Source organism: Enterococcus saccharolyticus subsp. saccharolyticus, assembly GCF_029023825.1.
Lineage (GTDB): Bacteria > Bacillota > Bacilli > Lactobacillales > Enterococcaceae > Enterococcus_F > Enterococcus_F saccharolyticus.
Genome location: NZ_CP118957.1, coordinates 837501 through 895171 on the forward strand (window position 1 = coordinate 837501; position 57671 = coordinate 895171).

Sequence of the window (57671 nt, forward strand, 5' to 3'; positions counted from 1 at the left end):
GTGGGTTCGATTCCCATCGTTCGCCTTTGTAAAATTAATATTGGGGTATAGCCAAGCGGTAAGGCAAGGGACTTTGACTCCCTCATGCGTTGGTTCGAATCCAGCTACCCCAGTTTTACTTCTTACAAAGTAAATACATTAACATAATGGCGGTATAGCCAAGTGGTAAGGCAGAGGTCTGCAAAACCTTCATCACCGGTTCAAATCCGGTTACCGCCTTAGTACATTATAATTTGCCGGCGTGGCGGAATTGGCAGACGCGCTGGACTCAAAATCCAGTGCCCGTTAAGGGCGTGCCGGTTCGACCCCGGCCGCCGGTATAAGTTGGTATAGCAACGTTTCTAGACGATTCGTTCAGCTATACCATTTTTGTTTTTTAGGGGTATTTTTGGGCTCTTTGTCAATAAGGACTGATGAAGAGGAATTTTATAAATCAGAGTAAGTAGAGAAATCGTCTTACTCTGATTTTTTTGTTATTTTACAATAATCAACTGATTCATCATAAAAATTCTCGTTCTCATATTGTCAAAGGATTTAAATCCATAACTCACTCGCTTCAGTGTTTTGATGTGTGTATTTTTAGCTTCTATTTTTCCGTTAGAATAAGGATATACCATGGCATTTCGTATGCCTTCTTCATACTTAGTTAGTCCTTGGAGTTTCTTACGAAACGATTCATCTAAGTGCTCTGGTAATTCGTTGATTAAGGTGAAAAACAGGTCTGGTTCTTTTTCTCTTAACGCATCTGATATATTATGGAAGCATTCATAAGTTTCTTTTAAAGCTGGTGAGTAATTCAATAAACGATCGATCATCATAGCTTCTGTTAAATATTGATATTTAGGTGCACGAAAACTTCGCCATGTTTTATATTCTGTATGTTGGATTAAGCTTCTATTTTTTGTGAGATAACGCCAATTTGCTTTTAATTTAAAGTAGGCTTCTTTATTTTTCGTCACAGCGATTCGCTTCATTTCTTTAACTCTAAAATCCTGAAAGGATTTATTTAAATGTTTTATGATGTGAAATCGATCGATGACTACTTTCGCATTTGGAAAGACACGTTTCGTTAATTGGTCGTAAGCTGCATTCATATCCGTTACGAGATAACGGACATTCATTCGAGAAGGATTTTCCATAAAATAGTGTGTTAATTTGTTTAATTTCCTCTTTGGTAAAATATCCACGAGTTTTCCCGTTTCCCCATCTGCACAAATAAAACTCATTTTATCTTCTAAAGAAGCGTGAGAACGAAATTCATCCACCATTAATACACTAGGCAAACTAGATGTGTTAGGATTTGGAATATAAGTGCGTAATCCTTTCAGGATTCGAATCACTGTGGTGATAGAAACATGACAAAGTTTAGCAATCAACGTAAGTGAGCATTTTTCTTTTAATAAATCGATAACTTTGAATTTTACATGATAGCCAATCGAACAACGTTTTTCAACTAAAGAACTTTGGGCAGTCCAGTTACTTGAACATTCTTTACACTTGTATCGCTGTTTAAATATCTTGATAATTGTTGGAAGATGATTGTATTGATCTAATCGTACACGTACACATTTTTTTCCATTCTTCACAATTGAAAGCTTTCCGAACTGATTTTGAGCTGTACATCCACAATTTGGACAGCTCTTTTGATAAGGAGAACAAGTAGCCTCAATGACGATTGTTTGTCTATTTTTGATAGTTTCGTAAGAAACATGGATAATTTTTAAAGAAGGGTCTGTAATTCTTAGCATTTTTTTGATATGATTATTCATAAGACATACTCCTTTCTCTTGTTTATTTTGTAGTGATTTAATCATACAGGAAGTGGGTATGTTTTTTAATACCTAAAATTACAAATGGACTGATGAATTGAATTCAATTCATCAGTCCATTAAATTATAGAGCCTAAATAGATAAGTAGGAACTTTTTTATTAACCGCGTAAATCATCTAAAAATTCAGTTTTTGATAATGTTTTATCGTCTTTCATTTTAATGATTTTGGCTGGAGAACCAGCGACAACTGCGTTTGCTGGAACATCTTGGGTAACGACAGCACCAGCTGCTACAACAGCACCTTCACCAATGCGTACACCTTCTAAAACAACAGCATTGGCACCGATTAAGACGTTATCTTCTACAACAACAGGACTTGCTGAAGGTGGTTCTAAAACGCCTGCCAAGACAGCACCGGCTCCAATGTGTGCGCGTTTGCCAACTGTTGCACGAGCGCCTAAAATAGCACCCATATCAATCATTGTTTCTTCGCCAACGACAGCGCCGATATTGATCACGGCACCCATCATCACGACTGCATTTTTATTAATGATTGCTTGGTCACGGATAAATGCACCTGGTTCAATACGTGCATCTACTTTCGTTACATCTAACATTGGGACGGCAGAATTGCGACGATCATTTTCTAAATAATAGTCGTTAATAACGGCTTTATTTGCTTCTAAAAATGCGTCGATGTCTACTGCATCACCGATTGCAACATTTCCAAAAATTTTAACACGATCGCTCGTTACATTTGTTAAATCACCATTGATGTAAGCTTTAACAGGTGTTTGTTTGGTCGCATCTTTGATATATTTTGCTAATTGATACGGATCTGAAAATTGTAATTCTGACATAAGTTCTCCTTTTCTGACCTTTTTTAGTCAATTAGGCATAGTTATAAAAAGAATCAAGAGTTACTCGTTTTATAAATATGTCTAATTATTTTTCTACACAATAAATAAAAATTGAAGATTTGAAAATTTATCAGTAGAATATTGGAATTATATACTATATGATAAACACATATCAATTGTTATGATTTTTTTACTGAAAAATAATGAAAAAAACTATTTATTTTAATGAAAGAAGCGATGTTTTATGAAAATTACACAAGAAATATATGATTTATTGCCAGATGTGACTAAATTTCGACGTGAATTGCATCAAATTCCTGAATTGGGATTAGAAGAAGTGCAAACTGCTGACTATTTACGCAAAAAACTAGCTTCTTTTGGCATTACAGAAGTTTACCCGATGATTGAGACAGGAACTGTTGCGGTGTTGCGGAGTGTCGTTCCTGGCAAAACGATTGCCTTTCGGACAGATATTGATGCCTTACCGGTGACGGAAGAGACAGGTGTCGACTTTGCTTCTCAAACACTTGGAAAAATGCATGCATGCGGTCATGATGGCCACATGGCGACGATGTTAGGCTTTGCCAAATATTTAAGTCAGCATCCTGAAGCCTATCGTGGGACAATCGTTTTAATCTTCCAACCAGCCGAAGAAGGGCCAGGCGGTGCTCAGTTGATGATTGATGCAGGATTGATTACAACTTATAATATTGAGCAAATTGTTGGCTTACATGTTTTTCCTGACTTTGCAGAAGGAGTCATTGCTTGTCGCCCTGGGGCAATGATGGCGCGTAATGGTGAAGTATCTATTCAAATTAAAGGGCGAAGTGCTCACGGCGCACAGCCTCAACAAGGCGCCGATGCGATTTTAGCTGCTTCAGCAGTCATTCAAGGACTGCATAGTATTATTTCTCGCAATATTAGCCCGATGGAAAGCGCAGTGTTAACTTTTGGCAAGATTAGCGGTGGTGAAGCAATGAATATTATTGCAGGCCAAGTCAATATAGAAGGTACGATGCGAGCGTTTGATGATGCAGTGTATGATCGCATGACTGAGCGTATCGCCATACTCGCAAAAGAAATTGCGAAAGGATACGATTGTGAAGCAGAAGTGATTTTTAACCATATGTACCGTGTTGTTGAAAATGACGCAGCGATGGTAACTGCTCTTGAAAAAGTAGCTGGGGATGCCTACCAAGAAACCCCACCTTATATGTTGGCTGAAGATTTCTCGATGTATCAACAAGTTGTACCAGGGATGTTTTTCTTTGTAGGTACAAGAAATGAAGCAAAAGGCTACATTCATCCTTTGCACAACGGCAAAATGCAGTTCGACGAAAAAAATCTTTTAAATGGTATTGCTTGTTACGTCGGATTGATTCAAGAATTAACTAATTAATTGATAGAAAAGAGGAACAATCATGAATATCCCATTTTTTAAAATGCAAGGGACTGGAAATGATTTTATTGTGATTAACAATATGGAATTGAAACTTTTTGGAGAACAACTCGCCCAATTAGCTAAACGTGTTTGCCAACATCGAATTTCTGTTGGTTCGGATGCAGTGATGGCCGTTGATTTTCCTGAACATACAGGTGATTTCCGCATGCGTTTTTATAATGCAGATGGGACTGAAGCAGAAATGTGTGGCAATGGTGCACGCTGTATTGCGCGTTATGCTTATGAAAAAGGTCTTGCGAAAGAAGAAATGACAATAGAAACGGTTGCCGGAGATGTCCAAGCGTGGCGTTTGGATGAACGATTGTATAAAGTTCAGCTAAATGAACCGACAACCGTGGCATTTGATTGTGAATTTTCGGAAAATCCCGAACTAGTTATTGATTACGTGGAACTTGGAAATCCAGGGATTCCTCATTTGGTGGTACACTATCCTAATTTAGCAACCACTGAATTGGCGGATCTTCGTGATTTAGCCAAAAAATTGCGCTTTTGGGAAAAGTTATCTAAAGGAGCAAATGTTAATTTTTATGAATTAACGAATCAAGAGGTTATTGTGCGGACGTTTGAACGTGGTGTGGAAGATTTTACTTTAGCTTGTGGCACAGGTTCGGGTTCCACTGCCTACGCTTTAAGAAAAAGACAGCTGATTGAGCAAGATCCCATTGTTCTGAATGTTTTAGGTGGAGTCTTAAAAGTAGAAGTTTCAGATCAGGCATTAAATCTGATTGGTGATACCAATATTGTTATTGAAGGGATCATTCGAGACGAAGATTTAGTATTATAGCGAGGATAAATCAATTCTGTTTTAAAGAATTGATTTATCTTTTTGTATGAATGTTCAGAATTTTGTAAAAATAGGGGGGCATCTATTGGCAGTTAAAGTGAAAGACATCTATAAAAGGATTCAAGAAAATAACAATAACATTGAGTTATTAGCGGGTGAAGGGGGAATGAGTAATTTAATTGATTGGTTTCACTTTGTAGAAGGTGTGGAAACCACGGGATTTTTAGAAGGACGCGAAATCATTATCGTTACTGGAATTGCCTTGAAAGAAAAAGGAAATACGCTGATTGAAATAATGCAAAAGGCGCTAGAAAAAGGTGCTTCCGCAATTATTGTCAATGTGGGGCGCCACATTTTAAGCATTGATTCAGATATGATTGATTTTTGTAATGAGCATAGTTTCCCCTTATTTACGCTCCCTTGGGAAGTCTACATGTCGAATGTTGCGAAAATCATCGCTCAAGAAGTACAAAACAATTACAAACGAAAAAATGAGTTAGTTTCTTCATTTAAAAATGCCATTTTCTTTCCAGAAAAACAAGAATTTTATTCTGCTGATTTAGCACGCTATGACTATCAAGTAGACTGGAAATATTGTATCAGTATTATTCAAGTGCATGACCGGCATTCTTCAGAAGTCGTACCAGCCGAAGAATTACGGCGTATAAAAAAATATCTGGAAAATACACTCGCTTATCTTGCTCCCCAGACCGTCGTTTTTCGTTTGAATGATGCGTTAGTTGTCTGTTTTGCGAATTATTTGGAGGAAAATATTTCTCATATGATGACACAATTAATTGATAACTTACCGCGTTATTGTCACAAAGAATATTTATTGTATGTCGGTATTGGCCGCAATACATTGAGTGTTCGTTGCATTAATAAAACCTATAATATTGCGAAAAAAGTGGTGCGCTTGCAAACAAAATTGGATAAACCTTACCAAGTCTTATCATACAAAGACTTAGGGATTTCACAGCTCTTATTAGCGATGGAAGATACAGAGATTATGAGTGAGTTTTATGCCAATAAGTTAAAATATCTTGTGGATTACGACGAAATGAATCAAACGGATTATTGTCAATTCTTAGAAATTTATTTTGAAGAAGGGTGCCGTGTGCAAGAAGTTGCGAATAAAATGTATCTACATCGCAATTCAATCAACTATAAATTGAAAAAAATTGAAGAAATTTTAGCATGTGACTTAAGTGATTTTACCATAAGAGTGGAATTAATGGTTGCGTTAAAAGTTCGCCTTATTTTATAGAAGGAATTTTTTGAAGAACGGCACAAAGGTGTCGTTCTTTTTTTGTGGTTGTGCAGATGCACAAAAACATTTGGTTTAGGGAATATTGTTTGCTACCCGCCTTTTTGATTAAATGAATCCATAAGAAAGAGGTGGTTCAAATGAAAATGATTCAAGCAATCATTCGAGTGGAAAAAACGGAAGAAGTTTCAGAAGCATTATTAATTGCTGGCTTTCCAGCGATGACCAAAGTCGATGTTTATGGACGAGGCAAACAACGTGGATTACAAGTAGGAACGGTTTTTTACGACGAACTACCCAAGACATTACTGATTATTGTAGCAGAAGAGGAAAATGTTGAAGCCGTATTAGATATTATCTTAACCGTAGCGAAAACGAGTGATTCCGGAAATTACGGGGATGGACGTGTCTTCGTTAGTGAAGTCGGTGAGGCATACACAATCAGTACCAAAAAAGCGGAACTGTAATGGAGGGATCGTATGATTGAAATTATGGCTATTGTAAGACCCAATAAAACTTCGGCAACCAAACAGGCACTCATTAATATCAATCGCCCAGGTTATACTTGCGTTCGAGCAGTCGGTCGCGGAAAAAAAACAGTTGAAGTCATTTTATCGGATGGAAAAAAATTGAAAACCAAATTGGTTAGTAAACGAATGTTTTTAATTGTTGTTGAAGATAAAGCCAAAGAAGAAGTCGTCCAAGCAATTATTGATGCCAATTGGTCAGGAAATGAAGGCGATGGCAAGATTTTTGTGACAAAAATAGTTGATAGCTACAATGTACATTTAGAGTAGAAAGAAGTGAACTTATGAAAAATAAACAAAATATCAATACGTTGATTTCCCTAACCACTATCGTCGTTATTTTTGGCATTTGGTATATTGCTACAAATTTTAATTGGGTAGATGGGCGTTTAATTCCCACACCACAAGCAACTTGGACAGCTTTTATTCAAGTATTATCTGATTATAAAGGACATTCTTTATTAGAACATTTCGGTGCGAGTATGTATCGATTATTGTCGGCTTTCTTTTTAGCTATTATTACAGCCGTACCAATTGGTTTGTTGAGTGGTTATTCAGATAAAGCACGAGCAGTACTGACACCAATTATTGAATTTTATCGTCCGCTACCACCATTGGCTTATTATACGTTATTGGTTTTGGCCTTAGGAATTGATGATGAATCAAAAATTGCTTTACTTTACTTAGCCTGTTTTGCACCAATTTACATCGCTTGTGTCTCTGGAGTTACAAAAGTGAAAGCTGATTTTATCCATAGTGCTGAAACACTAGGTGCGAGTCAATTACAAATTTTTGGCTTTGTGATTTTTCCCGCCTGTTTGCCAGAGATGTTCATCGGTATCAGAACAGCAGTCGGTGTGGCTTATACCACCTTGGTTGCCTCCGAAATGGTTGCTGCACAAAGTGGAATTGGTTGGATGGTGTTAGACGCAAAAAATTGGTTTAGAAATGATGTTATCTTTGTTGGAATTATCGTCATGGGACTAACAGGAATCCTAATCGATTTTCTACTAAGAGTATTGGAGAAAAAACTCGTGCCTTGGGGCGGTAAAGTCTAAAAATGGAGGAAAAAAGATGAAATTAACTAAAAAATGGGTCGTTGTTGCGATGGTTAGTGTTGGTTTACTAACGGCATGTGGCAAATCAGAAGAAAAAACAAAAGAAAGTGGCAAGGCGGAGAAAGTGATTATTGGTACGTTAGTTATGCCCAATGATGAAGGAATCGCCAAAGCCGAAAACTATTTTGAAGAAGAAATGGGCGTACCTGTTGAAGTAAAAGTATTTGATGCTGGTCGTGATACGGCAACGGCAATGATGACAGAAGATATTGATTTTGGCTTAATGGGATCAAGTTCAGCAGCTCTTTCAATTGCTCAAGGTGTAAAATTGGAATACATTTGGACGCATGAAATTTTAGGCAGTGTGGAATCATTAGTTGCCAAACCAGGCATTGAATCTGCGAAAGATTTAGTTGGTAAAAAAATTGCGACCCCTTTTTCGTCAACTGCTCACTTTTCATTGTTGAAGTATTTGGAAATGAACAATATTGAAGAAAGCAGTGTTTCTTTAGTTGATATGCAGACAGCTGAAATTTATACTGCATGGGAAAGCAATCAAATCGATGCAGCGTACATTTGGGAACCAACGCTTTCTCAATTAACAGATAAAACCGTCCTAGCAACCAGTGAAGATTTAGCTAACGAAGGGTTTATGACTGCTAACGTGGAAGTGGTGACCGAAACATTTGCGAAAAAACATCCAGAGTTAGTCGAAGCTTATATCCGAGCTGTTGATAAAGCTGTTCGATTATACCAAGAAAATGAAGACGAAGCAGTCAAAATTATTGCTGAAGCGCTAGGCTTAACGCCAGAAGATGCGAAATTCCAAATGAATGGCTCAAAATGGTTGAATTCAGAGGAACAGTTGGCACCAGAGTATATGGGAACAACGGGCAACATTGGCGAATTATCACAAAATTTATATGACTTGGCGACATTCCTAAAAGCACAAGGAAGTATCAGTGAAGTGCCTGAAATTTCTGTCTTTGAAGAAGCAATTAACCCATCGTATATCGAAAAATTGAAATAGAAAGTAAGGTGTTGAGATGAGCAACTATTTAAGAGAAGAAGAAGTGGTGGTTTCCATTAAAGATGCCAGTCTTGTCTATCAAGGCGACAAAGCTGAAGTTGTCGCCTTGCAAAATGTTAATCTAGACATTCAAAAAGGCGAATTCATTTGTGTCTTGGGTCCTAGTGGTTGTGGGAAAAGTACTTTATTAAATATCATTGCTGGTTTTCATAAACCGACCAGTGGTGTAGCAATGATAGACGATCAACCAATCACTAAACCTGACTGGGATCGTGGCGTGGTCTTTCAAACACCGACGCTTTATCCTTGGTTGAATATCTATGATAATGTTGCATTTGGTCCGAAAATGCGGAAACAACAAAAAGAGCAAGTCAAAGAAGATGTCGAAAAATATTTGGAATTAGTTCAGTTAGAAAAGTTTCACAAAAGCAAACCATACGAATTATCGGGCGGGATGCGTCAACGCGCTTCTCTTGCTAGAGTATTAATTAATGAACCTAAGATGATTTTGATGGACGAACCATTTGGCGCTTTAGATGCGTTGACGAGAATCAATATGCAAAAGTTAATTCGTGACATTTGGAATATGACGCAAAATACGATTTTCTTAATTACGCATGATGTGGATGAAGCGTTAGCATTGGCAACCCGTGTGATTGTCATGACCAGTCGTCCTGGGAAAATTGCGAAAGAATTTCATACAGAATTTACGTATGACATTAATGGAACCAATCAAGAGAGTGTGACGTATTCACCAGAGTATACCGAATTACGAGAAGAAATCTTAAATATTATCAATGCACAACATTGAGACAGGAGACAATAATATGGGAAAATTAACTGGAACACAAGTACAAGAATTGCATCGCGATCACGTGTTACAATCATGGGGGAAAGCAGGTCAAATGGCTATCCCCGTAGCCAAAGCGGAAGGCATTTATTTATACGATTATGAAGGCAATAAATATGCGGATATGTCGAGTCTATTGGTTTGTACGAATTTAGGCCATGATAACAAAGAAATTGTCGCAGCTTTAAAAGAACAAGCGGATTGGATGTCCTTTATGGCACCTTCTTACGCCACAGAAGCGAAGAGTGTTTTGGCAAAAAAATTGGTGGATTTGGCAGGTCCTTCTTTCCGTCGAGTCTTTTTCACAAATAGTGGTGCAGAATCAAATGAAAACGCGATTAAAATGGCACGCATGGTGACTGGTCGTACCAAAATCTTTTCATGTTATCGCTCGTATCATGGGGCGACTTTAGGTGCAAGTAATGCCAGTGGGGATGCCCGACGTTTTGCGGCTGAATTAGGTGGCGCAAATGGCTTTGTCAAATTTATGAATCCGCACATGTATCAAGATGGTTATACACGTGGTGTGGATGATGAAGTATGTACGAACAACTATTTAAAGGCGTTGGAGCAACAAATTCGCTATGAAGGCCCTAACCAAATTGCAGCGATTCTAATGGAAAGTATTGTCGGTGCGAATGGTGTTATTTTACCTCCAGAAGGTTACATGGAAGGCGTGCGTGCACTCTGTGATAAATATGGCATTTTACTCATCATGGATGAAGTGATGGCTGGTTTTTACCGCACAGGTACCGCGTTTGGTTGGCAACATTTTGATTTAGTTCCGGATATGATTACCTTTGCGAAAGGTGTGACGAATGCGTACGTTCCTTTAGGTGGGGTTATCGTTAATGAACAAATCTCCTCTTATTTTGAAGAAAATGTCTTGCAATGTGGGTTAACATATAGTGGACATACACTAGCATGTGCAGTCGGAAATGCGTGTGTCGATTATTATGAAGCGCACAACATCGGGGCACATGTTGTGGAAATGGAAGCTATTTTAAAAGACTTTATGGAAACAATGGTAGAAAAACATGCGTGCGTGGGAGAAGCTCGTTGTATTGGTTTGTTTTCCGCCTTTGAGATGGTGAAAGATAAAGAAAATCGGGTATCCTTAGTCGATTACAATGAACCAAATACAGCCATGCCAGCAATTATGAATCAATTAAAAGAAAAAGGTTTTATCGCCTTTAATCGTGACAATTATGTGAGTATTTGTCCTCCACTAACGATTACAAAAGAAGAATTAGCAGAATACTTACCGATTGTGGATGAAGTATTCACATGGGTAGATGAAACATTGATTTAGGAGGTGTCAAATGAATTTTGACTACGTACAACCTGTAAAAATTCATTTTGGTAAGGGTCGTTTACAAGAATTACCGAAAGTATTAACTGATTTTCAAGGACAAGGACTATTAATTTGTAGCAAGCGTTCCATAAAAAATGGTTTAGCCGCTCGTTTATTTCAAGAAAATCCGCAATTAATCGCCACATTTACAGATATTTCAGAGAATCCTGATGTGACTGAAGCACAAGAATGTATTCGTTTGATTCAAGAAAAAGAGATTTCATTTATTGTGGCATTAGGAGGAGGCAGTGTCATTGATTTGGCTAAAGTTTGTGGTACGCTTTGTTTTTCAGAAGAAGAAGTTGCTGCTTATTTGGGATCAGGTATTGCGTTGCCGACGCAACGCTTGCCACTAATTGCGATTCCTACCACTTCTGGAACCGGTACAGAAGTCACAGCAGCGGCAGTATTAACCAATCGGGAGTTAGGTAAGAAATCGCCGATTGTTTCAGATAATTTTTATCCTGATATTGCACTTGTTGATCCAGAATTAACCCTATCTGTTCCGAAACAAGTTACTGCGAATACTGGAATGGATGCATTATGCCAAGCGATTGAAGGATACTGGTCAAAAGGTAACCAACCAATCTGTGATGCGTTAGCAATTCATGCTGCACGTTTGATTTTTGAACATTTAGTGACGACGTATCATGAACCGCATAATTTAGAAGCAAGAGAAAAAATGAGTGAAGCGTCATTGATTGCTGGACTAGCTTTCGCTTTGCCTAAAACCACTTCTTCGCATGCGTGTAGTTACCCATTAACGAATATTTATGGTATTCCACATGGAGAAGCGTGTACTTTGACGATTGATTATTTTGCTAAAGTCAATGCAAGTGAGCGTTTATTAGATTTTGCCCAAAAAGTTGGTTTTGAATCGATTGATGCGATGTGTGAAAAAATTTATGACATGAAAGTAGCGATGAACATGCGGATCGATTTAAAAGATTTTGCTATTTCAGAGAGCCAATTAGCTGATTTAGTTTGTTTGTCGCATCACCCCAATTTATTAAATAATCCAGTTGAAATTACAGATGAAATTTTAGAAACGATGTATCGAAGTTTCATTTAACAAAACGAAAAGACTACTGTCATGAGTAAAAAACATGGCAGTAGTCTTTTTCACAGACATTAACAAGTCATCAATGCTGGTTATATGGAGAAGAAATTAAATTAACACCCATTGAGTTTAAAATTTTAGTCTATCTTTTTGAACAACAAGGAAAAGTTGTGACTTCAGAAGAATTATTTGAAGTAGTTTTGCAAGAAAAATACTTAGAAAATAACAATACTGTCATGGCACATATCGCCCGACTTCGAGAAAAGCTCCATGAATTACCACGAAAACCAAAATTTATTAAAACGGTTTGGGAAGTAGGATATACGATTGAAAATTCAAAGTAAACTAGCCAAAAACTTGCTTACACGTTACTTTGTCAGTCTAACAGTGATGGTATTACCGATGATTGTGGTGCCGTTAATCATGAAATATTTTGCGCGTTTTCGTATTTGGTATGACGGTGATCCGACGTATGAATTACTAAAAGTGATTGAAACAATCTTATATCCGAGTATTATTATTTACGGATTAGGCGCATGGATTATTTTAACCATCTATTTCATCAAAAAGGCGTTGGGATATTTAGATGAAACCATTCAAACGACGAATCAATTAGTCACCGAACCAGAACGGCCCATTCATTTATCTGCTAATTTGATGGATGTGGAGCATGAAATGAATGAAATTCGTGAACGAAACTTACTGAATCAACGAGCAGCCAAAGAAGCTGAACAGCGCAAAAATGATTTAATTGTTTATTTGGCCCATGATTTACGGACACCGTTAACTAGCGTCATCTGCTATTTGACCTTGTTAAGAGAAGAACCTGATTTATCAACCGAATTACGCGCGCGTTATACGTCGATTGCTTTGGAAAAAGCCGAGCGTTTAGAGCAGTTAATCGGTGAGTTTTTTGAAATTACCCGGTTTAATCTGACCACAATGACGTTAGATAAAGAAAAAGTGGATATCAGTGTCATGTTAGAGCAATTAAGTTATGAGTTTCTACCCGTGATGCAAGAAAAACAACTGACTTGGGAATTAGCCTTACAAAAAGAGCTGTATTGTGCGCTTGACCCAGAGAAAATGGAGCGTGCATTTGATAATTTGATTCGAAATGCCATTAATTATAGTGAGGAAAAATCAGTCTTGCATCTCTCTTTAACACAGATTGATGCTCACATCCGTATTCAATTGACAAATACCGGAAAGACAATTCCTAAAGAAAAATTGACCCGCATTTTTGAACCTTTTTATTGCGTGGATACTGCCAGACAAAGTGCAACAGGTGGAACTGGTTTAGGGTTACCAATTACCAAAGAAATGATTGACTTACACGGTGTCAACATCTATGCAGAAAGTGAAAATAATAAAATTTTTTTCACAATATTGTTGGATGTTATCCAAAAAACAAGGAATGAGGTAAAAATCATTCCTTGTTTTTTTATATAATAAATTATATTAATGAATGCATAAAGCGTATTTTAAAGCATTTTTAGCAATTTTTTAGATAAGGATGAATGTTCTTTATATAAAAAATTATATAATAGTGTTGACAAATTTATTTGTGAATAGTAGAATTTGCTTTATAAAGAAATGTGAAAATGTTATCAATCTATTGCTAGTGAAAGAGGTGTCTCGATGAATATTGAACGTTTTATTGAGGCTAGAAAAGCGTTAAACCTGTCGCAAAGTGAATTAGCAGAAGGCATTTGTACGCAAGCTACGTTAAGCCGTTTTGAAAACAATGGACAAATTCCAACGTTGAAAATTTTACTCGAATTATGCAAGCGTTTGAATTTATCATTAGGCGACTTATTTCCTAAAGTAGAGATTCCCAATTCTGCGATTACTGAAAAAATGAATCAAGCAGAATTTTTCTTGATTACAAGTGAATATCAACAAGCTGCCGATTTATTAACGAGTATTACGTTACCCGAAGCAGAAGAAGCACAAGCCGTATTGCGTTATTATTACTTAAAAGGGTTTTTGATGTTTTTCCAAGAGGAATCTGTGATGGATGTAATGTTTGTTTTTGATCAAATTTTATTGGCTGAAGAACCCAATCCTATTTTTCGTTTGTTGGCTTACACAGGCATTGGCATGATTTATTTAAGAGAGCAACAAGAAGAAAAAGCCGAATTTTACTTTAACAAAGTCTTAGAACAAATTTATCAATACCCGATTAAAGATATGGAAGATACATGGCGTGTGTTACATATTGTTTTTCAAAGCGGAGTTTTTTATGCGCATATCCAAGAATTGGAGTTGAGTAATGCGTTATTGCATTATGCTGTCACAATTTGTTCAGATAATCACGTAACTTATTACTTAGCACGCGCAGCCGTTCAACTAGCAAAAAATGCTATAACCACAAATGAAGAAAAAGCTGTGATTCTGGAATTAATTTATGATGCACGAGCATATTCCAAGATCAATCGTAATCAGATTGCATTAAATGAATTAGCGTTGCTTGAAGCACAAGTACAAAAGCATTAGTTCAAAGGAGCAAGCAAGATGCAAGAGACTAAAACCATTCGTCTAATGGGAACTATTATTCAATTAACGATTACCCATCCACGACCAAGACCATTATTAGCAGAGGCGGAGCGACGGCTAAAAAGTTATGAAGCACGTTTTAGTGCCAATGATGCCACTTCTGAATTATCTTTTGTGAATAAATGTGCAGGTGTCAAACCAGTGTCCGTTCATTCGCAATTATTTGACTTAATCCAGATTGGCACCAAACACAGCTGTGCAGCAAATAGTCGGTTAAATATTGCCATAGGTCCCTTAGTACAAAATTGGCGCATCGGTTTCGCAGATGCCCGTGTACCTACTGATAGTGACATTCAGAGATTGTTACAACAAACAAATCCACAAAAAATTCAATTAGATACTCAAAAACAAACAGTCTATTTAGCAGAAAAAGGAATGTCTATTGACTTGGGGGCATTGGCAAAAGGCTATTTTACTGATTTATTAGTCACCTATTTTAAAGAGAATGGCGTGCAATCAGGGATGGTGAACCTTGGCGGCAATCTCATGGTGTTTGGCCCGTGTCCAAGCAGAGAGTTAGGGTATTGGAAAATTGGAATCCAACAGCCAGGTGCCTCTCGTAATCAATATGCGCTGACAATAAAAGTCAATGACTGTTCTGTCGTTACATCGGGTATTTATGAACGCCATTTAGAACACAATGGAAAAAGTTATCATCATATTTTAGATCCGCAAACTGGTTATCCAGCAGAAACTGATGTCACCAGCATTACGATTGTCGCCAAAGATTCGTTAGATGGTGAGATTTGGACGACACGTTTATTTGGAAAAACTTCGTCAGAGATAGTAGCGGAATTAAATCAATTACCAGCGATTGACGGCATTGTTATGACACAAAAGCAACACATCTTGTATTCAAACGGGATGAAAAAATATTTATAAAAATGGAAGGAAGTTATCACATGGTTAAACTTATTGGCCTCGTTGGCACCAATTCAGAACATTCAACAAATCGTCAGTTATTACAGTTTATGAGCAAACATTTTGCCGACCAAGCAGAAATTGACGTCGTAGAGATTAAGGAGATTCCTATTTTTAACAAACCGACAGAAATTCGCGTGCCAGAAATTGTTCAACAACTTGCAGACAAAATTGAGGCAGCAGATGGCGTAATCATCAGTACCCCAGAATACGATCATGCGGTACCTGCATCATTGATGAACGTATTAAGTTGGTTGTCTTATGGAATTTATCCGTTTGTCGATAAGCCAGTTATGATTACTGGTGCATCGTACGGTACATTAGGTTCTTCTCGGGCACAAATGCATTTGCGACAAATTTTGGATGCTCCTGAATTAAAAGCGCGAATTATGCCGAGTTCAGAATTTTTACTCAGCCATTCACTACAAGCGTTTGACAATGACAACTGTTTAAAAGATTCCGAACAAGTGGCTCAACTGGAAGGATTGTTTACTGATTTCTTAGTATTTGTTGAACTAATGAAACAACTGAATCATGCACATGAAATGAACAAAAAAGCAGCAGAAAACTTTTCTTGGGAAGAAGTATAAAGGAGCGAATATAGATGAAATTAGTAGGTATTGTCGGATCAAATGCAGAAGTATCATATAATCGAATGTTGCTGGCATATATCAAAAAACATTTTGGCAATTTATTTGATTTAGAAGTGTTAGAAATTAAAGACATTCCCTTGTTTAATCAAAGTGATGACCAAACGATGAGTGCTCCAATTCAACAACTAAGCAATAAAATTTTACAAGCGGATGGTGTGATTATTGCCACGCCTGAACACAATCATACAATTCCGGCTGCGTTGAAAAGTGTGTTGGAATGGTTGTCGTTTAAAATTCATCCTTTAGAAAATAAGCCAGTCATGATTGTTGGCGCGTCTTATTACGATCAAGGATCCTCACGTGCACAGCTACATTTGCGTCAAATTTTAGATGCACCTGGTGTCAATGCAATTGTCATGCCGGGAAATGAGTTTTTATTAGGAAAAGTGAAGGAAGCGTTCGATGATCAAGGGGATTTAAAAGAAAAGCGTACCGTTGATTTTCTACAAACCACTTTAGAAAAATTTGTGCAATTTATTGACGTAGTGACAGTCATGCAAGGTCCTAAAGCAGCTGCTGAACCAGAAGATTTATTCGCTACAGGGACAATCGAGACAACTGTTGAAGGGGCAGATATGTATGCAGACGATTGGTTGGAACAAGCGTCTGAGATTGTCAAACCAGCAGCAGGAAATGATTATGTGCAATTAAATCGTGGGTTGTTAACAGTCGATCAGTTGAACTACTTCCTTGCGTCAATGCCAATGGAATTGACGTATGCGGATAATAACAACCAATTCTTATATTACAATTACACAAAAGAAGCAGACGCGATGTTGGCCTCTCGTACCCCTGGACAAGTCGGAAACCCTCTAGCCAAATGTCATCCAGAACGAGTTTACAAAGGTGTCGAATGGGTGATTCAACAATTACGTTCAGGTGCTCAAGATTGCGTCAAAGTACATGTGCCAACACACGGACCAGATAAATATGTCGTTCATAATTATCAAGCGATGCACGACGAAGCAGGAAACTATGTGGGCATTAACGAATACATTTGGGATTTGAAACCAACGATTGATTGGTATTTACAACAAACAGGTCAAAAACTAGTTGGTGACGTGGATGCCACAACAAGCGCATCTGTGAATAATCATCAAGACGGCGATGTCGATGCCGTGTCAGGTGCTTCGGAGCATGCTTAAAAAAGAGACGTAGATTTTTCATGAAATCTACGCCTCTTTTTTGTAGGTTAAAACTAACATTTAGTGATAAAATGCTCGGTTTAAAAAAAATTGTGCAATAATTATCTATTTTCTTTAGAATATTCGATACTTGATGTGGCGATGATTCCTTTTCGAGAAGGTTTAGAAGCGATGTTAATTATCAGTTTGTTACTTTCTGTTGTAAAGCAAGGGGATAGTAAAGCAGCAAAACGTTGGATTATTGGTGGGAGTGCCTTGGGTGGTATCACGAGTTTAGCGATTGGTGTCTTGGTTTATTATGTGTTATCTGTCGTCGCTTTTGGGACCAATAGCCAATTGATTAATGGTTATTCCGGTGTTTTTTTTCAAGTGTCATGTTAGTTTTCGTCGGCATTTGGATGTATAAATCCTCGGATGTTCAAAAGATGACTGCATTCTACAAAGAAAAAAGTCAGAGCACATCTTCAAGTGGTGTATTCGGACTGGCCGCGTTAGCCTTTTTAGCTGTGATTCGTGAAGGCTTAGAAATCGTTATTTTTATTATTGGTTTAGTCGGAAAAGTATCGATACAACAATTAATTGGTGGTTTTTTACAAGGAGGAAAAGATGAAACGCCACGTAATTTATTTGGATTTAAAGATGGAACAGCGAATGTGGAACATGAAACAACATCAGGGTATGACGAGGTTGTTTGGGCAGGTCCAGATGAGCCGACATGGTTTCAAGAGGGGACTTATCTAGGTTATCGAAAAATCAAAATGTTGTTGGAAATTTGGGATCGCTCCAGTTTATTAGATCAAGAAGATACCTTTGGACGCAAGAAAGAATCGGGTGCAGCATATGGGCGCCAAGAGGAATTTGAACCAGTTATTTTATCAAAGCAACCAATCGATTCCCATGTAAAATTAGCCAAAGACGTTAAAAAGAAAATGCATCGTCGTGCGTATTCGTATCAGAATGGTATTGATGAAATAACCGGTACGATTGAAGCAGGTTTATTGTTTATTGCTTTCACCCAAAATCCAGAAGAACAATATATTCCTATGTTGCAACTAATGGGTAGAAAAGATAAATTGAATGAATATACGATTCCCATTGGTAATGGTTTGTATGCTTGCCAAAAAGGCTTGAAGAACGGTGAATATTTTGGGCAACGGTTGTTCGCTTAGTAAAAAAACTCTCGAAAAGAAATTTTTGAGAGTTTTTCTTTTGCCTGCGTTATACTGGAAAGAAAAGGAGAGGATAAAATGATGCAAACAGCACAAACCATTCAAGATATTATTGAAAAAGTCGCGACATTCACCAATGATGATGCACCCAAAATTACACGATTGGTGTATCAAGAGAGTTGGGTACAAGCACAAGATTATTTATTAACTTTGGGACAATCTTTGGGAATGAATGTGGCGATTGATGAAATGGGCAATGGTATTTTAACCGTTAAAGGAACTGAAGAAGGTGTAGTGACTTTAGGAAGTCACCTTGACTCTGTCGTTGATGCAGGAAAATACGATGGTGTTTATGGGATCGCTGCTGCAATTATTGCTGTGAAAGAATTGGTTGACAGTTATGGTACCCCAAAACAGGATATGCAGATTTTCCTTTTTTCAGAAGAGGAAGGAAGTCGTTTTCCAATGAATTTTTCCGGTTCTCGCTTTATTATTGATGATTTACCAGAGATGGAACAATTGAAAGATGGGGACGGTGCCTTTTTTATGGCAGAACGAAAAAAAGCGCTCGATGTTTTAAAAGCAAAATTTCCAGTAGGACAAGCACAACAACCGATTAGTTTTGCAGAAATTCATATTGAGCAGGGACCTGTATTAGAGCGGAAAAACAAGCAAATCGGACTTGTGACCGGCATTGTTGCCCAAAAGAAATTTACGGTCACTGTTAACGGTGAAGCAAATCATGCAGGGACAACACCAATGTCCATGCGTAAAGATGCCCTTAAACAAGCGCTTCAACTCATCGGTTATTTAGAAGAGGTTACCCAAACTATTGGCGAACCATTTGTTTACACAGTGGGAGAAATGAAGGTTAGTCCAAATGTCACGAATGTTGTGCCAAGACAAGCGGTCTTTTCTATTGATATTCGACATCTTGATGCGCATCAACTCGATGTTTTTGAAGAAAAAATGCATGCGTATATTCAAAAAAAAGAAGCTCAAACCGGCATGACAATGAGTGTTGAATGTTGGTTAAATGAACCTTCTGAAAGAATGGATACAGAGTTTTTAACGTTATTGGAAACAATTTGCAAAGAAAAAAAGCTGACTTATGAAAAAATGCCGAGTGGTGCTGGTCATGATACACAAATTATGAATCTTGTTACTAGAACTGCTCTACTATTTGTCCCAAGTCATAACGGTATCTCACATTCACCTTATGAATACACTGCTAGTGAGGATTTAGAAAATGGCAAAGAGGTACTGAAAGAATTGATCCATCGATTAGCGTATTAGTCAAAAGAGCTTATCTATCGTAATTACTTCACCATTTTCAGTTTTATTTATTCACTCTCCAAAAGAATGATAGGGTGTCCTTGTTTTTGTAACGTATCGACATGCAATTTTCCCCATTCGCACAGACTATCTAAAACCGTGCTTAGCGTTTGTCCATAGTCACTTAATGAATATTCTACTTTAGGTGGTACTTGGTGATAGGATTTTCGATGCACAATATTGGCTTGTTCTAATTCACGTAATTGTTGGGTCAGCATTTTTTGACTGATCCCCGGAATCTTACGTTGAAGATCACTTGGTCGCAACGGGGCATCTCGTAAATTACACAAAATAATCGGCTTCCATTTTCCACCAATAACATCCATAGTTGCTTCAACGCCAATGTTATAAATTTTTTCTGTCATTTTTTTATTTACAACTCCTTTATTTATCCATTGCATACTTTTAAGTATGTATCATACAAAAAAGTAGGTACTATGCAACTGTATAGTCACATTATATGATACAGATAGAAATTTTCAAGGAGATGAATAAAATGATTCAATCATTCACTGATAGCGTAAAATTAAACAATGGGGTAGAAATACCAGGAGTAGGTCTAGGTGTTTTTCAAATACCCGAAGAAGAGACTGCAGAAGTTGTCAAAGCAGGCATTATTAATGGCTATCGTTTAATTGACACAGCACAAATTTACGGAAATGAAACGGCAACTGGCTTAGGGATTCAGGAAGGATTAAAAGCCACAGGATTACAGCGTGAAGAGTTAGTTATTACGACCAAAGTCTGGAACAATCATTTGTCTTATGAAGAGACTAAACAAGCATTTGAAGAGAGCTTAGCACGCTTACAACTGGATTATTTAGATTTGTATTTAATTCATTGGCCCGGCATCGATGCGTTTGAAGAAGCGTGGCGTGCTTTAGAAGCGTTGTATGCTGAGGGGAAAATTAAAGCAATCGGTGTGAGTAATTTCCAAATTCATCATTTAGAAAAATTAGCATCTTTTGCTAAAGTGATGCCAGTGTTGAATCAAATTGAATTACATCCTAAACTATCACAACGAGAACTTCGTGCGTTTTGCCAAAAGCAAGGAATCCATGTACAAGCTTGGTCGCCTTTGATGCAAGGCGCGTTATTAACGCATCCAATTGTTTTGGAGATAGCTGAAAAACATCAAAAATCAGCAGCACAAGTCATTTTACGTTGGGATGTGCAACAAGATATTTTATTGGTTGTGAAATCTATCCATGCAAAACGGATGCAAAGTAATGCAGCAATTTTTGATTTTGAATTAGATCAAGCAGATATGGCTAAGTTGCATGCATTAAATGAAAATCTACGTGTGGGACCAGATCCGGATGTATTTGATTTTTAAGGAGGAGAAAGATGGAATTGTATTTAGCAAATAAGACAGTGTTGGTCACTGGTTCAACGAAAGGAATAGGGAGGGCAATTGCTGTAGAATTTGCACGTGAAGGGGCCAATGTCATTATCAATGGTCGTAACGAACAAATGGTTCAAGCAATTGTGGATGAATTACAACAACAATTTCCCCAAACCACACCGCAAGCTGCGCCGTATGATATAACCGATCAAGCTGCGCGTGCAATGCTGTTTGCACAATTTCCAGATGTCGATGTGTTAATCAATAATATGGGGATTTTTCAGCCGATGGATTATTTTGATATTACAGATGACATATGGGAAACGTATTTCCAGACCAATGTTTTAGCAGGCAATGCCCTTGCGACATTTTATTTGCCGAAGATGTTAGCGAAAGACTTTGGTCGGATGTTATTTATTGCCAGTGAAGAAGCAATTATGCCTTCTGGTGAGATGGCGCAATATAGCATGACGAAAACCATGAATTTGTCTTTAGCTAAAAGCTTGTCCACTTTAACTAAAGGCAGTAATGTGACAGTCAATACAATTTTACCAGGTTCCACGTTAACAGAAGGTGTGCAAGACATGTTGGTTGCCATGTATCAAGATAGCGCGTTGTCTGAAACGGAATGGGAAGCAGATTTTATGAAAAATCATCGACCGTTATCACAAATTCAACGTTTTATTCGTCCTGAAGAAATTGGTCGTTTCGTTACTTTTGTATCAAGTCCAGCTGCTCGCTCTTTTTCTGGAGCAGCATTGCGTTTAGATGGTGGTTTAGTTCCAACTATTTTTTAAACAAGCTTCTAAAAGCATAAACTATCTGGACGATACAGAGACTGCGCCTGCAATCCAATTGTATCGTTCAGATAGTTTTGTCTTGTTTTAATTTTTACAATAGTTCTTTTCTTAATTCTTCATCAGAGGCAGCAGAAAGGTATTTTGGTGCAATATCTAACACTGTATAGGCACCAAAAGCTTGTTCGTTTGCTAGACGTGCACAGGCACGAGCATAAGCAACAAGCACGCTGGCTGTAAATTCAGGATTGCTCTCTAAATATAAATTGTATTCAATAACTTGTTTGGTATTTTCATGGGTGGTGCCCGTATGCAAGACAGTTCCACCATGAGGCATTGCTTTATGGTCACGATTTAGTTCTTCTTGAGAAATAAAATGAACTTCGGTATCGTAATCAGCAAAATAGTTTGGCATCGTTACAATCTCTTCGCGAATACTGTCCGCATCTGCATCGTCTGTTAACACAACAAAACATTCACGTAAATGTTTGTCACGAATCGTTAAAGTTAATTCTTCGCCAGCTTTTAGTCGTTCGATAATTTCTGTATTGGGAATCGTATATTGCGTAGCATCAGCTACACCAGTGATACGACGTAAGGCATCCGAGTGTCCTTGGCTCACGCCTTTGCCCCAAAAGGTATAGGTTTCGCCTTGTGGTAAAATGCTTTGGGCGTAGAGACGATTTAAACTAAATAAACCTGGATCCCAACCCGTAGAAATAACAGAAACGGTTTGATTTTCTTTAGCAACTTTATCAACAGCTGCAAAATGTTCTGGGATTTTCGCATGTGTGTCAAAACTGTCAACAGTATTAAATGTGTGTGTAAGTTCAGGTGTTTGAACGGGTAGATCAGTTGCAGAACCACCACATAAAATACATACATCAATTTTTCCTCGATAGGCAGCTAACTCATCCATGGTATAAGCGGATGCTCCTTCTGTTGTAACTGTTTCTGGTGCGCGACGGGTAAATACGCCAACTAATTCCATATCTTTGTTTTGTTTTAACGCACGTTCGACACCGCGACCTAAATTACCATAACCAATAATTCCGACTTTTATCATTGTGACACTTCCTTTTATTAAGATAAAAAAATTATAACATGTTTCATTGCCATGGTAGTAGGGGAGGAGAAAAAATTTTGAATATTTTGAAAAGAATGAGGAAATATGTACAAAAAAAATTGAAAAAATAACAGAAAAAAACTAGACAAATAAGGTAGTCGGTGTTATACTAATTTAGTCGTTGAAATTCAAACGACTAATTGTTAGGTAATCTAACATGATGGCGACCGTGGCGAAGTGGTTAACGCACCGGATTGTGGCTCCGGCACTCGTGGGTTCGATTCCCATCGGTCGCCCTTTAATTTTTTAATCTTGGGGTATAGCCAAGCGGTAAGGCAAGGGACTTTGACTCCCTCATGCGTTGGTTCGAATCCAGCTACCCCAGTCGCAAAGACAATTATCAAAAAGATAATTGTCTTTTTTTTATAACAAAATAAACGCAACGATTTCTAGGCATCGCTGCGTTTATTTTTGTTTAACTTAATAATAACTGGTCATCTTTTAATTCGGTACCACTATTTTTTTGGAACATTTCCATTAGTTGTGGAACGGTTAAATGACGTTTTTCTTCTTCTGAAAGATCAACGACAATTTTTCCTTGATGCAACATAATTAAACGAGTCCCATATTTAATCGCATCTTCCATATCATGGGTGACCATAAATGCTGTTAATTGATGTTCTTTAATCAAACGATCAGTTAATTCCATGACGGTAATAGATGTTTTAGGATCGAGAGCTGCAGTATGTTCATCTAATAAAATTAAGTCAGGTCGTACCAAAGTGGCCATTAAAAGGGTAATGGCTTGACGCTGTCCACCTGAAAGTAAACCAATTTCAGCAGTCAAACGATTTTCTAAGCCTAAGTTTAATGTTGCCAATTGTTCTTTAAAGAATGGACGATTTTTCATTTTAACAGCTAGTCCAAATCCGCGTTTGTTCCCACGTTTTAAAGCAAGTGCTAGATTTTCTTCAACGGTTAGCCGAACAGCTGTCCCTAGTTTGGGGTCTTGAAAGACGCGGCTGATAGATTTCGAACGCTTGATAACAGAATCTTTCGTCACATTTTTACCATTTAGTAAAATCGTTCCTTGCTTAGGTGGAATCGCACCAGCAATACTATTTAACAAAGTGGATTTACCCGCACCATTTCCGCCGATGATTGTAATGAATTCACCGGGTTGAATCGTTAAGTCAATCCCTTTTAAGACGTGGTTTTCATTGATTGTTCCTTGTTCAAAAATTTGATGTAATTCTCTAATCTCTAAGACAGGAGTACTCATTTTTTCACGCCTCCTTTTGATTTGTTTAACCCTAATTTATCGCGTAGTTGTGGTAAGGATAAGCACAAGACTAAGACGATAGCAGACGCGATTTTTGAATCGGCGGGTTCAACATTTAATTCAAAGACAATCGCTAAGATAAAGCGATAGATAATCGCACCGACAACGATGGTGATCAAACGGAACAACAATGGTTGGTTACGGAATAATACTTCTGCGATGATAATCGATGCTAAACCGATAACGATGGTTCCGACACCTGAGTTTAAATCAGCAAAGCCATTATTTTGAGCAATCAATGCACCGGATAATGAGATGCACCCATTGGAAATCATATAACCAATCATTTTCATAGTGTCTGTGTTGATTCCGTTCGCTTCACTCATATCGATGTTGTCACCTGTTGCTCGAATCGCTAATCCAATTTCTGTACGGAAAAATAAGAACAATAATAAAATGACCAGCGCAGCAATCAGTGTTCCGACAACAATGGTCGCATTAATTTTGGTTAACCCTAATTCTTGCAACCAACTAAAAACAGTTTTTTCGCCTAATAAGGCAATATTTGGTGCTTGCATGACCCGAGAGGTAATCGAGTAGAGCCCCGTCATCGTGATAATTCCCGCTAGCAGTGCAGGGATTTTTAATTTCGTATGAAGTAATCCTGAGACTAAACCAGCTAACACACCGCCAACAAATCCTAATATTGTAGCAATCCATGGCGAGTAACCATTGGTAATGCTAATTGCCGCAATCCCAGCTCCTAGCGGAAAGCTTCCCTCGGCGGTTAAATCTGCAATATCTAAAATTCGAAAGGTGATAAAGACACCAATCGCTAACAATGCCCAAACGACTCCTTGAGAAGTCGCCGATTGCACTAGAATTAATATATCCATAATTATTCCTCAAATCTTATAAAATAATAGCGAGAACGAGTCAGTATCGTCCTCGCAAACGCCTTATTCGGGTGCTTTAATACTTGCTGGATCAATACCTAATGCTTCTGCCATATCTTCGTTAACGACTAATTTCAATTCGTTAGCAAATTCAACAGGCATTGTGCTTGGTGTGGCATCACCATCAAGAATTTTCGCTGCCATTAGACCAGTTTGTTTGCCTAATGACTCATAGTCGATACCATAAGTCGCTAAACCACCAGCTTCTACTTGTTCAATAGATGCTGCAACGATTGGTGTTTTTGTTTCTTTTGCTACTTCACCAACAACAGTTGCCGCACTTGCAAAAGTGTTATCCGTTGGAATATAGATACCGTCAACATCTTTGGCTAAACTAGTTGTTACTTGTTGGACATCGTTGGTGGTGTTGGCTGTTAATTCTTTAACTTTCACACCAGCTTTTTCCAAGGCTTCTTTAGCTAAGTTTGCTTGGATTTTTGAATTGGCTTCACCGGCATTGTACATGATACCAATTGTTTTTGGATTATCAATAATGCTTAGTAATAAATCAGTTTGTTTGCTAATATCTGGAACCATGTCAGTTGTACCTGTCACATTACGTCCTGGTTTTTCGTTGGAATCAACTAATTTTGCTTCTGCTAAATCAGTAACAGCTGTTACCACAATTGGAATATCTTGCGTTTCATTTGCTAATGATTGAGCAGCAGGAGTAGCAATTCCTAATAATAAATCGGACTTATCTTTGACCAATTTTTCACTCATACTTTTCAGGTTGTCTTGATTGTTTTGGGCGTTTTGATAGTCAATCACTAAATTTTCGCCTTCTTTGTAACCACCTTCTGCTAACCCTTCTTTAAATCCTTCATAAGCAGCGTCTAGTGAACCGTGTTGTACAATTTGTAGAACACCTACTTTTTTTGCATCGCTGTCTTTTGACGTACTTTCTGGTGCGCCACAAGCGGCTAACGCGAGCACGCTCAATGCGACGAAACTAGTCGTTACGATTTTTTTCATCTTCATCTTTTTTCCCCCTAGAATAATTTTTAAAAATAAAAAATCCATTCAGACAAGTGTCCAAATGGATGAAAAACATCTTAAAATCAACATTTTCAGCCATTTAGGAAATGTCTACATGGCTAACAAAAATCTTTAGCCCAATAGATACGAAAAGAATTTTCCGCCTGTACCCAAATTGCCGACTACAAGCCTATCTAAAATAGCTAAAGTAAAAATAATTCAATTGTGTTTGCGTATTTAAATTGGTCATAATAATCCCTCCACATTGAATGTATTTAGTATAAGAGAAAAAGGGGCGTTAAGTCAATCGAAAATTTCAAATTTTCAGAACTTTTCGCCAATAAAAAAGCATCCTCTCATTTTGTATGAAAGGATGTAATCGGTTATTTTGTACGATACGCACGAATAGTATTTTGAATACCAGAGATACTAAAGGCAGTCTCATCTTCAAATGTTGCATCAATATTAGTGTCTAATTTATCATTAAACAATTCTTCGTATGCGTCAATCGCTAATTTTGTCCGTTTTTCTAATAAAGAAGTATGAACATCAACTAAAAGATGTTGCTTATAACCTTCAACTAAATGTCCACTGAAAAATTCCGAAACGGCACCGGAACCATAACTAAATAATCCGATGCGATCGCCAGCAGTTAAAACTGTGGCATGTTCCAATAAGGAAATCAGTCCCAAGTATAATGAACCTGTATAAAGGTTACCGATACGACGACTATAAGCAATGCTTTCTTCATAGCGTGCTAGAATCCGCGCTTGTTCTTCTTCTGTTTCATTTTCTAAAATTGCTAACAAGGCTTTTTTTCCCATTTTTGTATAAGGAATATGGAAAGCTAACGCTTGATAATCAGCTAATGTATAGCCATTACGATGTGTGTTTTCTTGCCAAACTTTTTGGAAAGAGTTGATGTATGTTTCATTTGATAAAGGACCGTCAACAAGTGGGTAGTCGTGGCCAACTGGTCGCCAAAAATCATAAATATCCTGAGTTAACATCACGTTATCATCATTTAAACTTAAAATTCTTGGATTTGCTGTAATTAACATCGCTACAGCACCCGCACCTTGCGTTGGCTCACCGCCAGAGTTCAATCCGTAACGTGCAATATCTGTTGCAACAACTAAGACTTTGCTTTCAGGGTGTAATGTGACATGGTTTTTCGCAAATTGTAAACCAGCTGTACCACCATAACAAGCTTCTTTAATTTCAAATGAGCGAGCAAATGGTTGGACTCCTAATAAACGATGTAACACAACCGAGGCAGCTTTGGATTCGTCAATACCTGATTCAGTAGCTACAATCACCGTATCAATGGCAGTTAAGTCTTCCTCAGTTAAAATTTGTTTGGCTGCATTGGTCGCAAAAGTTACGATATCTTGCGTTTTGGCATTTACGGCCATTTGATCTTGTCCAATCCCGATGTGGAATTTATTTGGATCGACATCACGTGCATGTGCTAAATCCGTCATGTCAATAAAGTAAGGCGGAACAAAAAAACTGATTTTATCTATACCAACAGTCATAGTTAATCTCCTTTAACGATAGTTTACTTCTATAAAGTAACATATTTTTGTGAAAATTAGGGAAAAAATAGCAGATAATTTAAAGATTGTTAAAGAATCTTTAGTAAAAAATGGTTATAATAAAGAGAAAGTTTTTTTTTCATTAGAAGAATGCTATAGTTCATTTTGGAGGTGGCAAAGTGGAAGAAGTTGTAATTATTGATGCCTTGAGAACGCCGATTGGGAAGTATCGAGGACAATTTAGCCAAGTCTCGGCTGTTACGTTAGGAACAACCGTTGCACAGGCACTATTAAAAAGAAATCTCAAGCTGCAAAAAGAGGTTCAACAAGTTATTTTTGGGAATGTTTTACAAGCGGGCAATGGACAAAATCCAGCACGTCAAATCGCTTTGAATAGTGGATTGTCTTATGACATTCCAGCGTCAACAATTAATGAAGTTTGTGGTTCCGGTTTAAAAGCAATTGCGTTAGCACGCCAAGCCATTCGTTTAGGTGAAGCGGAAGTCGTGTTAGCTGGTGGAGTGGAAAGTATGAGTCAAGCACCTTACCTTTCACAATATGACAAACAAACAGATTCTTATACACAACCTAAACCAGTCATGATTAAAGATGGTTTAACGGACGCTTTTAGTGGCAAACATATGGGGTTAACGGCTGAAAATGTAGCGGAACAATTTGATGTGACGCGTCAACAACAAGATACATTTGCAGTACATTCTCAACAAAAAGCTGCCACAGCGCAAGCAAATGGTTACTTTAGAGAAGAAATTTTACCAGTCGAAGTAGCTGGAACTGTCTACGAAAACGATGAAGGTATTCGTCCAGAAACAACACTTGATAAATTAAGCACACTTCGAACTGTTTTTAAAGAAGAAGGCACAGTGACTGCTGGAAATGCGTCAACGTTAAATGATGGAGCGGCAGGTGTCTTATTGGCCTCAAAAGCATTTGCGGAAACATATCAATTACCTTATCTTGCAGTCATTAAAGATATAACCGAAGTAGGGATTGACCCAAGTATCATGGGCATTTCACCAATTAAAGCTATTCGTTCATTGGTTGAACGAAATGATTTAACAATTGATGCGATTGATTTATTTGAAATCAATGAAGCATTTGCGGCGTCTTCGATTGTGGTGCAACAAGAATTAGCAATTCCTGATGAAAAACTCAATATTTGTGGTGGCGGTATTTCATTAGGGCATCCAATTGGTGCAAGTGGTACACGAATCGTGGCAACTGCTGCGCATCAATTAGCGCGTGTAGATGGCAAGTATGCCATTGCTTCTCTTTGTGTCGGCGGTGGTTTGGGATTAGCAATTTTGTTAGAAAGAACAACAGGAACGCCTGAAAAAAAGTTCTATGAGCTGTCCAGAGAAGAACGTTTAAATCAATTAGTCGAAAAAAAAATCATTACTGTGAATGATAAACAAGAATTAATGACGATGGCATTGTCAGAAGAAATTGCGAATCATTTAATTGAAAATCAAATTAGTGAAGTATCCATACCATTAGGCGTGGGTGTAAATTTTGTCATCAATGGCAAACCCTACGTTGTTCCTATGGCAACAGAAGAACCTTCTGTTATTGCGGCGTGTAGTAACGGCGCTAAAATGGCCTCCGGATTGGGTGGTTTTAAAAGTGAAATGACACAAAAAATTTTGCGTGGACAAATTGTATTTATGGATGTACAAGATGCGCAAGCCATTCGACAAAAAATTGAAGACAATCAAACGTTTTTATTTGAAACAGCTCAACAAGTGTATCCTTCTATCGTGAAACGTGGCGGTGGCTTGCGAGAAATTCAGGTTCGCGCGTTTCCAGAAAATCCCAAGTTCTTATCCGTTGACTTACTTGTAGATACACAAGATGCGATGGGTGCCAATATTCTAAACACGATTTTAGAAGGGATAGCAAACGTCTTTCGAGAATGGTTTGATGAAGAAATTTTATTTAGTATTTTGAGTAATTATGCGACCGAAGCTGTTGTTACTGCTTCCTGTGAGATTGCTTTTGAAGCATTAGGAAAACAAGGGCGTGAAGTGGCTGAAAAAATAGCAGTCGCTTCGACATTTGCACAACTTGATCCTTATCGCGCGGCCACGCATAATAAAGGAATTATGAACGGTGTGGAAGCAGTCATCTTAGCTACAGGAAATGATACGCGCGCAGCGTCAGCCGCAATCCATGCTTATGCTGCACGCAATGGGCGCTATCAAGGATTAAGCCAATGGACGATGACACAGACGCATTTACAAGGAACCATCCAATTACCTTTAGCTTTAGGAACGGTGGGTGGTGCGACGAAAGTATTGCCAAAAGCGCAACTTGCTTTACAAATGCTTGATGTCACGAAAGCAAAAGAATTGGCTGAAGTGATTGCTGCAGTAGGATTAGCTCAAAATTTAGCTGCATTACGTGCATTGGTATCAGAAGGAATCCAAAAAGGGCATATGTCTTTACAAGCACGATCGTTAGCATTAAGTATCGGTGCAAAAGGCGACGAGATTCAGCAGGTGGCGGAGGCCTTGAAAAAGACAACAATGAATGAAGCCACCGCTCGTGAAATTTTAGCATCACTTCAAAAATAAACGTGAACCGACAATTTCTTTCAGAGATTGTCGGTTTTTTTTGATGAAATTCGACGTTCAGGCATGAATTTTTGACGTTTGGGGCAAAAACAGTTATCAAGAATTTCTGATGCTATAATAAAAAGAGACTGCGCTTGAAAGGAGGAGTTAGTATGAAAAATAGAAAACCGGAATGTCTGTTTGTGGCTTTGATTTTGTTAATTGCCTTTGCTTGTTTTTTTATTATGAATAATAATCGGCAAGCGAACAACGCAGAAACGACAATTGTAAAATCCATCCCAAGTAATGATGAGAGCATTCGTACATATGAAATTGTCGAACCGAAAGAAAAGAGTATCTATTTAATTAATATTAACCCTGCTGATCAAAAAGTGGAACAAGAAGTATTTAATACAACAAATCTAACAAGAGCTATCGAAAAAATATATTATTTAGAATACAGGTCAGATGAAGGTTATTATGGCGTACGTTTGTACGATGCAAAAGAAACTGTTCAAATTGGTACTGAAAAGCAAGCAATAGAACCGATAACGACATTTATCCCTTATGAGGAAATTAAAGACGGCATTATTGGTATTGTTTTGACCACAACAAATGAAGAAACAATTGAGAAAGTCAAAGACGACCCAGAAAATGCTGAAAAATATTTGGCTACAACAGATACAATGCAACAACAAAAAATAGTCATTAAATAAAAAAGACTGACGTTCATCTGCGTCAGTCTTTTTTCTATAAACGATTAATTACTTCATCCACATTTTTGATGGTTACCGAAATGGTACCGTCTGGATTATTGACGAATTCGATTAAATCAGTGTTACGATAAACATCCAGAGGAACAATTAATTCTATGCCATTGGATAATTTCAGTTTTTGTTTGCCGTATTTTTTCTCAGAAATCTCTTTGACTTCACGCAACATGGGTGCACGATCAACAAATCCCTTTTCGACGACTTCTTCTTGGAACGCCATCTGAGCAGTAATATTGTCTTTGAAGACTTTTTCAGCAATCTCTTTGGCGTCGATTTGTCCCGTTTCTTCAATCGTATCAAAGACAGCTTCTTTGACATCTGCTACGATATCATAAGAAGGAGCTTCGAATTTTTGCCCGATTTTTTCGGCGACTCTTTTGATGACTTTGACATTTTCTTCCAAAGAAGGAACGGGTTGTGATTCAATGACTTTAGTCGAAAAGTAGAATCCTTTCTCACCAGAAAAACTGTACTTTTTCTCAATCAGTTCATAAGCTAGAGAAGACAAGTTTAAGGTCAATCCTTCGTCAGCTTTTTGGGTTTTACCACCTAAAATAGCTCGATTGATAATCAGTTTATTTTGAATTCCTGATTCATCTGCTTCTACAAAATGAGTGTACGCATCCGTATAATTCACTTTTAAAAATGCTGCGTACATTTCGGTATCCATTTCGTATAAGATAATAAAGACATCTGCACTGGGCGCATCTTCACTTTGATGATAGATGTCATACCAACGTGCAACAAAATGCTCGCTAAATTGCGTGAAATCTGATTCAGCAACTTTTGCTAATTGTCCGATGGTAGATTTGTCAATTAAGACACCTGTTTTAGTTTGCGCAGTTGAGAGTTTTTGAATTTTTTTGGTTAAATAATCGCGAATGTATTCAGTCGTTAAATCTAATTCAACTTGAGAATATACAGGATCGCCTGCTTCGCGGTCAATGATATGCAAAATTGCACGTTTTAAATAAATATCCATTTGCTTCGCTCCTTCAGTGTCTAGTGTACAAGAAAAATGATGTTCTAGGAAGTAAAAGGTGAAAGTTGTCAAAAGAATGTGTGCTTGCTACACTAAAGTAAAAAGGAGGTTGCTTTTATGGATATTCGCAATCGATTAGATAATCTATCAGAAGCTGTCATCACAGCATTTAGTGATAATTTTATTTTCTTAATATCTTCAGATAAAGTGCAGCATTATCCCGCACGCGATTGGACAAAAGAAGAAGTACAGGCATCTTTGACTGAACGACTAGGAACAGATTATACGCTAGAGCAATGGCAAGAGCGCGTGATTGCTATCAATCAAACACGTGATTTAGTGGCGGTCATCCCTAAATATCAGCGCATTGAGCAAGTAAAATAAAGCACTGATTTTTACCGAATTCTCATTTTTCGATTTTTTTCATGAAAATCTCTGTTCAATTTCGATTTTTTTTCATATAATCGAAAAGGTATTGAAAGGGGAACATCATGAAAAAGAAACAATTAGAAAAACTAAAAAAACAATTCCGCCCTTCTTTTGAAGTGGCACGTAAAATGCTTTTTGAAAGCTTAGAAAAGAAAACTGTTGAAAAATATAACTTGACAACCAACGTGTACATCAAACCTGAGAACAAACAGGAGATGGCGATTGAATTAATCAATGATGATGCAACAGTCAACAATTATGTGATTACTGTTCCACTAGATGAAAACTTCAACATTGCTGTGAAACGTGTACAAAGCCAAGAAAAAGGCTTTTTAGATCGTTTTAGCAGTAATTTAGCAGATGAAGTTGCAAGTTATTGGACACCGTCAGCGCCAGTTGCTAGCGAAGCAGTTTCAGAAGAAAGCGTAGCGGAAGCTGAACCGACTACAACAGAAGGCATGACAATTGCTACGTTTAAAGAACAAATGGAAGCTTTCCCGAAATTTAAGGTGGAGCATACAGAAGAAGACATTCGTGTAGTTGAACAAACAGCAAAAGAAAACCGTTTGTTAGCGACAATTTCAGCAACTGAAGAAAACCAATTTGTCATTGAATCCGCGTTGGAACGTAAGTACAAATTAAAATTGGATGTCATTCCAGTAATTGAAGCTTTTGCTCAAACACCACTTGCGCATCGCTCATAAAAAATAGCCGAACTAGTAGAAGTAGGACTTTCTCTAGTTCGGCTATTTTTTGTTTTAAATGACTACGATGACTGTCTTATTTTGAATCGTGGTCAATCGGTTTATTGTCTAAAATCAATAAAGCAATCATGACATAGGCAATCCAACTATCTCGAGAATACAAAGTATAACGGGAAATCCATTGGCTGGCATATTTTTCTTTATAGTCACGTAATCCTTGGAAAGAATAAAAATGACTACCGAACGAATAAACCAGTGAGGCAATTCGCTCTTGTAAAAAACTTTTGCGTGACTGTCCGACATTTGCTAAAGGGGCCATACCCAAATCAAAATATTGAATGTGTTCTTCTTTCATGTATTCAAATAAATGAATAAATAAGAAGTCCATACTACCCGAAGGTGCTTTGGTTGGATGGTGTCGCATTAAATCGATAGTCCCAATTTCTTTGGTATAACTTGGAATAATATTCGCAAAAGAGACAATCTCATCTTCGGCATTTTTTACGACCGCAATAGGGTTACGTTGCAAATAGGTTTCTGAGAAAAAGCCTAGTGAAAAGCCTCGTTCTTTCCGCCCATCTAGCCATTCTTCGGAGATATCTTGTAAAGCGGCCATGGTTTCATTTGAAAAGGGTGGCTGTAAGACATCAAAATAGTACCCTTCTTTTTTGATTTTATTTAATACCGCACGCGTACCACGCATTTTTTTACCAGACGTTGTAAATGTGTCTAAATCTACCAGTGCTTCTTCCCCCATTTTAATAAAATCATAGCCGAAATCGTGTAAAATCATGACCATTTCTTCTCGTGCTTCATAGAAGACAGGGAGATAACACCAACGATCAGCTTCTTGAATAAAGGCGTCTACAGCATCAGCAAAGTCTTCAGGCTTACCAGACGGATCACCCATAACCACACATTTATCATTGATTGTACTAAATTGTAAAAAGACAGTCGGTTCGTCTTCGTTGCGATAAATAAAGACGGACTTATCTTCTAAAAAGACTAATTCACTATCGCTATTGCCACCATAAGTTTCGAGAATTGTTTGTACATCTGTGTGGTTAACATCTTCAGCAATTTTTTTCTTCGGTCCTTGTAAGTAACGAACGAGCAATAACATACACGCAGCAACGACACTAATGACTACAAAACCAGACAACCAAATTTTTTCAGAAGGGAGCAAGAAAAAACTCATAAAGCGATGGGAGCGATGAGGCAGTTCAGGTAACTGGAAGACACCGATAATCAGATACAACATTGTGAGTGCCCCAAAAACAATCCCATCAATGGTCAACCATTCCCAAGAGTAGACAAACTGTTCCCGTGTTAATTCCGATTTGGAAACAATCACAATGACTAACAAGCAAATCAGATAAAAAATAGTAATAAAACTAAAATCAATCACAAATGAATAGATAATAGCCGTACTGATTAATAAAATCGTTGGCCAATAGGCGCGTTTGACCTGAGCGGCAATACCGCGTCCCATAATTAAAAGTGTAAAGCCTAATAAAATACTAGGAAATTGCACCACAATATGAAAACGAAAAGGATTCAAATGACTTAACCATGGGAAATCTGTGAATGCTTGGGGGACAGTTGCTAAAAGGACCATCATAATTCCGGAAAAATACAGCAAACCAGCCTCTACTTTATGGAAAATCTCTAAAGTTAACTGTTTCGGAATCCCTTCATATTTCTCGTCAAAGTTTTTGAAGATATGTTTAAAGAAGAAAATCATCCCGATTCCTACAGGAATCCCGTAATAACAAATACGGAATAATAATAACCATAAGACCACTACTTCACGCTCAATCCCTAAAGCAGATAAGCCTAAAATCATCATGACGTCGAAACTACCTAATGCACCAGGAATCATCGAAACAATCCCGATAATAATAGCAGCAATAAACAACGGTAAAACTTCCCAAATTGAAAACGAAACACCTAATAAATAACCAATACTTAAGAAACTAACAACGACACCTGTCCATTCTAAAAAGGAAGAGGCGAGCAATGCCATTCGGAATTTCCGTTCAAGTCCTCCTAATAATCCTCCTTTTTTTAAACCAGTAACAAAATAAAGCACCGGAAAATAAAGGCTACCACCGACTAACCAAGGCCAGTATTGTTTCAAGTAATCATTGGCATGGAAAAAATGAATGGCTGCAAACGAAATAAAACTATAAATAGAGAGTCCAGATAAGACAAACAATAAAATCTTTGTTAACGCACTAAAAATTTCTTTGCTCGCTTTTTTTCCGTAAAATTCTGAACGTAAACCCATACTGACTAAACCACCGAAACCGGCGATGTTGTTAATCGTATTAATGACCCAACTTGTTTCTAAAATATAAAGTGGTTTATAGTCCAGTTGCAGCATTTTTTTTAATGTGAAATCATATCCAGACATTGGTAAAATAGCTAATAACCCAATGAGTACCATCGCGAAAATCCGCCAAATTGGTGTTTCTTTAAAGAGTGTTGCTAATTGCTCAAATGAAATAGTTTTTGCAATTGATAAGAGCTCGGCGCTGACAATAATAGACAAAATAGCAACAAAAAGTGTTTTTAATAAGGTCTTGTGTTGGACGACCCATTGACTAATCTTTTTCAATTTTTTCCCCTCCTAAAAATGAAAGAACTTCTCGATTGAAATTGGTGGCATCTTTCCTTGCCAACGTATGACCTTGTTTGGGTACAAGGACAAATTTCGCATTGGGGAGTTGATTGACAATCATGAGTGTGTGCTTCAATTTAATATCATCATGCTTGCCTACAATAACCAATGTTGGTGTGTTAATTGCTGTTAAATCTTGTTGACTCAATCCAATATCATGAATCATCAAACCGATAATCGGTCGTTTTTCTCGCGCACGTTCAAATAAAAATGACAGTATCCAATAAAGAAAATATTGCAAATACGTCAAGACAATCCAATAATTTTTTAAGCCAGTGACTTTCGTATTTCCTGCATTTAAAACCATTCGATTGACTTTTTCCGGATACGTATGTGCAAACACCATCGCGATATTTGCGCCATCGCTAAAGCCTAAAATATTTGCGCAAGAGATATGTTCATGTTCCATGATTGTATTTAGGTCTGCTGCCATTTGTTGGAAGGTCATGTGTTTGGCCGTATTTGTCGAATGCCCTTGCCCACGACTATCTAAGACAAATACTTGAAATTGTTGCATAAAACTTTGAATTTGGTAATGGAAGTAGGTGCCATCGTTGTTGTTGCCATGCAATAAAAAAAGTGGGAAACCTTGTCCATAAATTTCGTAAAAGAGTAGGCTACCGTCAGCTGCTTCTAAGTACCGTTTTTTACTTTCCATCTTGATCACCTGTTTTCTTTTCCACTTAAACTAAAGTATAGCCATTTTTTAATTTTTTTGATACTGAAAACCAGCGAACATTTCTGTAAGTTAAAGAAATGTTGTGTTTTTTTTAAATTTTGTAAATTTCTTCAATGGCAATGGACATCTTTCCTCAGACATAGTAGTCTGAAAGCTGATATTAAAAAGTTTGGATGATTAATATGAAATTAAAAAAGAAGTCTTGGATTCGTTATTTTTTTCGAATCGTTTTATTAGTACTACTCATAGTTGGTAGTTATTTTGTCTATCGTAATTATCGCATTTTAAAACAAGTGCATCAGTATGATACACAAGTGCAAGCTGCGGTAGAAGCACAAGGAATTCCTGAATATAAAGATTTAGTGTTAAGCATTATTTTTACAGAAACAAAAGGTTTGGGCGATGATCCAATGCAAAGCTCTGAAAGTACACATGGACAACCCAATCAAATTACTGAATCAGACCGTAGCATTGAACAAGGGGTTAGTTACCTTTCTGAAGCCATTGAAAAATCAGAAGAAGCTGACACGGATCTTTGGACGGCGGTTCAGGCCTATAATTTTGGTTTAGAGTATATTGATTATGTGGCAGACAATAGTGGGAAAAATACGTTAGAATTGGCAGAGAATTATTCACGAGATGTCTTGTCTCCGTTGTTAGGAAATGATAATCAGACGATGTACCGCTATATTGGCGTACATTCTTTTATTTACAATGGCGGTTATTTATATCATAATGGGGGCAACTTGTTTTATGCAGAACTAGTTAAATTAAACGAGCAAAAAATTAAATGGACCAATTTTTTGTTTGAATAAAAAACAAATGTAGGAGAGTATATCATTTATGGAAAACAGAAGTCACAACACAAAAAGCGGTGGAACAGACTGGATTTTGCGCTTTGTGAAAGGCATGTTCATCGGCTCAGGATTTATTTTGCCAGGAGTTAGTGGAGGAGCATTAGCTGCTATTTTCGGAATTTACGAACGAATCATTTCATTTTTGGCCCATATTACAAAAAACTTTAAAGAAAATGTTTTATATTTTATCCCAGTTGGTTTAGGTGGGATTACTGGCGTTTTCTTATTATCTTTTGCAGTGAGCTTCTTATTAGGAACCTATGAAACAATCATTCTTTGGTTCTTTGTCGGTTGTATCATTGGAACAGTACCTGCACTTTGGAAAGAAGCTGGGAAAAAAGGTCGTTCCAACCGTGATGTCGTAATTATGATTGTCAGTTTTATTGCTGGTTTTCTTTTTTTATGGCAAGGATCAAGTCTTTTCTCTGAAGTCCCACAAAATTTCTGGACATGGGTTATTGCTGGCGGGTTAATTGGTTTAGGAATGATTGTTCCTGGATTAAGTCCTTCGAATTTCTTAGTATATATGGGCATGTATAAAGCAATGTCTGATGGGATTAAAACAGTTGATTTAGGCGTGATTATTCCGATTGCTATTGGAGGGCTGGTCACTGTTTTAGGGTTATCTCGTGTAATGGATTATATTTTTAGTAAAGCTTATGCGCAATTATTCCATTTCATTTTAGGGGTCGTATTTGCATCAACTGTCATGATTATTCCAACAAATTATGCTGGCTTTACAGCAATGAATTTTGTGATGTGTGGTGTATTATGTTTGGCTGGTATTGCATTAGGTGCATGGATGAGCCGTTTAGAAGAACAATATAAATAAGACAAACAGGAAATACTTTTGCGGTATTTCCTGTTTTTTTGTAGGAGGATCGATGAGAGAAATAACATTTGCAACAAAAAAGGACTATTTAGCAGTCATCAACTTTTTAGAAAAACAGACGAAATATGTTGAAATTGTGGTTTCTTGGGATGATACACCCAATTCCCCGTTACTGACGAATTTTGGTGATTCTTTGGTAACGATAAAAGACATCTCACATTGGTTAGAGACGGGGACAAAAGGAACGCTGTACAAATATGCCCTTTCTTTAGAAAGAAAAAAGGCATATTTTCAACAGTTACGAAAGTTTGATTCCTTTTTTTATAATTGTGAGCATCCTTTTTCAGGCATGTATGTCGAAACGACTGATTTTGGGTATCAAGATATTGCTTTTTTTAATTTACAAGGCGAATTGCTTTTCTATACGATTACCCATGAAGGATTGGCTTGGATAAAGAAATCAGCGGAAGAAAACAAATAACTTGAAAAGAAATAAAAATGTGATAGAATGAATGATGTGAAAAACTGTCTATTTTAGAATCGCGCTGATTTCGATTAGTGCGATTTTTTACCGATAGATAAGCTCATCTTACAGTAAATACAGGAGGTGAGTGTCCGTGGCAAGAATCCCACAACACGTGATTGATGATGTTCGTAGTCGTACGAATATTGTTGAAGTAATTGGACAGTATGTTCAATTAAAAAAATCTGGTAGTAAAAATTACACTGGTTTATGTCCGTTTCATAACGAAAAAACACCCTCATTTTCAGTAGCTGAAGATAAACAATTTTATTATTGTTTTGGTTGCGGACGAGGGGGTAACGTCTTTAGTTTTGTTCAAGAATTAGAAGGCGTTTCTTTTAGTGAAGCTGTTGTTAAAGTAGCTGAAATAGAGAATATTCCAGTTGCTGAAAATTATCGACAAGCGCCACAGACCAATCCAGAATCATCAAAAGCACAACAATTAATCGCGTTGCATGAAAAGGCAAGTGAAGTCTATCATCATATGCTCGTTCATACAACGGCTGGACAAGAAGCTCTAGATTATTTATTGAAACGAGGATTGACGGAAGAACTGATTGAAGAATTTCAAATTGGTTTTGCGCCGAATCAACGTGCGTTTTTAGAACGTATTTTTCAAAATGAATCGTTAGACGCTAAATATTTTGCTGAGTCAGGGTTATTTGTTGAAAGAGATGATGGACTAGCTGATCGTTTTTACCAGCGAATTATGTTTCCTATTCGTAATTTCCAAGGAAAAACAATTGGATTTTCAGGTCGGTGGTTACAAACAGAAGCATTTCCCGGTGAAAATCAACCCAAGTATTTAAACAGTCCAGAAACAAGTTTATTTAATAAACGTGAGGTATTATTTAACTTTGATAAAGCACGTAGCACGATTCGTAAAGAAGGTTCAGTCTTTTTATTTGAAGGCTTTATGGATGTTTTGGCTGCCTGGCAATCAGGAATTCAAAACGGTATTGCCTCAATGGGAACCAGTTTAACCAATCAACAAATTGCTGCGATTGAACGCGTATCAAAAGAATTGATTCTTTGCTATGATGGCGATAACGCAGGGATTGAAGCGACCAATCGTGGGATTGAACTGTTGCAAGAACATAGTCATCTTAATTTAACGATTGTCAGTGTTCCAGAACGTTTGGACCCCGATGAATATGTCCGTAAATACGGAAGTGAGGCTTTTTATGAGCTAGCGTATCATGGACGTGAGACGGTCTTTTCATTTAAAATGAACTATCGCAAACAGCATCGTAATCTCGCAAATGAAAAAGAACAATTAGAATATGTCCAAGAGTTATTACAGGATTTGTTGCAAGTTGATTCCTTACTTGAGCAAGATCGGTATCTGACACAATTATCTACAGAGTTCCAAATTAGTCGTGAAACCTTGCAGCAACAATTACGGCAATTTAAACAAGCCCGTCGAAATGAAGCAAGAACACCGACACATGTTGAACCTGAGCAAATCCCGTTGCCACCACCTAGTGTTGTTCGTAAAACACAGCTGGAAAAAGCAGAAGAATTACTTTTGTATCGATTATTTAATGAGGAATCATTCAATCGTCGGTTTAAAAGCTTAGAATTAACATTCGCTCATGAAAAATACCAAGAACTTTATGTCCTTTTTGACGCTTACGTTGAAATGGAAGGCGAATTTGTTGTTGCCAAGTTCCTTGATTTTCTTAAAAATGAGCAAATGAAACAATTAGTCATTACAATTGCCAGACTCAATGTTCCTGAAGAAAGTACGGAACAAGAGTTTCAAGACCTTGTACGGATTATCCAAACGTCAAGCATTGTTGAAGAAATAAATAAAAAACGAATTCAGCAACAAGAAGCTAGTCAAAAAGGAAATCAGCAATTGGAATTGGAATTGGCAGTTGAAATAATAAATCTTACCAAGCAATTGAAACAAGCCAAATAGCACATTGAAGGGGGACTTCTTTCATGGCAGAAACAAACAAAACATATGAAAAAGCAGTTGCCGAATTTATCCGCGCAAACAAACCTAAAGGACAAGTTATCTATGATGAATTGTCAAACCAATTAGCCACACCTTACTCACTAGATGCGGACGGAATGGACAAGTTAATCCAAAAAGTTGAAGACGCTGGTATTAGTGTCGTTGATGAAAATGGAGAACCATCTGTTCACAGTCTAAAAACAACTGAGAAAAAAGCACCCGAACAAGCACAGGAAGATTTATCTGCGCCAACTGGTGTAAAAATTAACGATCCAGTTCGCATGTACTTAAAAGAAATCGGACGCGTGCCATTATTGACTGCTGAAGAAGAAGTTGAGTTAGCCCTAAAAATCGAAGAAGGCGATCAAGAAGCAAAACAACGTCTAGCGGAAGCGAACTTACGTTTAGTTGTAAGTATTGCCAAACGTTATGTCGGACGCGGCATGCAATTTCTTGATTTAATTCAAGAAGGAAACATGGGCTTGATGAAAGCCGTTGAAAAATTTGATTACCGCAAAGGATTCAAATTCTCTACGTATGCAACATGGTGGATTCGCCAAGCGATTACGCGTGCCATTGCAGACCAAGCAAGAACCATTCGTATTCCTGTCCACATGGTGGAAACAATTAATAAATTGATTCGTATCCAACGTCAATTACTACAAGACTTAGGAAGAGAACCGACACCAGAAGAAATTGGGGCAGAAATGGACTTACCAACTGAAAAAGTTCGTGAGATTCTAAAAATCGCACAAGAACCTGTTTCATTAGAAACGCCAATTGGTGAAGAAGATGATTCTCATTTAGGAGATTTTATCGAAGACCAAGAAGCAACAAGTCCAGCAGAACACGCTGCTTATGAATTGTTAAAAGAACAATTAGAGGATGTTTTAGATACATTAACAGACCGTGAAGAAAATGTTTTACGTCTACGTTTCGGAATTGATGATGGACGTACACGTACATTGGAAGAAGTCGGTAAAGTATTTGGTGTAACGAGAGAACGTATTCGCCAAATCGAAGCGAAAGCGTTAAGAAAATTACGCCATCCATCTCGTTCAAAACAATTGAAAGACTTTTTAGAATAAACCACACATATGAAGACTTTTAAAAGCTGTTTAGACTTTTAAAAGTCTTTTTGTCAAAAAAGGGCGAGAATTTTCCACTTTTTAGGAAATTTCAATGCGAACTTAACAAAAACGTAATGTCAGGGGTATTGGCTAACTTTTCAATATATGGTAGATTATTTTTGAGAAAGTAAAAGGAGCAAAGATAGATTGATGAATAAATGTCCACATTGCGAATTTGAATTAATCGCCGATCAGAAATTTTGTCCCAATTGCGGCGCTAAATTAATTGATGATATCGCGACAAAACCAGAAAATGATAATATTAAATGGTCCGACTATCAAGATGTCCCTATTGAGTCAGTTATCGAGCATTTCTCTGAATTGCATGACGGAAATGATGAGGAAGAAACTGATGAATTTGCAGACAATCCAATTTTAGCTGAATATATTCGTAAACATAAAGACGATTATAAAGATGAGAATCCGACTGAGGAAGAAACAGTAACAGAATCAGCTGAACCTTCATCAGAACCAGAAAAAGAGGAAGAAGTACCAGTCGAAGAAACCAGTGATCCAGAACCGATTATTCCTGTTGTAAATGAAGTACCAGAAGAAGATATCGTAGAAGAACCAACTGTAGAAGAGACCCCTACAGAAGAAGAACCGGAAGAACCAAAAGTAGCACCTGTTGTTGCACCGATTATTGATCCAATACCAACACCAGAGCCAGAAGTTAAACCGGAACCAAAAGAAGAAAAGGCACCCGTGAAAAACCCAGAACCGCCAAAGAAATCCAAGAAAAAATATTGGTTGACAGCAGCTGCACTAGTTGTTATTGCTGGTGGTGCATGGATGTATTACGACAATCAACAAAAAGAAAAAGCAGAAGCTGCACGTCAAGAACAATTACGTGTTGAAACAGCTGTTGCACGGATTGAGAGTGAATTGGATAATTTTTATCTTGATCAAGACGAACAATTTATTGTCCCTGGAAAAACAGCAGCAGATGTCGAAAAATTAATGAAAGAATTGGAAGAGTATTCTTCTGAACCAAAATACAAAGAATTACGTGATAAAGGGCAAAAATTACAAGTAAAAATTGCTGTTCTTGATCAAATCAATAGTCATTTTACAGAACCAATTGTCGTAGGCGATGAACTGAAAGAAAATGTTCATGTCAAAGATGGCGATGCAGTTGACATGGCATTATTAACTGATGAAACGCCTTTTTCTAAGTTAATCAATGAAGCAATTAAAAAAGGTAAAGAAGAATTCAAAGCGTTACAAGAGACAGGCAAAGCTGTTCAAGCATTAACTACAAGCGATAGCAATGAACAATTAAGTGATTCTGTCACGCGAAAAGATTATGAAGATACCAAAGAAAAAGTTGACAAGTTATTCGATGGTGCAGAGAAGAAAGCCTTCATTGCACAATTAGAAAAAGTTGATAAAGCTTTGGTTGAACGTGAAGCTGCAGAAAAAGAACAAGCAGAACAACAAGCAGAGCAACCTGCTCAAACAGAACAACCGCAAGCACAAGCTGAACCAGAAGTGCCTGTTCAAGAGCAAACACCAACAACACCACAATACAGTGAAGGTTCAGAAATTTTAGGACCGAATACACCGAAAAACAGTAACAATGAACCAATTATCTCTTCACGTCAAAGTGATATTGATGATGCCAATAATCCAGCATGGAATTGGGCACCAGGTATCTATGACAAAGTAATTAACGAATCGATTAAACGTGGTTATATTGTTGAAGGTGGTTTCTATGTGGAACGTGTGCGTATTGAAAACGGTGAAGGTTATTACAACCTATATGCGACATCCAACAAATCCTCGTTACTGAAAGGTACGCCAGAATCAGCGTTACCAATGTATCTATTTACTATTAACGCGAAAACAGGTTTCTTCCGAGGTAACGGAAGTAACTAAAAAAGAAGCAAGCAACCCTTGTCTCTCCCCCTTATTTTCGATATGATAGAAAAATATCAATCGAAAAGAGGGGGATTCTTTTTGCAAGAAGTGAAATATGAAAGTTTTGTAGATGGTTTAAAGGCCTGCGTACCGACGATTTTGGGGTATGTCGGAATTGGCTTTGCTATGGGCGTGGTCGGTAAAGGAATAGGTTTGAGTGTCTTTGAAGTCTTTTTAATGTCCGTAGTGGTTTATGCGGGGAGTGCCCAATTTATTATGTGTGGTTTATTAGCAATTGGCGCGCCGATATCTTCTATTATTGTTACCGTCTTTTTAGTTAATCTACGCCATTTTTTAATGAGCTTATCTGTTGCGCCAGCCTTTCGGAAAGAAAGTATGTTAGGAAATATTGGCATTGGCACACTGTTAACTGATGAATCTTATGGGGTGTTAACTACAGCTCTTCAAAACGGCAAGCAACCTTCTTTAAGCTGGATGAACGGGTTGAATATCTGTGCTTATCTTTCTTGGATTGTTGCTACAGTTTTTGGAGCGATGCTGGGAGAATTTATTCCAGATCCGGAATTATTTGGCTTAGATTTTGCTTTAGTCGCAATGTTTTTAGGACTTTTTTTGTTTCAAGCAGAATTACCATTAAAAAAACGCACCAAGCAAACGGTGATTGTTTTAGCGAGTGTAGTTATTAGTTTGTATTTGTTTATGTGGTGGACGACACCTGAAATTGCAGTGATCGTCGCGACATTAATTGGTTGTTTTGTAGGGGTGGTGACACATAATGAATAGCTTTTTATTATTGCTTGCCGGTTGTTTTGTTGTGACGTGGATTCCACGTATTTTGCCATTTGTTTTTGCGAAAAAATTAGAATTTCCAGAAAAATTGCATCTATTTTTAAGTTATTTACCTTTGTGTATTTTAGCAGCGTTGTTAGTTCAAAGTTTGTTGGTTGTGCCAACTGGTAAAGCACCAGTCTTAAAACTTGAAGAAACTTTGGCGTGTATTCCCACATTAATTGTGGGCTACTATACGAAAGATTTGATGAAGATTGTGATTACAGGTATTATTACGATAGCGGTTATTCGCTTCGTTTTATGATTTTAAAATATGAATACTTTTAAAGGAGAAGAATATGAACGAGTTATTAGCATCCGTGTTTAGCGGATTGATTATTGATGAAAATGATACGTATTATTTTGTCCAAAAAAATGGACTGACATTTAAATTAGCAAAATCAGAAGGAGAACATAGCTTAGGAGAAGCAGTTGAAGGGTTTGGTTATCAAAATCAAAAACAAGAATTATGTTTGACAACTGAAATTCCTAAAAGTCGTAAAGGGCACTACGCATTTGGTGAAGTAACAGACAGTCGTCGTGATTTGGGTGTATTTGTTAATATTGGCTTGCCGGATAAAGATATTGCTGTTTCTTTAGATGAATTACCAACGATGCGTGAATTATGGCCTAAAAAAGGTGATCGAATTATGGTTTCATTACGTGTAGACCATAAAGATCGTATTTGGGGAACGTTAGCTGATGAGAAAATTTTCCAAGCGTTAAGCAAACGTGGCGGAGAAACCTTAAAAAATAAAGATGTTTCAGGAACAGTATATCGTTTGAAATTAGCTGGTACGTATCTTTTAACAGATGATTTTTATATTGGTTTCATTCATCCATCTGAACGTTTCCAAGAACCACGTTTAGGTGAACGCGTGAATGGTCGTGTAATTGGTATTCGTCCAGATGGTGCTTTGAATGTATCATTGAAACCACGCGCACATGAAGCAATTAGCGATGATGCGGCAATGATTATTGCCTTTTTAGAGCGTGCACCTGAGAATCAAATGCATTATACGGATAAATCCTCACCTGAAGAAATTACGCAAATGTTTGGGATTAGTAAAGGGCAATTTAAACGTGCGTTAGGAAACTTGATGAAACAACGTCGTATCGAACAAAAAGATGGTATCACGAAATTAATCAAGGAATCTAATTGAGAATGCTTGTATAATTTTGACTTCTATTTTATAATTATTTTAATGTTTGGGGCATTTTACATCCCCTAGATTAGAATGATTGTAATTAAGATGGAGGATTGTATGAATACAGTTGAAGCTTTGAAGAAAACGAAAAAACAACTCCATGAATCTGGATTTAAATTAACGCCACAAAGAGAAGCCACTTTGTTAGTGCTGTTAGAAAATGAGAAAGACCATTTATCTGCAGAAGAAATTTATTTTTTTGTGAAACGAAAAAATTCAGATATTGGTTTAGCAACGGTTTATCGGACGTTAGAAATTCTAACGGAATTGAAAATTGTCGATAAAATCAGTTTCGATGATGGTGTAGCGCGTTATGATTTACGCAAAGAAGGCGCCAAACATTTTCATCATCATTTATTGTGTTTAGAATGTGGAAGTATTGAAGAAATTGAAGAAGACTTATTAGGTAGTGTAGAAGAAATTGTCGAGCAGCGTTTTCACTTTTTAGTGAAGGATCATCGTTTAACATTTCATGGTATCTGCCAAGAATGTCAAAAGAAAGAGCAAACCGAGGCGTAGTTCTCGGTTTTTTTAGTTGGTGTGAAAATTTTTATGTAAACTAAAGGAGATTTTCTGTTCTTAGCTAACGGAATTTGTTATGATAGATAAGGCGAAAGCGAGGAGAAGAAAATGGAAGAACAAGTCATTGATTATTTACACTTTTTGACGATTGAACGAGGACTTGCGCAAAATACGAGAAAAAGTTATCAACGTGATTTGGAACAATATGTGGCTTTTTTGAACAGACAAAAAATTGACAATTGGCAAAAAATTGATCGCTTTATTGTTGTCCAATTTTTGCAAGAATTACAAGCAGCCGAAAAATCACCTGCTACGATTACTCGAATGGTCACAAGTTTGCGTCGCTTTCATCAATTTTTACGTCAAGAACGCTTTACTGACCATGATCCGATGCAACATATTGATTCTCCTAAAAAAGCCCAAAAACTACCTGATACGTTAAGCTTAAATGAGATTGAGCGTTTGATTGAAACCCCAGATACTAAGGAAGTGTTAGGTATTCGTGATCGTGCGATTTTAGAAGTCATGTATGCGACAGGACTACGTGTCAGCGAACTGATTGGTTTAAAATTAAATGATTTGCATTTAAGCATGGGCTTACTGCATACTGTCGGCAAAGGGGACAAAGAGCGGATTGTTCCACTCGGTGATTTGGCAATTCAATGGATTGAATGTTATTTAGAAGAAGCGCGTCCATTGTTAACTGCGAAACATCCAGAAGAAACTCATCTTTTTGTCAACAGTCATGGAACCGGACTTTCTCGACAAGGTATTTGGAAAAATTTGAAAGCTTTGGTTCGTAAAGCTGGGATTACCAAAAATGTCACACCGCATACGTTACGTCATAGTTTTGCGACCCATTTATTAGAAAACGGTGCTGACTTGCGCACAGTACAAGAATTATTAGGTCATGCTGATATTTCTACTACGCAGATTTATACGCATATTACGAAAAAACGTATGACGGATGTCTATAAACAACATTTCCCTCGCGCATAAAGGAAGGAAGTCTATGCAAGAAATTAAAATAAAATTGGATGTTTTTGAAGGTCCACTCGATTTGTTGTTGCATTTAATCAAATCGTTGGAGCTTGATATTTATGATATTCCAATTGCGGATGTCACCGAACAATATATGAATTATATTCATGCGATGAAAACACTTGAATTGGAAGTTGCCGGAGAATATTTGGTTATGGCGGCAACTTTAATGGCGATTAAAAGTCAAATGCTCTTGCCAAAAGCAGAATTGGAAGAAGAATATGACGATGTATATGAAGAAGATCCACGCGATGCGTTAGTAGCACAATTATTGGAGTATCGTAAATATAAATACGCCGCCGATTGTTTGTCAGAAAAAGCCGAAGAACGTAGTCAATATTTTACGAAAGATCCCATGGATGTGGATGACTATAAAGAAACCGAGCAAGAGTTGGATAAAAACCAATTGAATACGATTGATTTATTTTTGGCTTTTCATAGCATGTTAGAAAAAAAGAAAAAGCGTCAAAATTTTGAAACCACCATTCGTGCAGATGAAAGCAGTATTGAAGATAAAATGGCGTTTATCGAAGCACAATTAGTAGCAAGTTCTAGTCGAAATGGCCGAACATTAGATTCTTTTTTTGTTGCTTTTACCAAACCAGAAATTGTTATTACATTTATGGCATTGTTGGAATTGATGAAAAATGGAAAAATCAAGGTCGAGCAGACGGGGAATTATGAAACAATTTTGTTATACCCAGTAGGAGAGAAACATGAGTAAATTAAGTCAACTAGAAGCGATATTGTTTATCGTAGGTGATGAAGGCATTGGCTTGGAAGAATTGAGTTATTTATTAGAGGAACCTACCCCTAAAATTTATCAATACATTCAAACCTTAAACCAAAAATACCAAGACGATAACGATGCAGCCTTAAATATTTTAGAAGTCGGCAATCATTTTGTCTTAACCACCAAAAAGGAGTTTGCGCCTTTATTAAAAAAATATGCGCAATCGCCTATGTCAAACCGTTTGTCACAAGCTGCGCTCGAAACGTTAGCTATCATTGCGTACAAACAACCGATTACCCGTGTAGAAATCGATGAAATTCGTGGCGTGCAATCTGCGGGTTCTGTACAAAAATTAGTTGCACGTCAATTAATCGAAGAAAAAGGTCGCGTGGAAGGGCCTGGTCGAGCGATTTTATATGGAACTACCGAATATTTTATGGATTACTTTGGGTTGAAAACCTTGGAAGAATTACCAGATATTCAAACCATGGAAGACGATTTGGCAGAAGAGATGCCGAACGATTTATTTTTTGATCGTTACCAAGAATTAGAAGGAGACAAATAATGGAAAGATTACAAAAAGTGATTGCTCATGCGGGCATTGCATCACGTAGAAAAGCAGAAACGTATATTTTAGATGGTCGTGTGAAAGTTAACGGTCAAGTAGTGAAAGAATTAGGGACTCAAGTGAGTGCAAAAGATCGTGTAGAAGTGGATAATGTCCCAATCTATCAAGAAGAACCCGTGTATTATTTATTCTATAAACCACGTGGCGTGATTTCTGCTGTATCTGATGATAAAAACCGCAAAGTCGTGGTTGATTATTTATCGGATGTACGAGAGCGGATTTATCCAGTTGGTCGTTTGGATTATGATACGTCAGGTTTATTATTATTAACCAACGATGGAAACTTCTCACAAAAATTAACCCATCCAAAACATGAAGTCGATAAAGTATATGTAGCGAAAGTCAAAGGGATTGCTGAGAAAAGAAATCTTTTACCGTTAACTCGTGGAATGCGCATTGAAGGAAAAAGAGTCGCACCTGCGCGCTTTGAAATTTTATCAACAGATATCAAAGCACAAACAAGTATTGTGCAATTAACGATTCATGAAGGACGTAACCACCAAGTCAAAAACATGTTAAAAGCAGTGGGGTTACCTGTCCAAAAACTAAAACGTGAAAAATATGGCGAACTAACGCTAGCTGGGTTACGTCCAGGAGAATATCGTGAGTTGAATAAAAAAGAAGTTAGTCAATTATTAGACAAAGCAAAAAAATAATTTTGAGCTGAAATGGTTGAAACTATTAACAATTCATGTATAATAAAATTGTACTAACAATTTAATAAAGGTTCGTCTTCAGGGGCAGGGTGTAATTCCCGACCGGTGGTTATAGTCCACGACCCGCTTTTTATAAGTGGCTGAATCGGTGAAATTCCGATACCGACAGTATAGTCTGGATAAAGAAGATAGGGCGTATTTGATTTACCTAATTTTGTTATAATCAGATACCCTATTTTTCCCCTACGGAAAAATAGGGTATTTTTTCTTGTCTGGCGCCGACGAGAAAGCAAAAAGGAAAATTTAATAGGTTCGTTTGAAGATGAGTCCTTACACTTAGGAGGATTTATAATGAAAAACAACAAAGTACAAAAAATGGTTTCAATTGCACTGTTTGCTTCGATGGGATTAGTTTTACAATATGTCGCATTTCCGGTCATTCCGATGTTTAGTTTTCTAAAGATTGATTTTAGTGATATTCCGGTTATGTTAAGCATGTTTTTATTTGGTCCATTGGCTGGTGTCACCACAGCGTTTATTCGTTCATCGTTGCACCTATTAACAACTGGTTTATCCGCACCAAATTTGGTGGGAGATGTTGCAAGTTTCCTTGCTACCACAGCCTTTACCTTACCAATGTATTATTTCTTTAAAAAAGGCAATGGTTTACTTAACAAAATTTATGGCACTTTATCTGGCATATTATCAATGAGTTTGTTCATGAGTGTTGCGAACTATTTTGTGATTACACCACTGTACTTAATGTTCTTTGGCGTAACTGCGGATACATTTTTAGGAATGCCACTTGCTAATTATGTTGTGATGGGAATTTTACCATTCAACTTAATTAAAGGAGGCGTTGTCACCGTTGTCTTCTTGGTATTACATGCGAAATTATTACCATGGTTGTCAAGAAAACAAGCTTTTTCACAACACCAAACATTTTCAAAATAAAAAATAAAGGGCATGTCACAATCGTGAGATGTTCTTTTTAGTTGTTTTTGCGTATAATAAATAGAAGAATTATTTTTCTAAGACGATAGCACGTACTGGGCACTTTTGATAGGCTTTTAATACCGCCGCTTGTTCGTCTTGAATGAATTGTTGATGCGCCTCTGGTTCTTGGGCAAATAGAACAATTCCTTCTTCGTCATAATCGAATATATTTGGTGCGTAAACCGCACATAACCCGCAAGCAATACAGCGTTCGGGAATGATTTTACATAATTGAGACATGTCGTCACTACTTTCTGGAGGTTTTATATGGATACATTTATTTTATCGTTGTTTTCAAAAGAAGACAAGTTGAAGCCTAGTACCTTTTATCAAGTGTTAAGTGGGAAGCGGACATCTTCCGTTTTGACCTATGCTTTTTTCCATAATTTACTGCATGTCTCTGGCATATTCCCTCAATTAACGGAAGCTGATTTTAATAAAGTCATTCAACAACTCAAAAAAGACCAGCTCTTGGTCGAAAGTGAGGGCTTCTTGTCTTTAAATCAAGAGTTTACGTGTGAAGCCAAACACTATTTAACAGATGTGGATTTCTTTAAGTATGGACGTAAAGAAGCTGAAATTTGGCGTTCTATTCAATTTTTGGTGCAAGTGGCTTCTTATTTGGATCGTCATCAACCGTATGTTCCTTTAGAAAGTTCACCATTTTATACGGAACGTGTCCGCCAATTTGTTCATCAGTATCGTAAGGAAATGAAAGAGACTATCTATCAGGAATTAGTGACTATTTTTTCTCAATTGCCTGCCGAAAAAGCTAATTTACTTGCCCAAACGTTTACTGGTTTTGAACAAAATGGGGTGGTGTTTTTCCAGCTATTACCAGCAGATATACAGCAGTTTCCATGGTCTGTGGTCGCGATGAGTAGCGCCACGCATGCGTTTTTTAAGGAAATTTCGCAACAACCTACTTTTTTATTGTATCAATTTATCAAACCGTTACTTGCGCAAAATATCAATATTAGTATGTTGAAAACGAGAAAATTATTTAAACAAGGCTATAATTTTGAAGAAGTCATGCAAATTCGTCACTTAAAACAAGGAACCATTCAAGATCATGTCATTGAGTGGGCCTTGGTAGCAGAAGATTTTCCTTTTGAACAATTTATTACAAATCAAACATCGTTAGCAACATTGCCCGATGATTCATGGAACTTTCGTTATAAAGAACTCGTCGAACAATATGATGTATCTTTTTTAGAAATTCGTTTATATCAAATTTGGAGGAAGAAAACCGCATGGAGTTAGAAGCTGCTTTACAACATTATTTTCATTATGATTCTTTTCGAACGGGACAAAAAGAAGTGGTTTCTACCTTACTTGATAATCAAGATGCCTTAGCAGTATTGCCGACAGGAACGGGAAAAAGTTTGTGTTATCAATTGACTGGTTATTTACGCGAAGGCTTAACAATTATTGTTTCACCATTGATTTCGTTAATGGAAGATCAAGTTTTGTCCTTTCTACGTTTAGGTGAAAAGCGTGTCATTGCTTTGAATGGCACCTTACAAGCACAAGAAAAAGAATTTATTTTACAGCATTTAGATAAATACAAGTTTCTTTTTTTAAGTCCCGAAATGTTGTTACAAGATCACGTGCTAACCAGCTTACAACGACAGAAAATTGGTTTGTTTGTGGTCGATGAAGCCCATTGTGTTTCACAATGGGGCGTCGATTTTCGACCCGAATATCGTAACCTTGGAGAAGCTCAAAAACGTTTAAGGCAACCGTTGACATTAGCGTTGACAGCGAGTGCCACGGAAAAAGTACGCACCGAAATTAAAGAGGTACTCTTACGTTCTACAGCAAAAGAATGGGTCTATTCTATGGATCGTCCCAACATTGCATTGTTGGTTCGAGAACCTGAAGATAAGCTGACTGAATTGCGAGAAATTCTTGCAAAACAAGCAGGACCCGGCATTATTTATTGTGCCACAAGAAAACAAGTCGAACTACTGTATGAAGAATTGCAAGGGGACTTTGCTGTAGGTTATTATCATGGCGGCTTAGAAAGTAATCAACGACGGATGTTACAACAGCAATTTTTGGACAATCAATTACAATTCTTAATTGCGACAAATGCTTTTGGCATGGGGATTAACAAAAGTGATATTCGTTTGGTCGTGCATTATGAATTACCCGATAGTTTAGAAAATTATATGCAAGAAATTGGTCGTGCAGGACGGGACGGGGTCCAAAGTTATGGCGTTTTGTTATACCAAACTGGTGATGAGCGCATTCATCATTTTTTACAACGAACGGCACAAGAAGCTAGAGAAACCTTTGAAGTTCGTTTGCAATATCAAGCGATGGCTTCTTTAACAGATATTCAGGAAAAATGGTTGCAACAAACCAAACGTGAAGGAACGGAACAGTTTTTAGCACATTTAAAACGAAATGAAGAAGAAAAATGGTTGAAATTACAATGTATGTTAGCGTATATTCACTATGACGGATGCAAACGCGCGTACTTGTTACACTACTTTGAGGAATCTATGCCTCAGACTCCAGAAATTTGTTGTGATTTTCATGGCTGTCAACTACCTGAAAAACGTGCAGAGACCTCTAAATCTTCTAAAGAAGTCATAAATTGGCAAGATATTTTACTAAAAATGTTTAAAGAAAAAAAATGAAGTTGTTTTTTTGAGACAGAGAGCATTTTTCTATGATATAATACAGCGGAAACCATAGCAGGAGGTAAGAAAAAATTGAGTAAAAAAAATAAGAAACAAAATGCACAAGAACCTTGGGAACAACCTATCTACGAGGCTGATTCAGAAGAACAAAATTCTCGTACAAATCAACATAATCAGAAAAAAGGAAATAGCGCCTTTTTAACTATCGTATTGATTTTATTGTTCCTTATTATTGCTGTTCCAACTGTTGCGGGATTTTTGGTTATGAACCGTAACAACGAACCAAAAACAGCTGCTACTGCAGAATCTTCAAGTGTTGTCGAAACAACTGAAACATCTGCAAAAGAAACAAAAGCGAAAGAATCATCAACAAAAGAAGAAAAAGAATCTACAACAAAAGAGTCTTCTACTGTTGAAAGTACAGAATCAAGTAGCTCTAGTTCAGAAGAATCACAAGCACCTGCATCAAGTGAAGTAGTTACTGAACCAACACCTTCTTCTGAAGAAGTCGTTGTCGAACCTGAAGTTCAAATTGAAGCAGATGACAACTATGTAGCAGAACAACCAGTGGAAACACCACAAACAGAACAACCTGTACAACAAGAACAACAAACTCAACAACAAACAGGTGGACAATATAGCCAAGTTCAACCAGGTGAAGGTCCAAAACAAGTTGCTGATCGTAATGGAATCAGTGTTGATGAATTATTCCAATTAAACGGAATGGATCCAAACAACTTCATGATTCACCCAGGAGATCAATTAAGAGTGAAATAAAAAAACCGCTCCGGCGGTTTTTTTTATGGAAATCACCACAATTTTCAAACGCAAATGTTTAGGTATAGGGAGACGAAGTATGAAGAAAATCAATATTGCCATTGATGGTCCTGCATCATCAGGTAAGAGTACAGTAGCAAAAATTTTAGCGAAAGAGTATGGTTATATTTATACGGATACGGGTGCGATGTATCGTAGTGTGACGTATTTAGCAATCCAACATCAAGTCGATTTTGAAGATGAGCAACAATTAGTCGCATTAATTAAACGCTATCCAATTACATTTAAACAAACAGAAACGGGACAATTAATTTTCGTAGATGGTCAAGATGTTACAGATGCAATTCGTCAACCGGAAGTGACCAACAATGTTTCGATTGTTTCAGCACATGAAAAGGTTCGTCATGAATTAGTTCGCCAACAACAAAAAATCGCAGAAAATGGCGGTGTTGTCATGGATGGACGTGATATTGGCACAGTTGTTTTACCAAAAGCCGAAGTGAAAATTTTCCTTGTTGCTAGTGTAATTGAGCGTGCCGAGCGACGTTTTAAAGAAAACCAATCAAAAGGAATTGCGACGGATTTTGACACGTTGAAAAAAGAAATTGAACAACGAGATTATTTAGATTCAAATCGTGAAGTATCACCATTGAAACAAGCCGAAGACGCTGTTCGAATTGATACAACAGGTTTGAGTATTGAAGAAGTCGTAGCTGCTATCAAAGCAGTGGTTGAAAGATAGCGGGGGAGAAAAATGAAAAAAAGTCTTATTAGTCTTGTTTTATTGGTTAGTTTAGTAGGATTTGCAGGGTGTACAACAGCAAACGAAACGTCTACTACTACTACTAAATCAACAACGATTCAAAGTCAAAGTAAAGAAAATGAAATTTCGTTGACAATTTCGTTGGTAAAAGAAGAGGAAGTTGTTGAAGAAAAAGCAGTGACTGTTGAAGAAGGTTCGAATTTAATGGATGCAATGAAAGCAAACTTCGAAATGCAAGAAGAAAATGGCATGATTACTTCTATTGAGGGAATTGAACAAAATACCAAAGATAATTATTTTTGGACATACACTATCAATGATGAAATGATTATGACTGGTGCAAATGAAACAGAACTGCATGAAGGCGATAAAGTTGTCTTTACGTATAGCAAATTTTAAAACAAAAGGAAAATAAAAGTCTGCGGATTTTTATTTTCCTTTTTTATCTTAAGTTTGTTTATTTTTCACATAGTCGCGAAATAATTAAAGAAAAAGTAGCGAAAACCAATAAATTCAAGGCTTTTTTGTAAAAAAAATAGAAATCGCTTTATTTTTTTTCGAGAATGGCATAAACTAGATAGTGTAGTGCAATTATAAAACAATTGTTGGTTAGGAGGACATATGTTATGACAGAATTAGAAAACAACCAAGTAGAGAATGCTAACGAATCAATGGAAGATGCTTTAAACAGCGTCCAAGAAGTAAAGGTTGGCGACATCGTAAAAGGTGAAGTATTGGTTATTGAAGATAAGCAAGCAGTCGTAGGTATTGAAGGCGCTGGCGTAGAAGGTGTCGTACCTACAAAAGAACTATCAACATTACCTGTGGAAGACATCAATGAAGTAATTAAAGTTGGTGATATCCTTGACTTAGTAGTAATTACTACTATTGGTAAAGATAAAGAAAATGGGAGTTATTTACTTTCTAAACGTCGCTTAGATGCGAAAAAAGTTTGGGAAGATATTGAAAAAGATTTCGAAGAAGGAAAAATTATCGAAGCACCAGTTACTAACGTTGTTAAAGGCGGTTTAGTTGTAGATGTAGGTGTACGTGGTTTTGTGCCAGCATCAATGGTAGAAGATCATTTTGTGGATGATTTTGAAAGCTATAAAGGACAAACATTAACATTCAAAATTATTGAAATTGAACCTTCAGAAAATCGTTTAATTCTTTCACATAAAGCGGTTGTTGAAGCTGAAAAAGCATCGAAAAAAGCTGATTTACTTGAATCAATCAAAGAAGGCGACAAATTAGAAGGAACAGTTGCTCGCTTGACAGACTTTGGTGCATTCGTAGACTTAGGTGGAATTGATGGCTTAGTCCATGTATCTGAAATTTCACATGCACACGTTGCTAAACCAAGTGATGCATTAAGCGTTGGGGATAAAGTTGAAGTTGCCGTATTATCGGTTGATCCAACGAAAGAACGTGTCTCATTATCTATCAAAGATACTTTACCTGGACCATGGGCAAACATCGAAGAAAAAGCAGCGAAAGATACAGTATTAGATGGTACTGTTAAACGTTTAACAAGCTTTGGCGCATTCGTAGAAGTATTCCCTGGAGTTGAAGGTTTAGTTCATATTTCTCAAATTTCACACAAACACATTGCAACCCCTCACGAAGTATTAAGTGAAGGCGAACAAGTGCAAGTAAAAGTATTGGATGTAAGTCCAGAAGAACATCGTATTGCGTTAAGCATTAAAGCGTTAGAAGAAAAACCAGAAGCTGAAGTAGTAGTTGAAGAAGAAGAAGAAAGCTATGAGCTTCCTGAAGAATCAACTGGATTCACAATGGGCGATCTTTTAGGCGATGCTTTGAAGGATCAAGAACAAGAATAAGAAAAAGGTTGCCTCGCGCAACCTTTTTTATTTTCGTTTCGTTAAGTATTTTATTTAATTCCTTTCACAATACTTGCAAGTTCGTATGTCATTGGTTAAACTAATAAGGTTAAAAGATGTCCGCATGACGAATAGCAAGAAATAAGAATCGCTTATGATACGAGATGAACTAGGTGTTTTTGAAAAAACAAATTCGTTATGCGTTTTAAGATGGAGGTAAAAAAATGGCAAATCCAACGATAGCGATTGTAGGTCGTCCGAATGTCGGAAAATCTACAATTTTTAACCGTATTGCTGGTGAACGAATTTCGATTGTAGAAGATACTCCAGGAGTAACACGTGATCGTATTTATGCAACAGGTGAATGGTTAGGTCGAGAGTTTAGTATTATTGATACTGGTGGGATTGATTTGGGTGATGAACCCTTTATGGATCAAATCAAGCACCAAGCGGAAATCGCAATTGAAGAAGCAGATGTTATCATTTTTGTTTCAAGTGCAAAAGAAGGGATTACAGATGCAGATGAACTAGTGGCACGTATCTTGTATAAGAGCAACAAACCAGTGATTCTAGCAATTAATAAAGTAGATAACCCTGAAATGCGTGCAGAAATTTATGAATTTTATGGTTTAGGATTGGGTGAACCTTATCCAATTTCTGGGAGCCATGGTTTAGGAATCGGAGACGTATTAGATGAAGCAGTAAAACATTTTAGTACCGAGCAAGAAGAGGAAGATGATTCTGTCATCAAATTCAGCTTAATTGGTCGCCCGAATGTTGGAAAATCTTCTTTAATTAATGCGATTTTAGGTGAAGATCGTGTGATTGTTTCAGATATTGAAGGAACAACACGTGATGCGATTGACACGCATTTTATGAGTGAAAGCGGACAAGAATTCACGATGATTGATACAGCAGGAATGCGTAAACGCGGGAAAGTGTATGAAAGTACCGAAAAATATAGTGTGATGCGTGCGATGCGTGCGATTGAACGCTCAGATGTCGTCTTGATGGTCTTGAACGCAGACGAAGGTATTCGCGAGCAAGATAAACGTATTGCAGGATATGCGCATGAAGCAGGACGCGGTATGCTGATTGTGGTAAACAAATGGGATTTAGTGGAAAAAGAAACCAATACCATGCGTGATTTTGAAGAAGAAATTCGTAAAGAGTTCCAATATTTAGATTATGCACCAATTATTTTTGTTTCAGCGAAAACGAAACAACGTTTGAATAAAGTACCTGAGTTAATCG

The 57671-nt window shown here is 37.2% G+C and carries 58 protein-coding genes, 6 tRNA genes, 1 pseudogene and 1 riboswitch (2 of these 66 cut by a window edge); of the genes and pseudogenes, 53 read left to right on the forward strand and 12 right to left on the reverse strand.

Features of this window, described 5'->3' with window-relative positions:
* From PYW32_RS04430 to PYW32_RS04445, 4 genes are all read left to right on the forward strand, one after another.
* Positions 1–25: transfer RNA gene (locus tag PYW32_RS04430), tRNA-His, on the forward strand (it extends 48 nt beyond the left edge of the window).
* A gap of 16 nt (positions 26–41) precedes the next feature.
* Positions 42–113 (forward strand) — tRNA-Gln (locus PYW32_RS04435).
* Between the two features lie 35 nt (positions 114–148).
* Positions 149–219, forward strand: a tRNA-Cys gene (locus PYW32_RS04440).
* Between the two features lie 16 nt (positions 220–235).
* A tRNA-Leu gene (locus tag PYW32_RS04445) sits at positions 236–320 on the forward strand.
* A 153-nt stretch (positions 321–473) separates the two neighbouring features.
* Here PYW32_RS04445 and PYW32_RS04450 read toward each other — a convergent pair.
* Together PYW32_RS04450 and dapD are read right to left on the reverse strand one after the other, a co-directional pair.
* On the reverse strand, positions 474–1769 hold the full coding sequence (locus PYW32_RS04450) for an ISL3 family transposase (protein WP_016175537.1): 1296 nt from the start codon (positions 1767–1769) through the stop codon (positions 474–476).
* 160 nt (positions 1770–1929) lie between these two features.
* Entirely contained in the window at positions 1930–2631 is a 702-nt protein-coding gene (gene dapD / locus PYW32_RS04455; RefSeq protein ID WP_016175536.1) for a 2,3,4,5-tetrahydropyridine-2,6-dicarboxylate N-acetyltransferase, read from the reverse strand.
* Between the two features lie 244 nt (positions 2632–2875).
* Here dapD and PYW32_RS04460 point away from each other — a divergent pair, with 244 nt between their 5' ends.
* From PYW32_RS04460 to PYW32_RS04550, 19 genes and pseudogenes are all read left to right on the forward strand, one after another.
* On the forward strand, positions 2876–4030 hold the full coding sequence (locus PYW32_RS04460) for a M20 metallopeptidase family protein (RefSeq protein WP_016175535.1): 1155 nt from the start codon (positions 2876–2878) through the stop codon (positions 4028–4030).
* Between the two features lie 22 nt (positions 4031–4052).
* Positions 4053–4877 carry a diaminopimelate epimerase gene (gene dapF, locus PYW32_RS04465; protein ID WP_016175534.1) on the forward strand — a complete coding sequence of 275 codons (825 nt, stop codon included), beginning with the start codon at positions 4053–4055 and terminating at the stop codon, positions 4875–4877.
* Positions 4878–4962: 85 nt separating this feature from the next.
* Positions 4963–6144, forward strand: a complete 1182-nt coding sequence (locus PYW32_RS04470; RefSeq protein ID WP_016175533.1) for a PucR family transcriptional regulator — start codon at positions 4963–4965, stop codon at positions 6142–6144.
* Positions 6145–6284: 140 nt separating this feature from the next.
* On the forward strand, positions 6285–6611 hold the full coding sequence (locus PYW32_RS04475; protein WP_016175532.1) for a P-II family nitrogen regulator: 327 nt from the start codon (positions 6285–6287) through the stop codon (positions 6609–6611).
* A 12-nt stretch (positions 6612–6623) separates the two neighbouring features.
* Positions 6624–6941 (forward strand): P-II family nitrogen regulator, encoded by a 318-nt coding sequence (locus PYW32_RS04480; protein ID WP_016175531.1) that lies wholly within the window; start codon positions 6624–6626, stop codon positions 6939–6941.
* Between the two features lie 14 nt (positions 6942–6955).
* A complete protein-coding gene (locus PYW32_RS04485) occupies positions 6956–7729 on the forward strand; it encodes an ABC transporter permease (RefSeq protein ID WP_016175530.1) in 774 nt (257 codons plus the stop codon).
* A gap of 16 nt (positions 7730–7745) precedes the next feature.
* Positions 7746–8759 (forward strand): taurine ABC transporter substrate-binding protein, encoded by a 1014-nt coding sequence (locus PYW32_RS04490; RefSeq protein WP_016175529.1) that lies wholly within the window; start codon positions 7746–7748, stop codon positions 8757–8759.
* A gap of 16 nt (positions 8760–8775) precedes the next feature.
* On the forward strand, positions 8776–9570 hold the full coding sequence (locus PYW32_RS04495; RefSeq protein WP_016175528.1) for an ABC transporter ATP-binding protein: 795 nt from the start codon (positions 8776–8778) through the stop codon (positions 9568–9570).
* Positions 9571–9586: 16 nt separating this feature from the next.
* Positions 9587–10921, forward strand: a complete 1335-nt coding sequence (locus PYW32_RS04500) for an aminotransferase class III-fold pyridoxal phosphate-dependent enzyme (RefSeq protein WP_016175527.1) — start codon at positions 9587–9589, stop codon at positions 10919–10921.
* A 10-nt stretch (positions 10922–10931) separates the two neighbouring features.
* Positions 10932–12035, forward strand: coding sequence for an iron-containing alcohol dehydrogenase family protein (locus tag PYW32_RS04505; RefSeq protein ID WP_016175526.1), 1104 nt, complete (start codon positions 10932–10934; stop codon positions 12033–12035).
* 62 nt (positions 12036–12097) lie between these two features.
* Positions 12098–12367 (forward strand): annotated as a pseudogene (locus PYW32_RS04510) (winged helix-turn-helix domain-containing protein); the annotation flags it as partial.
* Positions 12351–13475 carry a vancomycin resistance histidine kinase VanS gene (gene vanS, locus PYW32_RS04515; RefSeq protein WP_016175524.1) on the forward strand — a complete coding sequence of 375 codons (1125 nt, stop codon included), beginning with the start codon at positions 12351–12353 and terminating at the stop codon, positions 13473–13475. The pseudogene PYW32_RS04510 and the gene vanS, both read left to right, overlap by 17 nt.
* Positions 13476–13664: 189 nt before the next feature.
* Positions 13665–14522, forward strand: a complete 858-nt coding sequence (locus tag PYW32_RS04520; RefSeq protein WP_016175523.1) for a helix-turn-helix domain-containing protein — start codon at positions 13665–13667, stop codon at positions 14520–14522.
* Positions 14523–14540: 18 nt separating this feature from the next.
* The gene (locus PYW32_RS04525) at positions 14541–15464 is read left to right on the forward strand and encodes an FAD:protein FMN transferase (protein ID WP_016175522.1); all 924 of its coding nucleotides are present in this window, start codon (positions 14541–14543) and stop codon (positions 15462–15464) included.
* 20 nt (positions 15465–15484) lie between these two features.
* The gene (locus tag PYW32_RS04530; protein ID WP_016175521.1) at positions 15485–16093 is read left to right on the forward strand and encodes an NADPH-dependent FMN reductase; all 609 of its coding nucleotides are present in this window, start codon (positions 15485–15487) and stop codon (positions 16091–16093) included.
* Positions 16094–16107: 14 nt separating this feature from the next.
* Positions 16108–17301 (forward strand): NAD(P)H-dependent oxidoreductase, encoded by a 1194-nt coding sequence (locus PYW32_RS04535; RefSeq protein ID WP_016175520.1) that lies wholly within the window; start codon positions 16108–16110, stop codon positions 17299–17301.
* A 141-nt stretch (positions 17302–17442) separates the two neighbouring features.
* Entirely contained in the window at positions 17443–17682 is a 240-nt protein-coding gene (locus PYW32_RS04540; protein ID WP_016175519.1) for an FTR1 family protein, read from the forward strand.
* A gap of 44 nt (positions 17683–17726) precedes the next feature.
* Complete coding sequence (locus PYW32_RS04545; RefSeq protein WP_016175518.1) at positions 17727–18470, forward strand: Dyp-type peroxidase; 744 nt, start codon at positions 17727–17729, stop codon at positions 18468–18470.
* A gap of 78 nt (positions 18471–18548) precedes the next feature.
* A complete protein-coding gene (locus PYW32_RS04550) occupies positions 18549–19766 on the forward strand; it encodes a M20 family metallo-hydrolase (protein WP_016175517.1) in 1218 nt (405 codons plus the stop codon).
* 47 nt (positions 19767–19813) lie between these two features.
* Here the strand turns inward: PYW32_RS04550 and PYW32_RS04555 are convergent, their stop codons facing one another.
* Positions 19814–20170 carry a winged helix-turn-helix transcriptional regulator gene (locus PYW32_RS04555; protein ID WP_016175516.1) on the reverse strand — a complete coding sequence of 119 codons (357 nt, stop codon included), beginning with the start codon at positions 20168–20170 and terminating at the stop codon, positions 19814–19816.
* 131 nt (positions 20171–20301) lie between these two features.
* Here PYW32_RS04555 and PYW32_RS04560 point away from each other — a divergent pair, with 131 nt between their 5' ends.
* Together PYW32_RS04560 and PYW32_RS04565 are read left to right on the forward strand one after the other, a co-directional pair.
* Entirely contained in the window at positions 20302–21141 is an 840-nt protein-coding gene (locus tag PYW32_RS04560; protein WP_016175515.1) for an aldo/keto reductase, read from the forward strand.
* 11 nt (positions 21142–21152) lie between these two features.
* Positions 21153–21947: an SDR family NAD(P)-dependent oxidoreductase gene (locus PYW32_RS04565; RefSeq protein WP_016175514.1), complete on the forward strand. Its 795-nt coding sequence runs from the start codon at positions 21153–21155 to the stop codon at positions 21945–21947.
* 94 nt (positions 21948–22041) lie between these two features.
* Here PYW32_RS04565 and PYW32_RS04570 read toward each other — a convergent pair whose 3' ends face one another.
* Positions 22042–23013, reverse strand: a complete 972-nt coding sequence (locus PYW32_RS04570) for a diaminopimelate dehydrogenase (RefSeq protein WP_016175513.1) — start codon at positions 23011–23013, stop codon at positions 22042–22044.
* A 223-nt stretch (positions 23014–23236) separates the two neighbouring features.
* On the opposite strand from PYW32_RS04570, the gene PYW32_RS04575 reads away from it, so the two are divergent.
* Both PYW32_RS04575 and PYW32_RS04580 read left to right on the forward strand, forming a co-directional pair.
* Positions 23237–23309 (forward strand) — tRNA-His (locus tag PYW32_RS04575).
* A gap of 17 nt (positions 23310–23326) precedes the next feature.
* Positions 23327–23398 (forward strand) — tRNA-Gln (locus tag PYW32_RS04580).
* Positions 23399–23488: 90 nt separating this feature from the next.
* On the opposite strand, the gene PYW32_RS04585 is transcribed toward PYW32_RS04580, so the two are convergent.
* The 4 genes from PYW32_RS04585 to PYW32_RS04600 all read right to left on the reverse strand — a co-directional run bounded on the left by PYW32_RS04585 (position 23489) and on the right by PYW32_RS04600 (position 27767).
* Positions 23489–24295, reverse strand: coding sequence for an ABC transporter ATP-binding protein (locus PYW32_RS04585; protein WP_016175512.1), 807 nt, complete (start codon positions 24293–24295; stop codon positions 23489–23491).
* On the reverse strand, positions 24292–25191 hold the full coding sequence (locus PYW32_RS04590; RefSeq protein ID WP_016175511.1) for an ABC transporter permease: 900 nt from the start codon (positions 25189–25191) through the stop codon (positions 24292–24294). Before PYW32_RS04590 ends, PYW32_RS04585 begins: the two co-directional genes overlap by 4 nt.
* A 63-nt stretch (positions 25192–25254) precedes the next feature.
* A complete protein-coding gene (locus PYW32_RS04595; protein ID WP_016175510.1) occupies positions 25255–26232 on the reverse strand; it encodes an ABC transporter substrate-binding protein in 978 nt (325 codons plus the stop codon).
* A 380-nt stretch (positions 26233–26612) separates the two neighbouring features.
* Positions 26613–27767: a hydroxymethylglutaryl-CoA synthase gene (locus tag PYW32_RS04600; protein WP_016175509.1), complete on the reverse strand. Its 1155-nt coding sequence runs from the start codon at positions 27765–27767 to the stop codon at positions 26613–26615.
* Positions 27768–27946: 179 nt separating this feature from the next.
* Between PYW32_RS04600 and PYW32_RS04605 the strand changes: the two genes are divergently transcribed.
* Entirely contained in the window at positions 27947–30358 is a 2412-nt protein-coding gene (locus tag PYW32_RS04605; protein ID WP_016175508.1) for a hydroxymethylglutaryl-CoA reductase, degradative, read from the forward strand.
* A 152-nt stretch (positions 30359–30510) separates the two neighbouring features.
* Entirely contained in the window at positions 30511–31053 is a 543-nt protein-coding gene (locus PYW32_RS04610; RefSeq protein ID WP_016175507.1) for a hypothetical protein, read from the forward strand.
* Positions 31054–31087: 34 nt separating this feature from the next.
* Here the strand turns inward: PYW32_RS04610 and PYW32_RS04615 are convergent, their stop codons facing one another.
* Positions 31088–32092 (reverse strand): nucleoid-associated protein, encoded by a 1005-nt coding sequence (locus PYW32_RS04615; RefSeq protein ID WP_016175506.1) that lies wholly within the window; start codon positions 32090–32092, stop codon positions 31088–31090.
* A 117-nt stretch (positions 32093–32209) separates the two neighbouring features.
* Between PYW32_RS04615 and PYW32_RS04620 the strand changes: the two genes are divergently transcribed.
* Both PYW32_RS04620 and PYW32_RS04625 read left to right on the forward strand, forming a co-directional pair.
* On the forward strand, positions 32210–32476 hold the full coding sequence (locus PYW32_RS04620; RefSeq protein ID WP_016175505.1) for a hypothetical protein: 267 nt from the start codon (positions 32210–32212) through the stop codon (positions 32474–32476).
* A gap of 107 nt (positions 32477–32583) precedes the next feature.
* On the forward strand, positions 32584–33225 hold the full coding sequence (locus PYW32_RS04625; RefSeq protein WP_016175504.1) for a hypothetical protein: 642 nt from the start codon (positions 32584–32586) through the stop codon (positions 33223–33225).
* Positions 33226–33301: 76 nt separating this feature from the next.
* On the opposite strand, the gene mprF is transcribed toward PYW32_RS04625, so the two are convergent.
* Positions 33302–35845, reverse strand: a complete 2544-nt coding sequence (gene mprF, locus PYW32_RS04630) for a bifunctional lysylphosphatidylglycerol flippase/synthetase MprF (RefSeq protein WP_016175503.1) — start codon at positions 35843–35845, stop codon at positions 33302–33304.
* Positions 35832–36566 carry an alpha/beta fold hydrolase gene (locus tag PYW32_RS04635; RefSeq protein ID WP_016175502.1) on the reverse strand — a complete coding sequence of 245 codons (735 nt, stop codon included), beginning with the start codon at positions 36564–36566 and terminating at the stop codon, positions 35832–35834. Before PYW32_RS04635 ends, mprF begins: the two co-directional genes overlap by 14 nt.
* 203 nt (positions 36567–36769) lie before the next feature.
* Between PYW32_RS04635 and PYW32_RS04640 the strand changes: the two genes are divergently transcribed.
* From PYW32_RS04640 to PYW32_RS04710, 15 genes are all read left to right on the forward strand, one after another.
* Positions 36770–37402 (forward strand): lysozyme family protein, encoded by a 633-nt coding sequence (locus PYW32_RS04640; RefSeq protein WP_016175501.1) that lies wholly within the window; start codon positions 36770–36772, stop codon positions 37400–37402.
* Positions 37403–37430: 28 nt separating this feature from the next.
* Positions 37431–38276: a DUF368 domain-containing protein gene (locus tag PYW32_RS04645; RefSeq protein ID WP_016175500.1), complete on the forward strand. Its 846-nt coding sequence runs from the start codon at positions 37431–37433 to the stop codon at positions 38274–38276.
* A gap of 52 nt (positions 38277–38328) precedes the next feature.
* Positions 38329–38757, forward strand: coding sequence for a hypothetical protein (locus PYW32_RS04650; protein ID WP_016175499.1), 429 nt, complete (start codon positions 38329–38331; stop codon positions 38755–38757).
* Positions 38758–38893: 136 nt separating this feature from the next.
* Complete coding sequence (gene dnaG, locus PYW32_RS04655) at positions 38894–40723, forward strand: DNA primase (protein WP_016175498.1); 1830 nt, start codon at positions 38894–38896, stop codon at positions 40721–40723.
* A 23-nt stretch (positions 40724–40746) separates the two neighbouring features.
* The gene (gene rpoD / locus PYW32_RS04660; protein ID WP_016175497.1) at positions 40747–41850 is read left to right on the forward strand and encodes an RNA polymerase sigma factor RpoD; all 1104 of its coding nucleotides are present in this window, start codon (positions 40747–40749) and stop codon (positions 41848–41850) included.
* A 192-nt stretch (positions 41851–42042) separates the two neighbouring features.
* Positions 42043–43770 carry a cell division site-positioning protein MapZ family protein gene (locus PYW32_RS04665; protein ID WP_245558542.1) on the forward strand — a complete coding sequence of 576 codons (1728 nt, stop codon included), beginning with the start codon at positions 42043–42045 and terminating at the stop codon, positions 43768–43770.
* 42 nt (positions 43771–43812) lie between these two features.
* Complete coding sequence (locus PYW32_RS04670; RefSeq protein ID WP_420828460.1) at positions 43813–44556, forward strand: AzlC family ABC transporter permease; 744 nt, start codon at positions 43813–43815, stop codon at positions 44554–44556.
* On the forward strand, positions 44549–44866 hold the full coding sequence (locus PYW32_RS04675) for an AzlD domain-containing protein (protein ID WP_016175494.1): 318 nt from the start codon (positions 44549–44551) through the stop codon (positions 44864–44866). The genes PYW32_RS04670 and PYW32_RS04675 overlap by 8 nt, the downstream gene beginning before the upstream one ends.
* A gap of 34 nt (positions 44867–44900) precedes the next feature.
* Positions 44901–45764 carry a CvfB family protein gene (locus PYW32_RS04680; protein ID WP_016175493.1) on the forward strand — a complete coding sequence of 288 codons (864 nt, stop codon included), beginning with the start codon at positions 44901–44903 and terminating at the stop codon, positions 45762–45764.
* 102 nt (positions 45765–45866) lie between these two features.
* On the forward strand, positions 45867–46328 hold the full coding sequence (gene fur / locus PYW32_RS04685) for a ferric iron uptake transcriptional regulator (protein WP_016175492.1): 462 nt from the start codon (positions 45867–45869) through the stop codon (positions 46326–46328).
* Between the two features lie 111 nt (positions 46329–46439).
* Complete coding sequence (xerD, locus tag PYW32_RS04690; RefSeq protein ID WP_016175491.1) at positions 46440–47330, forward strand: site-specific tyrosine recombinase XerD; 891 nt, start codon at positions 46440–46442, stop codon at positions 47328–47330.
* A gap of 13 nt (positions 47331–47343) precedes the next feature.
* Positions 47344–48096, forward strand: coding sequence for a segregation/condensation protein A (locus tag PYW32_RS04695; RefSeq protein ID WP_016175490.1), 753 nt, complete (start codon positions 47344–47346; stop codon positions 48094–48096).
* Positions 48089–48670, forward strand: a complete 582-nt coding sequence (gene scpB, locus PYW32_RS04700) for an SMC-Scp complex subunit ScpB (protein WP_016175489.1) — start codon at positions 48089–48091, stop codon at positions 48668–48670. Before PYW32_RS04695 ends, scpB begins: the two co-directional genes overlap by 8 nt.
* A complete protein-coding gene (locus PYW32_RS04705) occupies positions 48670–49389 on the forward strand; it encodes a pseudouridine synthase (RefSeq protein WP_016175488.1) in 720 nt (239 codons plus the stop codon). Before scpB ends, PYW32_RS04705 begins: the two co-directional genes overlap by 1 nt.
* A 70-nt stretch (positions 49390–49459) precedes the next feature.
* Positions 49460–49583: riboswitch (FMN riboswitch) on the forward strand.
* A 157-nt stretch (positions 49584–49740) separates the two neighbouring features.
* Positions 49741–50343: an ECF transporter S component gene (locus PYW32_RS04710; RefSeq protein ID WP_016175487.1), complete on the forward strand. Its 603-nt coding sequence runs from the start codon at positions 49741–49743 to the stop codon at positions 50341–50343.
* Positions 50344–50412: 69 nt separating this feature from the next.
* Here the strand turns inward: PYW32_RS04710 and PYW32_RS04715 are convergent, their stop codons facing one another.
* On the reverse strand, positions 50413–50625 hold the full coding sequence (locus tag PYW32_RS04715; RefSeq protein WP_016175486.1) for a ferredoxin: 213 nt from the start codon (positions 50623–50625) through the stop codon (positions 50413–50415).
* Between the two features lie 27 nt (positions 50626–50652).
* Here PYW32_RS04715 and PYW32_RS04720 point away from each other — a divergent pair, with 27 nt between their 5' ends.
* The 7 genes from PYW32_RS04720 to der form a co-directional block, all read left to right on the forward strand.
* Positions 50653–51648: a helix-turn-helix domain-containing protein gene (locus PYW32_RS04720; protein ID WP_016175485.1), complete on the forward strand. Its 996-nt coding sequence runs from the start codon at positions 50653–50655 to the stop codon at positions 51646–51648.
* Positions 51639–53033: a RecQ family ATP-dependent DNA helicase gene (locus PYW32_RS04725; RefSeq protein WP_016175484.1), complete on the forward strand. Its 1395-nt coding sequence runs from the start codon at positions 51639–51641 to the stop codon at positions 53031–53033. Before PYW32_RS04720 ends, PYW32_RS04725 begins: the two co-directional genes overlap by 10 nt.
* Positions 53034–53108: 75 nt before the next feature.
* Positions 53109–53813: an SAG1386/EF1546 family surface-associated protein gene (locus PYW32_RS04730; protein ID WP_016175483.1), complete on the forward strand. Its 705-nt coding sequence runs from the start codon at positions 53109–53111 to the stop codon at positions 53811–53813.
* A gap of 79 nt (positions 53814–53892) precedes the next feature.
* Positions 53893–54555: a (d)CMP kinase gene (gene cmk / locus PYW32_RS04735; protein ID WP_016175482.1), complete on the forward strand. Its 663-nt coding sequence runs from the start codon at positions 53893–53895 to the stop codon at positions 54553–54555.
* Positions 54556–54567: 12 nt separating this feature from the next.
* Entirely contained in the window at positions 54568–54975 is a 408-nt protein-coding gene (locus PYW32_RS04740; RefSeq protein WP_016175481.1) for a DUF4430 domain-containing protein, read from the forward strand.
* A gap of 227 nt (positions 54976–55202) precedes the next feature.
* Entirely contained in the window at positions 55203–56417 is a 1215-nt protein-coding gene (gene rpsA / locus PYW32_RS04745; protein ID WP_016175480.1) for a 30S ribosomal protein S1, read from the forward strand.
* Positions 56418–56641: 224 nt separating this feature from the next.
* Positions 56642–57671: the 5' portion of a ribosome biogenesis GTPase Der gene (der, locus tag PYW32_RS04750; RefSeq protein ID WP_016175479.1), read on the forward strand. 281 nt of this gene lie beyond the right edge of the window; 1030 of the gene's 1311 nt are visible here — the first part of the coding sequence; it begins with the start codon at positions 56642–56644; its stop codon lies beyond the right edge, outside the window.

What these genes read in the sequence shown, in the direction of transcription:
- rpoD (WP_016175497.1), top strand. Translation starts at nt 40,747, where the DNA reads ATGGCAGAAACAAACAAAACATATGAAAAAGCAGTTGCCGAATTTATC.
- PYW32_RS04615 (WP_016175506.1), bottom strand. Translation starts at nt 32,092, where the DNA reads ATGGATATTTATTTAAAACGTGCAATTTTGCATATCATTGACCGCGAA.
- PYW32_RS04710 (WP_016175487.1), top strand. Translation starts at nt 49,741, where the DNA reads ATGAAAAACAACAAAGTACAAAAAATGGTTTCAATTGCACTGTTTGCT.
- PYW32_RS04475 (WP_016175532.1), top strand. Translation starts at nt 6,285, where the DNA reads ATGAAAATGATTCAAGCAATCATTCGAGTGGAAAAAACGGAAGAAGTT.
- dapD (WP_016175536.1), bottom strand. Translation starts at nt 2,631, where the DNA reads ATGTCAGAATTACAATTTTCAGATCCGTATCAATTAGCAAAATATATC.
- PYW32_RS04590 (WP_016175511.1), bottom strand. Translation starts at nt 25,191, where the DNA reads ATGGATATATTAATTCTAGTGCAATCGGCGACTTCTCAAGGAGTCGTT.
- PYW32_RS04450 (WP_016175537.1), bottom strand. Translation starts at nt 1,769, where the DNA reads ATGAATAATCATATCAAAAAAATGCTAAGAATTACAGACCCTTCTTTA.
- PYW32_RS04545 (WP_016175518.1), top strand. Translation starts at nt 17,727, where the DNA reads ATGACTGCATTCTACAAAGAAAAAAGTCAGAGCACATCTTCAAGTGGT.
- PYW32_RS04565 (WP_016175514.1), top strand. Translation starts at nt 21,153, where the DNA reads ATGGAATTGTATTTAGCAAATAAGACAGTGTTGGTCACTGGTTCAACG.
- cmk (WP_016175482.1), top strand. Translation starts at nt 53,893, where the DNA reads ATGAAGAAAATCAATATTGCCATTGATGGTCCTGCATCATCAGGTAAG.
- PYW32_RS04500 (WP_016175527.1), top strand. Translation starts at nt 9,587, where the DNA reads ATGGGAAAATTAACTGGAACACAAGTACAAGAATTGCATCGCGATCAC.
- PYW32_RS04535 (WP_016175520.1), top strand. Translation starts at nt 16,108, where the DNA reads ATGAAATTAGTAGGTATTGTCGGATCAAATGCAGAAGTATCATATAAT.
- PYW32_RS04645 (WP_016175500.1), top strand. Translation starts at nt 37,431, where the DNA reads ATGGAAAACAGAAGTCACAACACAAAAAGCGGTGGAACAGACTGGATT.
- PYW32_RS04670 (WP_420828460.1), top strand. Translation starts at nt 43,813, where the DNA reads ATGATAGAAAAATATCAATCGAAAAGAGGGGGATTCTTTTTGCAAGAA.
- PYW32_RS04530 (WP_016175521.1), top strand. Translation starts at nt 15,485, where the DNA reads ATGGTTAAACTTATTGGCCTCGTTGGCACCAATTCAGAACATTCAACA.
- dapF (WP_016175534.1), top strand. Translation starts at nt 4,053, where the DNA reads ATGAATATCCCATTTTTTAAAATGCAAGGGACTGGAAATGATTTTATT.
- PYW32_RS04720 (WP_016175485.1), top strand. Translation starts at nt 50,653, where the DNA reads ATGGATACATTTATTTTATCGTTGTTTTCAAAAGAAGACAAGTTGAAG.
- PYW32_RS04555 (WP_016175516.1), bottom strand. Translation starts at nt 20,170, where the DNA reads ATGACAGAAAAAATTTATAACATTGGCGTTGAAGCAACTATGGATGTT.
- PYW32_RS04610 (WP_016175507.1), top strand. Translation starts at nt 30,511, where the DNA reads ATGAAAAATAGAAAACCGGAATGTCTGTTTGTGGCTTTGATTTTGTTA.
- PYW32_RS04595 (WP_016175510.1), bottom strand. Translation starts at nt 26,232, where the DNA reads ATGAAGATGAAAAAAATCGTAACGACTAGTTTCGTCGCATTGAGCGTG.
- PYW32_RS04650 (WP_016175499.1), top strand. Translation starts at nt 38,329, where the DNA reads ATGAGAGAAATAACATTTGCAACAAAAAAGGACTATTTAGCAGTCATC.
- PYW32_RS04620 (WP_016175505.1), top strand. Translation starts at nt 32,210, where the DNA reads ATGGATATTCGCAATCGATTAGATAATCTATCAGAAGCTGTCATCACA.
- PYW32_RS04625 (WP_016175504.1), top strand. Translation starts at nt 32,584, where the DNA reads ATGAAAAAGAAACAATTAGAAAAACTAAAAAAACAATTCCGCCCTTCT.
- PYW32_RS04640 (WP_016175501.1), top strand. Translation starts at nt 36,770, where the DNA reads ATGAAATTAAAAAAGAAGTCTTGGATTCGTTATTTTTTTCGAATCGTT.
- PYW32_RS04705 (WP_016175488.1), top strand. Translation starts at nt 48,670, where the DNA reads ATGGAAAGATTACAAAAAGTGATTGCTCATGCGGGCATTGCATCACGT.
- PYW32_RS04560 (WP_016175515.1), top strand. Translation starts at nt 20,302, where the DNA reads ATGATTCAATCATTCACTGATAGCGTAAAATTAAACAATGGGGTAGAA.
- rpsA (WP_016175480.1), top strand. Translation starts at nt 55,203, where the DNA reads ATGACAGAATTAGAAAACAACCAAGTAGAGAATGCTAACGAATCAATG.
- PYW32_RS04485 (WP_016175530.1), top strand. Translation starts at nt 6,956, where the DNA reads ATGAAAAATAAACAAAATATCAATACGTTGATTTCCCTAACCACTATC.
- PYW32_RS04635 (WP_016175502.1), bottom strand. Translation starts at nt 36,566, where the DNA reads ATGGAAAGTAAAAAACGGTACTTAGAAGCAGCTGACGGTAGCCTACTC.
- PYW32_RS04740 (WP_016175481.1), top strand. Translation starts at nt 54,568, where the DNA reads ATGAAAAAAAGTCTTATTAGTCTTGTTTTATTGGTTAGTTTAGTAGGA.
- PYW32_RS04715 (WP_016175486.1), bottom strand. Translation starts at nt 50,625, where the DNA reads ATGTCTCAATTATGTAAAATCATTCCCGAACGCTGTATTGCTTGCGGG.
- scpB (WP_016175489.1), top strand. Translation starts at nt 48,089, where the DNA reads ATGAGTAAATTAAGTCAACTAGAAGCGATATTGTTTATCGTAGGTGAT.
- PYW32_RS04585 (WP_016175512.1), bottom strand. Translation starts at nt 24,295, where the DNA reads ATGAGTACTCCTGTCTTAGAGATTAGAGAATTACATCAAATTTTTGAA.
- PYW32_RS04665 (WP_245558542.1), top strand. Translation starts at nt 42,043, where the DNA reads ATGAATAAATGTCCACATTGCGAATTTGAATTAATCGCCGATCAGAAA.
- PYW32_RS04680 (WP_016175493.1), top strand. Translation starts at nt 44,901, where the DNA reads ATGAACGAGTTATTAGCATCCGTGTTTAGCGGATTGATTATTGATGAA.
- xerD (WP_016175491.1), top strand. Translation starts at nt 46,440, where the DNA reads ATGGAAGAACAAGTCATTGATTATTTACACTTTTTGACGATTGAACGA.
- PYW32_RS04505 (WP_016175526.1), top strand. Translation starts at nt 10,932, where the DNA reads ATGAATTTTGACTACGTACAACCTGTAAAAATTCATTTTGGTAAGGGT.
- PYW32_RS04490 (WP_016175529.1), top strand. Translation starts at nt 7,746, where the DNA reads ATGAAATTAACTAAAAAATGGGTCGTTGTTGCGATGGTTAGTGTTGGT.
- PYW32_RS04520 (WP_016175523.1), top strand. Translation starts at nt 13,665, where the DNA reads ATGAATATTGAACGTTTTATTGAGGCTAGAAAAGCGTTAAACCTGTCG.
- PYW32_RS04460 (WP_016175535.1), top strand. Translation starts at nt 2,876, where the DNA reads ATGAAAATTACACAAGAAATATATGATTTATTGCCAGATGTGACTAAA.
- PYW32_RS04675 (WP_016175494.1), top strand. Translation starts at nt 44,549, where the DNA reads ATGAATAGCTTTTTATTATTGCTTGCCGGTTGTTTTGTTGTGACGTGG.
- PYW32_RS04725 (WP_016175484.1), top strand. Translation starts at nt 51,639, where the DNA reads ATGGAGTTAGAAGCTGCTTTACAACATTATTTTCATTATGATTCTTTT.
- PYW32_RS04570 (WP_016175513.1), bottom strand. Translation starts at nt 23,013, where the DNA reads ATGATAAAAGTCGGAATTATTGGTTATGGTAATTTAGGTCGCGGTGTC.
- PYW32_RS04550 (WP_016175517.1), top strand. Translation starts at nt 18,549, where the DNA reads ATGATGCAAACAGCACAAACCATTCAAGATATTATTGAAAAAGTCGCG.
- PYW32_RS04695 (WP_016175490.1), top strand. Translation starts at nt 47,344, where the DNA reads ATGCAAGAAATTAAAATAAAATTGGATGTTTTTGAAGGTCCACTCGAT.
- PYW32_RS04600 (WP_016175509.1), bottom strand. Translation starts at nt 27,767, where the DNA reads ATGACTGTTGGTATAGATAAAATCAGTTTTTTTGTTCCGCCTTACTTT.
- PYW32_RS04525 (WP_016175522.1), top strand. Translation starts at nt 14,541, where the DNA reads ATGCAAGAGACTAAAACCATTCGTCTAATGGGAACTATTATTCAATTA.
- fur (WP_016175492.1), top strand. Translation starts at nt 45,867, where the DNA reads ATGAATACAGTTGAAGCTTTGAAGAAAACGAAAAAACAACTCCATGAA.
- PYW32_RS04495 (WP_016175528.1), top strand. Translation starts at nt 8,776, where the DNA reads ATGAGCAACTATTTAAGAGAAGAAGAAGTGGTGGTTTCCATTAAAGAT.
- PYW32_RS04480 (WP_016175531.1), top strand. Translation starts at nt 6,624, where the DNA reads ATGATTGAAATTATGGCTATTGTAAGACCCAATAAAACTTCGGCAACC.
- PYW32_RS04540 (WP_016175519.1), top strand. Translation starts at nt 17,443, where the DNA reads ATGATTCCTTTTCGAGAAGGTTTAGAAGCGATGTTAATTATCAGTTTG.